Here is a 57,671-nt window from a genome sequence, read left to right as displayed (position 1 = left end):
ACGCATTTGCTGCTCAATATGGCCAGCCTGTGGCTGCTGGGCGTGCTGCTGGAAGTGCGCACCGGCGGCGCACGGCTGCTGGCCGCCTACCTGGCCAGCGGCGTGGCGGCCTCGGCGGCTACGCTCTGGTACCACAGCGGCGGCATTAATTCGACGGGAGCCAGCGGGGCGATTTTTGGGCTCTACGGCTTGCTGCTGGCGCTGCTGCTCAGCAAGAAGCTGGTGCTGGATAAGTGGGACCGACGCGGGCTTTTCGGCATCGTGTTATACCTCGTGCTTAGCAACTTGATTTCGGGCCTCACCGGCAATATTGATAATATCGCCCACCTCGGCGGCCTCCTATTGGGGCTGTTTGTGGCCGGGCCGCTGGTGGCTTATTCGCTTTCCTCCTTAAAAGAAAATGCTTGAGGCGCTTGCGAAGACCAAGCGGATTTTAGCCCGCAGAAGTCGCGGAGGATTTCGCAGAAGACGCAGAAGCTGATGACTGCTTACAGTTTGACTTTTCAACCTGCTTGCTGATTGGCGAGCTTCCCATTGACCACCCCCTTACTTACTAAGCCCATGCGCGCTCTTCAGCTCGATGCTACTCACCAGCCCGCCGCCGTGCGGGAAATCCCTACCCCCCAGCCCGCCGCCGGTGAGGTGCTGGTGCGGCTGCACGCCGCCGCCCTCAACCACCGCGACGTCTGGATTCAGCTGGGCCAATACGCCGGCATCAAGCTACCCTGCACGCTGGGCGCCGATGGCAGCGGCGAAATCGTGGCTCTGGGCGCGGGCGTAACCGACCTGGAAATAGGCGCGCCGGTCATCATTTACCCCGGCGTGGAGTGGGGCGATGAGCAGCGGGCGCAGGGCCGCAGCTTCCGGGTGCTGGGCATGCCCGACCCCGGCACCTTTGCCGAGTACAGCGTGGTGCCGGCCCACTACGTGCGGCCCCGCCCGGCGCACCTGAGCTGGGAGCAGGCCGCCGCGCTGCCGCTGGCGGGCTTAACAGCCTACCGGGCAGCCTTCAAGCGGGCGCAGGTGCAGCTCGGCGAGCGGGTGCTGGTGACGGGGGTAGGCGGCGGCGTGGCGCAGGTGGCCGCGCAGTTTTGCGCCGCGCGCGGGGCCGAAGTGTGGGTAACGTCGGGCGATGATGACAAGCTGGCCCGCGCCCTGGCGCTGCCGCTGGGCCTGCGCGGCGGCATCAACTACAAAACCGAAAACTGGGGCCGCACCCTCACCAAGCAGGCCGGCGGCAGCTTCGACGTGATTATCGACAGCGCGGCCGGCGCATCTTTCGATACCTTGCTCGACGTGGCCGCGCCTGGCGGGCGCATCGTGTTTTTCGGCGCCACGCTGGGCAATGTGCCGCAATTGCCTACCGCTAAGGTGTTCTGGAAGCAGCTCAGCATCCTGGGCTCGTCGATGGGCTCGGAGCAGGATTTTGACGACATGCTGGCCCTGGTGAATGAGCACCAGCTAGTGCCGGTGGTAGATAAAGTATTCCCGCTGGCCGAGGGCGAGGCTGCCCTGCGCTACCTCGAAGCCGGCCAGCAGCTCGGCAAGGTAGTGCTAACATGCTGAAAACAGTAGCGGCTGATTACCAACCACTAGCCATTGCCAGGGAGGGTAATCAGCCGCTGAGTTTAGTGGCATTTGCACTGCTTATTTTCCAGCGCTTAGCAAGTTTATAACCTGGTCGAGCTTCCCATCCAGCGAGCTGAATTTGCCATCCAATGAGCTGACTTTGCCATCCAGTGAACTGACTTTGTCATCTAATGAGCTGAATTTGCCATCCAGCGAGCTGACTTTGCCATCCAATGAGCTGACTTTGCCATCCAGTGAACTGACTTTGTCATCTAATGAGCTGAATTTGCCATCCAGCGGACTGACTTTGCCATCCAATGAGCTGAATTTGTTATCCAGTAAGCTGACTTTGTCATCCAGTGAGCTGACTTTGCCATCCAGCGAGCTTACCAGTGAACTGACTTTACTATCTAAGGCACTGAGTTTAGCGGAAACTTCTTCCTGCTTAGTGGCGAAACTAGCTTGCTTCTCTTTTATTTCTATCACCTCGCGCAACACGTAGCTCAGGCTATCGCTGTGTTGCAACGCCGCATTGACCAATTGCTTCAGCTGCGCCGTGTGGCGGTTGAGCAGCGCAGTATGTTGGTCCAGAATGGCCATACTCTCCGATAGGAGCGGTTCGAGTTGGTCAAGGCGTTGGTCAGCGTTCATAGAAACACGAGCAGAAAGGCGAGATGGCGGCTGTTGAACGAAGATACGTCGAAGCGCAGGTTATTTTTTGCGGTATGAGCTGTTCAAATACGTGAGTACGGGAGCCGTGATATCGAGGCCTTTTTCGCCGTAGGCGATGGTGCCGCTGGGCGCGGCAATGAGTATCATCTTGTAGCCGTGGGCTTTGCCGTAAGCTTCTACTTTCTTGTTAACGCTTTCGAGTACGGTTTGGGTCAGCTTGCCTTCGGCCTCCTGGGCTTGCTGCTGAATCTTCTGCTGCTCCACGGCGCCCTGCTGCTGCTGCTGCTGCAGCTTCTGCTCGGCGGCGGCGCGCTGGTCGGCGGTGAGGGTAGGGGCCGACTTCTGGTACGCCTCCACGGCGGTGCGGAAGCTGCCTACCAGCGCCTGGTTCTGGCTCTCCCAGCCTTTGGCTTTGACCTCAAACGCGCGGCGGGCATCCTTCATGCCCTGGTAGCCATCGAGCAGCTTGCTCGACTCGACATACACGATGGCGCCGGCGGCCGGGGCCGGACCAGCGGGCGTGGCGGCCACTACTGGCGCAGCTTCGGGCGCGGCGGCAGGGGTAGCAGCGACGGCGGCCGTATCGGCTGGCGCGGCCTCCTCGGTGGCGGCTATTGGGGCCAAGGCCGGCGCGGCGGCCGGGCGCTGGTTGAAGTGCAGAAAGTATAAAACGGCTACTGCGACGAGCAGCACGGCATTAAAAGCTAGTTGGGCAGGATTTTTCATGGTCGCAAAGGTAGAGCCGAGAGCAATTATCAGTTGGGCTCGTTAGTCATGATAGTTGATGGCTGCTAATTGATAATTGCCTATATCGGCACCGCCAGGTGCAGCAGGGCATCGCCCTGGTTCACGACGGGCATATGGTTGAGGCCGATAACGTAGCCGCTGAGCGTCGATTCGAGGCGCACGGCCTGCTCGCCGTAGGGGTCGGCGATGGAGCCGTAAATCTGGCCTTCCTCCACGTAATCGCCCAGCGATACGTGGGCCCGAAACAGGCCGGCGTAGCGCGCCCGCAGCCAGCGGTGGCGCTGGCACACCACGTTGGGCCGGGCGGGGGTAGGGCCCTCGGGGCCCATGCCCAGGTGGTGCAGTACCCGCAGCGTGCCCGCAATGGCCTCCTCAATGCCCCCTTCGTCGAGGCGCAGGCTTTCGCCGGTTTCGTACACAATAATGGGCTTGCCCTGCGCGTGGGCGGTGGCCCGCAACGAGCCCGTGCGTAGCCGCGAATGCAGCGTAAACGGCGCCGCAAAGGCCGCTGCCAGCGCATCAATTACCGGCTCCTGGCCCAGCAGGCAGCGCAGCTGCGAGTGGTTGGCCCGCGCCTTGCCACCGGTGTGAAAGTCGATGCCGTAGTCCACAAGCGGCATAATCTCGCGCATGAAGCGGTGCGCCACGCGGCTGGCCAGCGACCCGCGCGGGTGCCCCGGAAACGAGCGGTTCACGTCCTTGCCATCAGGCACTTCGCGGCTGAAATTGAGAAAGCCGTAGATATTGAGAATCGGAATGGCGATGACCGTACCGCAGGTGGGCTGCAACAAATCGCGCCGAATGAGCCGCCGGATGGTTTCGATGCCGTTCACCTCGTCGCCGTGCATGCCGGCCATCAGCAGCAGCACCGGGCCGGGCTTCAGCGAGCGAATGATATGCACTGGCACGTCGATGACCGTGCCCGAGGGTAGGCGCGAAATAACCAGCCGGGTAAGTACCCGCTCGCCGGGCTGAATATGCAGGCCGTTTATAGCCAGTGAATTATCATTTATCATGTAACTTCTAAGTGCTGGTAAAATCGTTCGTCCTTGCGAGCAAGGCGAAGCAATCGCACCAGAACGACACCCGCGCCGCTCGTTCTGAAATCGTGCTGGGGCGATTGCCGCGCTTCGCTCGCCATGACGAACGATTTCAACTAGGAACTCGCTTCCGAGTCGGGGGTAGCCTTTGCGCGCTTGGGCTTGGTTTTGCCGCCGCGCTTGCGCAGCGTGAGGGCGGCCGTGTAGTCGATGATGCGGCCCGCAATGTCGAGGCCGGTAGCCTTTTCGATGCCTTCGAGGCCAGGTGACGAATTCACTTCGAGCACCAGCGGGCCGCGCTTGCTCTGCAGCATATCCACGCCGGCCACGCCCAGGCCCAGCGCCTTGGTGGCCAGCAGGGCGGCGGCTTTTTCGGCGCGGCTCAGCTTCACGAGGGTACCGGTGCCACCGCGGTGCAGGTTCGAGCGAAACTCGCCCTCCTTGCCCTGTCGGCGCATGGCGCCCACCACCTCGCCATCGACCACGAAGGCGCGCACGTCGGCGCCCTTGGCCTCGCCGATAAACTCCTGCACCAAAATGCGGGCTTTGAGGTTGTGAAACGCCTCAATTACCGATTGTGCGGCCTTGGCGCTCTCGGCCAGCACCACGCCCAGGCCCTGCGTGCCTTCCAGGAGCTTGATGATGACGGGCGCGCCGCCCACGTGCTCGATGAGCGCGGGCAGCTCGTCGGTGTCGTTGGTGAAGGCCGTTTTGGGCATCCCTACCCCCGCCCGGCTCAGGATTTGCATCGAGCGCAGCTTGTCTCTGGAGCGCACAATGGCCTGGCTGTCCACGGCCGTGCGCACCTTCATCATCTCGAATTGCCGCACCACGGCCGTGCCGTAGAACGTGACCGAAGCCCCAATGCGCGGAATAATGGCGTCGGGCCGGTCCAGCGCCTGCCCCCGGTAGAGGATGCTGGGTTGGCCTTTTTCAAGTACCAGGTTGCAGCGTAGGTGGTCGAGCACCTGCGCCTCGTGGCCCCGCGCGATGGCCGCCTCCACCAAGCGCTTGGTGGAGTAGGAATTGGGTTCGCGCGAGAGAATGGCCAGTTTCATAAAATAAAGCTAATCAGCGCCCAGGATAGCGGAAGAATGGGCAGGTTCACGAAATCAAGCTCCGCCGTAGGCGGGCACTAACCCACATTTACGGCTGTTTTTTATCTGAATTTCGCTACCAAACTACGGCTAAACTGCCCCATCGGGCGCGGGTGCGGCGCGGCGCGCTTTCTCAGCAGCCCGGCGCTCAGCCTTATACGAGAGTTCGAGGCGCGCCACATCGACCACGAAGCGGCCCTGACGCAGCAGCGACCGCCCCAGCAGCACCGGGTGGCGCAGGTCGGAGCGGTCGGCTAGTGAAAACTCGGTGTCGAAGTTTTGCCCATACAGCCGCACCACGGTGCGAATGACGTAGCGCGCCTGCACCTCGCCGTTGGAGGAGCGGATGTCGCGCTGCGCAAACTCGCGGAAGACCAGGGGCTGGCCGTCGGTGGCGGGGTGCTCGGGGTCGAGCAGGCGCACGTGCAGCACGGGCTGGCCGGTGGCGGGGTCGGGCGCCAGGTGCAGGTCGGCGCAGTGAATGGCGCTGGTGTAGGCCCCGGTATCGACCTTGGCCACTACCCCCCGCAGGTTCAGCGCGGGTAGGTCAATGAGCTCGCGGCGGCCGAGCAGGCGTTTGGCGAGGCGCTTTTTCACTTTCATTACCCGTAAAGAAAGGCAGGAATTGTCCTTGCGAGCGCAGCGCGGCAATCGCCCCAGCACGATACCCAGATGGCTCGTGCTGGGGCGATTGCCGCGCTGCGCTCGCAAGGACAACCGGCTTCTAGCTGCGGTCCTCGGCCAGCAGGCGCTCGTACTCGCGCTGGGTGCGCTCGCCGCTGTTGAGGTGGCTGTAGGCGGCCAGGCCCTGCAGCACCAGGCCAAAGCCCCAGAATACGCTCGTCCAGATGGGCCAGGGCAGCTCGCTGTGACGGCCGTGGCTTTCGGGCAAGAAGGCCCACAGCAGCCACAGGCCGGCATTGATGACGAAGAACACGAGCGCGTGGCTCTGAAACTTGGTGCGGGCGCGGGCAACTTGCCACAGGCGCTGGTCGCGGAGGGAGGCGGGGGTAGGGCTGGTCGGCTGCATGACTGGGGGCGTTTAAGTGGCTGAGGATGATAGTCAAAAGTACCCTTTTGCCCTACCCCGCCGCAACTGGCCGTGGCCGAAGCGTAGCCCTACCCCTCCCAAACCGCCCAAACGCCGCCTGAAGCGTTGCGTACACCGGGCCCTACCTCCGCTTTTCAGCCCATGAGCCTCTCACCTACCCCCAGCCTGCGCGTCGAGCAGGGCGATATTACTAAAATGGCTACCACGGCCATCGTCAACGCGGCCAACTCGTCCTTGCTCGGCGGCGGGGGCGTCGATGGGGCTATTCACCGCGCGGGTGGGCCCGCTATTTTGGAGGAGTGCCAGAAAATTTGGGCGCGGCAGGGCGGCTGCAAAACCGGCGAGGCCGTCATTACCACTAATGGGCGGGGTGGTGCTGGTGGCGTTTGACCAGGAAAATAAGCGGCTGTACGAGCAGGAAACAGGGCAGTAGCACGAAGTTTCCACTTTGTGCGTGGGCGATAGCGAGCAGGCGGGGCCGGGCGGCGCAAACGAATATGCTCGCTGGCGCTCGCGCACGAAGTGGAAACTTCGCTCTACTGCTACACGGCTACCTCGATGCCCTCGACGCGGTCGGCTACCTGGCGCATGAGCCAAAGCGGGGTGCTGGTGGCGCCGCAGATGCCTACTGAAGTGGCTTCGGCAAACCATTCTTCCTGAATTTCGTGCTCGTTTTCGATGAAGTAGCTGCGCTGATTCACGGCATTTACTACCGAGAACAGGGCTTTGCCGTTCGAGCTTTTGCGGCCGCTTACGAACAAGATTACGTCGTGCTCCTGGGCAAAGCGGGCCAGCTGGGGCTCGCGGTTGCTCACCTGGCGGCAAATGCTGTCGTTGGCGTCGAAGCTTTCGAGCGCGCCGCCAGCGGCGGCGATGCGGGCTTCTATCAGGGCCTTCATCTTGTAGAAGCCGGCCGTACTTTTGGTAGTTTGGCTGAAGAGGGTGACGGGCCGGGCGAAGTCAATCTGGTCAAGGTCAGCCTCATTCATCACGATGAGCGCCTGGTTGCGCGTTTGGCCGGTGAGGCCAATGACTTCGGCGTGGCCGGGCTGGCCGTAAATCACGACCTGGCCGTTTTCGCGGGTGGTGGCGTCGAAGGCGTGCTTCACGCGGTTTTGTAGCTTGAGCACCACCGGGCAGCTGGCGTCAATCAGCTCCAGGTTGTTTTGCAGGGCCAATTGGTAGGTTTCGGGCGGCTCGCCGTGGGCCCGAATGAGCACCTTGCAGTCGTGCAGCGTGCCGAGCTGCTCGCGGTCGATAACGCGCAGGCCCTGTTTGTTGAGGCGCTCGACCTCCATGCGGTTGTGCACGATATCGCCGAGGCAGTAGAGCGTGCCGCCGCTGTGTTGCAATTCGTCTTCGGCCATCTGAATGGCGAACTCGACCCCAAAACAGTACCCGGAGTTTTTATCGATGGTTACCTGCATAGTAGCTATTAAACCCCCCGATATGCCCTTGGGTTCGCTGGTAGCAAAGGTACGCAAGTAACAGGTGCTTGCGAATGAGGCTGCTGAAGCCGCTAGCGCGGAGCTGGCCCTACCCACACCCCGGCGGCCAGGGCCGCCCCAGCGCCCACAACGCGGTTTCGCCCGAACTTTGCCGCCCTACCCCCGCCCATGCTGTTCAATTCGCTCCACTTCCTCGTCTTTTTTCCGGTTGTCGTCGGGCTGTATTTTGGCTTGCCGGCGCGCTGGCGGGGGCCGCTGCTGCTGGCGGCCAGCTACTACTTCTACCTCAGCTGGCGGCCCATCTACGGGCTGCTGCTGGCGGCCACTACCCTGCTCGACTACGTGAGCGGGGTGCGCATGAGCCGGCTGGCTACCAAGGTCGAGCGCCGGCCCTGGCTCTATTTGAGCCTGATTAGTAACCTGGGTACGCTGTTCATTTTCAAGTATTTTAATTTTTTTTTGGGTGCGACGAATGCGCTGGCCACGGCGCTACACGTGCCGTTTGCGGCGCCGGTGCTGGCGCTGGCGCTGCCGGTGGGCGTGTCGTTCTACACGTTTCAGTCGGTGGGCTACATCGTGGATGTGTACCAGGGCCGGCTGGCGGCCGAGCAAAATTTGGGGCGGTTTGCGCTGTTCGTAGCATTTTTTCCGCAGCTGGTGGCCGGGCCCATTGAGCGGGGCGGGCAAATGCTACCGCAGTTTCGGCAGGCGCACGGGTTCGACTACGGCCGGGTGGCCAGCGGGCTGCGCCTCATGGCCTGGGGCATGTTTAAGAAAGTCGTCATTGCTGACCGCCTGGCCCAGATGGTGACGCCCATCTTCGACCACCCGCGCCAGTACCAGGGCCTACCCCTGCTGCTGGCCGTGGTGGGCTTCACCATTCAGATTTACACCGACTTCTCGGGCTATACCGACCTGGCACGCGGCGCGGCGCGGGTGCTGGGCTACCAGATGGTGCTCAACTTTCGGCAACCTTATTTCGCGGCTTCGGTGGGTGATTTTTGGCGGCGCTGGCACATGTCGCTCTCGGGCTGGTTCAGAGACTACGTGTACATCCCATTGGGCGGCAACCGCCGCGGGCCGGCGCGCCGCTACACTAACCTGTTCGCCGTCTTTCTATTAAGTGGCCTGTGGCACGGCGCCAGCTGGACGTTTGTGGCCTGGGGCGCGCTGCATGGCCTGTATTTAGTACTAGAAGCCCTAACCCAGCCAGCCCGCACCGCGCTGGCGCGCGGGCTGGGCCTGGCCGCCCGGCCGCGCCTGCTGCACGCGCTGGGCATAGCCTCTACCCTCGGGCTGGTGGCCTACGCCTGGATATTTTTCCGGGCCAACTCGCTGGACGATGCCTGGTATATCAGCGCGCACCTTTTCCGGGGCTGGGGGCAGCTCACGCGCCACGAGTCGGTGCTCACCGTCGGCCATTTCCTGCTCAACTACCCGCCCGAAGTAGTAGTAACGCTGGCCGCCGGCGCGCTGCTACTGGCCGTAGACCTGCGCAACGAGTCACCGGCGCTGGCGGCGCGCTGGGCCCAGCCAGTGCCGGCCGTGCGCTGGGCCGGCTACGCGGCGCTAGTACTGGCCATACTCTTCTTCGGATTTTTCAATAGTACGCAGTTTATCTATTTTCAATTTTAAAGCACTATGTGGAAGCTATTTACGCAGCTAGTGCTGCTACTGGGGGGGGTAGGGCTGGTGGCCGGGCTAACGCTAGGGCCGGCGCTGCGGCGGCCCTACCTCGACGCGTTTTATACGCGCTTCACGGCGCCGCCGGCGGCTTCGCTGGTGTTGGGCACCTCGCGGGCGGCGCAGGCGGTACTGCCAGGCGTGCTGCGGGCGCGGCTGGGCGGGCGCTACGCCGGGCCGTGGCTCAACTACGCCTTCACGCTCTACCAGTCGCCCTACGGGCCGAGTTACCTGGCCAGCATTCAGCGCAAGCTGGCACCAGGCACTCGCAATGGGCTGTTTGTGGTGGCCGTGGACCCGTGGTCGCTGTCGGTGGCGCGGCCTACGGGGGCGTATAAGGCCGTGGTTTTTCCCGAGGACCAGCTCATGATTGGGCAACTGCGCAACGTCAATCAGAATCCCAATTTTGGCTACCTGGCGCATTACCTGAATTTTCCGCTCTACCGGGCCTTGCTGCACGATACCGCCACGGCCGTCGAGCGCCTGCACCCCGATGGCTGGCTTGAAATTGCGCTGCCTTCGCCGCTCACTACCCCCGCCCGCACCCATCAGCGCGAGACTGAGCGCCTGGCTACCTATCGCCAGCTAGCCACCACCAGCCAGCCCTCGGCGGCGCGGCTGGCCAGCCTGCGCCAGCTTATTATTTTTTTGAAGCCGCACGGCCGGGTAGTGCTGGTGCGCGTGCCCACGGGCCAGGCCATGACGGCGATTGAGGCTGCCTATCAGCCTGACTTTGACCGGCTCATGCGGCAAACCGGCGACTCGCTCGGCGTGCCCTACCTCAACTACACCGGCCAGCCCTACCTCACCACCGATGGCAACCACCTCTGGCGCGGCGCCGCCCGCGAATTCAGTCAGCACTTGGCGGCTGATATTGAGGTATTGGGCAGTAGATGACTGGTGCTTTGAGTAACAAAAGAACGTTATGCTGAGCTTGTCGAAGCATCTCTACCCCGTAAGTAATTTTCAATCGTTAGAAATTACTTACGGGGTAGAGATGCTTCGACAAGCTCAGCATGACGTTGCCTATAAATTAGTCACTCGTCACTAAATTCCTACCCATTGACTTTGTGGGCGTAGGCGGCGAAGAGGGCCGACGACACTTTGTCGAGCACAAAATCGACCTGCTCGGTGATGGTGATGTGGGTGGTATCGAGCAGCACGGCGTCGGCGGCGCGGCGCAGGGGGCTCTCGGCGCGGGTTGAGTCGATGTGGTCGCGCTTGCGCAGGTTTTCGATAATCTCGTCGAGGCCTACGTACTCGCCGGTGCTGGTTAGCTCATCCTGGCGGCGGCGGGCGCGGATGCCCACGTCGGCGGTCATAAAAATCTTAACTTCGGCATCGGGGAAAACGGTAGTGCCAATGTCGCGGCCATCCATCACTACCCCCCGCTTGCGCCCCATCTGCTGCTGCTGGGCCACCATGGCGTGGCGCACCTGCGCAATGACCGACACCTCACTCACGGAGTTGGAAATGCGCATCTGGCGAATATCATCCTCCCGAATTTTATCATTCAGGCACAACTCGTTGCGGCCGGTGCGGCGGTTGCGCTTAAAGCTGAGGTGGATATCGTGGCGCAGGGCCTGCTCCACCCGCGCCATGTCGTCGAAGGCGATGCCGTTTTCCAGTAAGAAAAGCGTAACGCCCCGGTACATGGCCCCGGTATCGAGGTAAGCGTAGTGCAGGGTAGAGGCAACTGCCTTAGCAGTAGTGCTTTTGCCACAGGAGGAATAGCCATCAATGGCGATGACGAGGTTTTTCATAAACGCGCGGATACGGCCATTGGCCCCGCAAGATTACGAAATCCAGCGCTTTCGCACCCCACTCGCGGCCACCAGCCGCTGCGGCACCGACCGAAAAAATGCCGCTACCGACGCTGCTTCGCCCTTAGTGAGCTGCTGATTAACTAAATAAAAAGGATTAAAAAAAAGCTTGTTCGCCAGCCCTATCCCCGTGCTGCCGTCGGGGCCGGCGGCCCACTCGGCGTGGTAGGCGTGCACCAGGCACTGCCCCAGAAAACAGCCTAACGCGGCCACCACGCCCTCGCGCTCAGGCGCCTGGGCAGCCAGCTCGGTGCGCTGCACTTCGATGAAATGGTCGAGCTCCAGCACGGCAGCGGCATCAAAGGCGGGTAGGCTGAGCTGCTGGCGCACCTGCTCGGCCGCGGCCTGCAACGAGTCTACTTCGGGAGAATTATCGGGCATAAGGATAGCGCTTAATGGGTTACTAAAATAAATTGACCAGTTGTTATTTAGAAGCTGTGGGGTGGTCGGCTTTCCAGGTACCGTAGGCGCTCAGCAGCTGCGGCAGCTGCTGCGGCAGGATATTGGGGTCTAGCTCAAGCTGGTGCGACAGGGCTGGGTAGTCTTGCAGCGCCTTGGAGAGCGCCAGCCGAAACCCAACGTTGCCGGGGGGTAGCACGGCCGCCAGCCTATCGGACTGGGTAAGAATAACATATACCAGCGGTGGCTCGGGCTGCATCTGCACGGCTACGTACTCACTCACCTGAAAGCCGCCGCGCCGATACAACTGCCGCACAAACGTGCTGCGAAAGTGCTGCGTAGGCCGCGGAATATCGACCTCGCGCACCACGGTAAACGTATCGCGGCCTAGCACGAAGGCCTGCACTTTTTCGGCTGGAAAATCGAGCGGGTCATCGGGCTTGTGGTCGGCATCGCTCACGCGCAGGCTCTGCGGGTCGTAGAGCAGCTTAGCCCGCTGCCAGTCACCGCCCTTTAACTGATACGAGCCACCGCGAAAACTTGTTGGGGGCAAGTGCGGAGCAGCCTGCTGAGCAGCTACGGGAATAGCTGCCAATAAGAATAATCCTAAAATGTATTGGTATTTCATTAGTTAGCAAGCTATTAAGACTAAGCAAAGGCTAACATAATGCAAAAATTACTAGAAGTCAACTAATGTCCACAAGGACAAGGCACTGACTTGCTACCACTATGGTGCTTGTACCAGCGCGTTTTTTGCTGCAGCGAGCCGTGGCCGGCGCAGCCGCTGGTGGCCAGGCAGCCAGCCACGGCAAGTAAACTAACTACTTGCACAACGAGACGTCGGGATGAAAAAGACGGCATGAGGTAACTACAAAGCGTAAAATGAAAGAAGCCCCAGGAACTGGTGCCAATAACGAAAGTTACGGAAAAATTGTCGCTGCTTTTTCAAAGCTCACCAAGGTAATGTCTTGCTTGAGCATAAAAGCATAAATGATGCGCTTAAAATCGCGAGGCCCTTCCAGACCCGCCCGAATGCGCTGGCACAGTGCCGGGTAGGCGACGAATAGTCCTGCCATATGCTGGGCAAACTCCTGCTCGCCTTGCGGCACGGCCAACAACTCGGCTGTGGGAGTAGGGCGCAGCACCCACGTGCGCAGGTGCTGGGGGCCACCACCGCCATACATGATGCCGCCGGCGCCCATGTGCGGGGCTTGGGTGCTGCCCACTAGCTGGTCGTGCTCCAGCACTTGCAGCTGGCCTTTTAGAATAAGGTGAAGGAGAGCAAATTCTCCGAGCGGGTGGGCGTTGGGAGCCCCCACTAGCCCCACCTGCCGCGCCACCAGAAAGGAATCGGCGCCGATAATGCAGCCACGCAGCTCCGCCAACTGCAGATTCAGAGGCTCAACCTTGCCCTGGTCTATTTGCACCACGCTACGGGTTAAATCCTGCCAAATGCGGAGTGAGCCCGCTTGCCGGGTCCCATCGGCCAGCGTATAAAACCCTGGCTTGTATTTACCGTGCACGGCTGTTTCGAAAAACTTTGGGTGGCGACCCTGGGCGTGCCCTACCCCCGCCAACAGCAGGAGCCCGACTAATAACATTAATTTATTCATTAAAATAAATTCAAAAATACAAGGTAGCGCATGAAGGAATTTTCCTCGTTTCGCCGCTACGTATCTTGTTACGATTGGTACCAACTACCTGGTCGGCGACCCAACTTGCGCTCGCGGTGGCTAGCAATTATGAGGCCGACGCTAAGGACCTTGCCAGGCACTTACTACACCGCTAGCCGCTGCGGACAGCCAAATTTCCCTGTTTATTACTTATGCATACTCCCCTTAGCATCCACGCCAATGTGGTTGATATTCCGGCCCGCACCATCTTGCCGGCTACGGTGCGCGTGGCGGCGGGCCACGTGGCCGCCATTGAGCCCACCGGCGCCCCTACCCCCGACCCGGCGCTGCCCTACGCCCTGCCCGGCTTCGTGGATGCGCACGTGCATGTCGAGAGTTCTTTGCTGGTACCCAGCGAGTTTGCGCGGCTGGCCCTGACCCACGGCACAGTAGCCACCGTGAGCGACCCCCACGAAATTGGTAACGTGCTGGGCGTGGCCGGCGTGCAGTACATGCTGGACAATGCGGCCCCGGTGTCGTTCAAGTTTTGCTTTGGCGCGCCGAGCTGCGTGCCGGCTACCCCCTTCGAAACGGCCGGCGCTGAAATCACGGCCCAGGACATCGAAACGCTGTTTCAAAACCCCAAAATCGGCTACCTGGCCGAGATGATGAACTGGCCCGGCGTGCTGCACCGCGACCCCGGCGTGCTCGAAAAAATTGAGCTGGCCCACCGCTACGGCCGCCCCGTGGATGGCCACGCGCCCGGCCTGCAGGGCGAAGATGCCGCGCGCTACGCCAGCGCCGGCATCAGCACTGACCACGAGTGCTTTACGGCCATCGAAGCGCGCGACAAGCTGGCAGCGGGCATGAAAATTCTCATTCGCGAAGGCTCGGCGGCCCGCAACTTCGATGCCCTCATCGAGCTGCTACCCCAGCATTACGAAAACCTCATGTTTTGCTCGGACGATAAGCACCCCGATACCTTGCTGCTGGGCCACATCAACCAGCTGGTGCAGCGGGCCGTGGCGCTGGGCTACTCGGTATTCGACGTGCTGCAGGTGGCCTGCCTCAACCCCGTGGCGCACTACCACCTGCCCGTGGGCCAGCTGCGCGTGGGCGACCCCGCCGACTTTATTCTGGTCAATAACCTAACTGAATTTCAGGTTCTTAAAACCTACCTCGACGGCGCGCTGGTGGCCGAAAATGGCCAGTGCCTCCTACCCCCCGCGCCGGTGGCGGTGGTCAATAATTTCCACGCCGAGCCCATCAAGGCCGCCGCACTGGCAGTTCAGTTATCAATTATCAATCAACAATTATCAGGCAATAATCAACAATCATCAGTTGCTTACCCCGTGATTGAGTGCTTTGATGGCCAGCTGATTACGGCGCGACGTGACTTGGAGCTGCCCATCACCGACGGTCTGCTCCAGCCCGACCCGGCCCAGGATGTACTCAAGCTGGTGGTGCTCAACCGCTACACGCCGGGCGCGCCGCCGGCGGTGGCGTTTATCAAGGGTTTTGGGCTGACGCAGGGCGCGCTGGCCAGCAGCGTGGGCCACGACTCACACAATATCACGGCCGTGGGCTACGACGACGAGAGCCTGGCCCGCGCCATCAACCTGGTGGTGGCCGCGCGGGGCGGCCTGGCCGCCGTGGGCGCTGGTGGCGCCGCGCACGTACTACCCCTGCCCGTGGCCGGCCTCATGTCGGACCAGCCCGGCCCCGAGGTGGCGGCGGCCTACTCGGCCCTCGACGACTTTGCTAAAACCCAGCTCGGCTCGGGCCTGCAAGCGCCCTTCATGACGCTGTCGTTCATGGCTTTGCTGGTTATTCCCAGCCTCAAGCTCAGCGACAAAGGTTTGTTTGACGGCGAGAAGTTTGCCTTCGTTTAAAAAAGAACGTCATGCTGACGTAAGGAAGCATCTCTACCACGTAAGTAATGCTAACGCTTAAGGTTAGTAATAACGCGGTAGAGATGCTTCCTTACGTCAGCATGACGTTCTTTCACACTTTACTGGCTCAGTGCGAAGCGCTTGGCTAGCAGGCGCTGCATTTTTTCCTCGGTCAGGGGCTTGGTGAGGTATTCCACGTTGGGATACTGCGCCACGCGGGCGGTATCGGCGGCGTGCATGGAGGTCGTGAGCACGGCCACCACGGTGCGCTCCTGGACCTCGGTGGGCAGCTGGCTGTAGTGCTCCAGAAAATCGAAGCCGCTCATGCCGGGCATTTTCAGGTCTACAAATATCAAATCGGGCGCGGCCTGCGCAGCAGCAGGACCGCTACCCCACAAAAATTGCGTAGCTTCATCGGCCTTTGAAAAGGAGCTGACCTGCCGCGCCACGCCTAGCCGGCTTAGCAAACGATTGTTCAGAAAGCTCGTCGTTTCATTGTCCTCTATCAGCACGATGTGGTTGAGTGCGTCCGTCATAAGCTGTCTGGGGTTAAGTCAACGAAGTTAGCAAATCGACCTCGATTTGGCAAGGGAAAAATGGCCTTAGAGCCAGCCCTGGGCCCGCATCCAGTCGTCGTTATAAATCTTGCCTAGGTAGCGCGTACCGTGGTCAGGCAAGACGATGACCATCGTATCTTCCTCTGTAAGGTGCTCACGCGCATATTCTAACGCGCCAAATACGGCCGAGCCACAGCTCCAGCCCACAAACAGGCCTTCCTCGCGGGCCAGCCGCCGCGTCATCAGCGCCGCGTCTTTATCAGCTACTTTAATAAACTGGTCGATGACGCTAAAATCTACGTTTTTTGGCAAAATATCCTCGCCGATACCCTCCGTTTTGTAGGGATAAATTTCGTTGGGGTCGAAGATGCCGGTTTCCTTGTATTTCTTGAAAACCGAGCCGTACGTGTCGATACCCAGCGTAAAAATGGCTGCGTTCTGCTCCTTCAAATACTTGCTGCTGCCGCAGATGGTGCCGCCTGTGCCTACCCCCGCCGCCAGGTGCGTAATGCGGCCCTCGGTGCCGGTCCAGATTTCGGGGCCGGTGGTTTCGTAGTGCGCCGCCGTGTTGGAGGTATTGTCGTACTGGTTGGGATAGAACGAGTTAGGCGTTTCGGCGTTAAGGCGGCGGGCAACCGAGTAGTAGCTGCGCGGGTCGTCGGGGGCCACGTCGACGGGGCACACGACCACCTCGGCGCCCACGGCCCGCAGGATGTCCTGCTTCTCCTTGCTCTGCTTGTCGCTCATCACGAAGACGGTTTTGTAGCCTTTGGCGATGGCCGCGAGGGCCAGGCCCATGCCGGTATTGCCGCTGGTGCCTTCGATAATAGTGCCGCCGGGCTTCAGCAGGCCAGCCTTTTCGGCGTCCTCCACCATCCGCAAAGCCATGCGGTCCTTCACCGAGTTGCCGGGGTTAAAATACTCAACCTTAGCTAGAATAGTGCCTTTGATGCCTTCGGTAACTTTGTTGAGCCGCACGAGCGGCGTGTTGCCGAGGGTGTCGATAATATGGTCGTAGTACATACTGCCAGGTGGGGAGGGGGTAGGGAGCTAATTGGCCTACAAAGGTAGGCCCGGCGGCCGGGCGGGGGCGGGTGTGCGGGTAATGCCCGCCCCGGCCCTACTTTTGCCCCAATTCATTCTTCCCAACAAGTTAGCCGCCCATGAGCGTTCTCGTCAACAAAGATTCCAAGGTCATCGTGCAGGGCTTCACCGGCTCCGAAGGCTCGTTCCACGCGCAGCAAATGATGGATTACGGCACCCAGGTAGTGGGCGGCGTAACGCCCGGCAAGGGCGGCACCGAGCACCTCGGCCGCCCCGTGTTCAACACCGTGGCCGACGCTGTAGCCGCTACCCAGGCCGATACTAGCATCATTTTCGTGCCCCCGGCGTTTGCCGCCGACGCGATTCTGGAAGCCGCTCAGGCGGGTATCAAAGTCATTGTTACCATCACGGAAGGCATCCCGACCAAGGACATGATTGCCGTGAAGCACTACCTCAAGGACCGCCCGGGCATCACGATGGTAGGCCCCAACTGCCCCGGCGTTATCACGGCCGGCGAGTGCAAGGTGGGCATCATGCCCGGCTTTATCTTCCAGAAAGGGCGGGTAGGGATTGTGTCGAAGTCGGGCACGCTGACCTACGAGGCGGTGGACCAGCTCACCAAGGCCGGCCTGGGCCAGACCACGGCCATTGGCATCGGCGGCGACCCCATCATCGGCACCACCACCAAGCAGGCGGTAGAATTGCTGATGAACGACCCCGAAACCGAAGGCATCGTGATGATTGGCGAAATCGGCGGCGGCATGGAAGCCGAAGCTGCTCGTTGGATTAAGGAAACCGGCAACAAGAAGCCCGTCGTAGGCTTCATCGCCGGCCAAACCGCGCCTCCCGGCCGCCGCATGGGCCACGCCGGCGCCATCGTAGGCGGTGCCGACGACACGGCCGCCGCCAAAATGGCCATCATGCGCGAGTGCGGCATCCACGTCGTGGATTCGCCCGCCGAGATTGGCGAAACCATGCTGCGCGTGCTGGGTAGCAAGTAATTTTTGCCAGCTTAGTCGTTAATTACCTACCCGAATACCCTGGCTTGCTAGCTGGGGTATTCGTTTTTATTTTGAGGTTTCCCGGCAAAATTCAGCAACTATTGGGGCAGCTTTTCTACTCTTTCCAGCATGAAACAACTTATTACTCGCTACTCGGCGCTGCTCTTAGGGCTGAGTACCCTCCTACTCTCCACCCCCGCCAAATCGGCGGCCCTCACCAGCCGCTCCAGCCCCAGCCTAGCTCTGCTGCGCCAGCCCACGGCCGCCAGCCTAACGGCAACACCTAGTAGCTTGGCCGCCTTTACCACGATGATAGGTACTGCCTCACCCCAGCAGGGCATATACGTGGGGGGCACCGAGCTAACGGGCCCCGTAACGGCTACCGCCCCGGCGGGCTTTGAGGTATCGTGGACGTCGGGCGCTAGTTTTGGCACTTCTCAAATCCTTACCCAGTCGGGCGGCACTTTCGCTAATGTGCCGCTCTACGTGCGGCTGACCGGTACCACGCTGGGCGTGTATAGTGGCAACGTGACGCTGACCAGTCCGGGGGCCGCCCCGCAGGTAGTGGCCGTGACGGGTACCGTCACGGCTATTACGAATTACAATCCGGTGGCCACGGTCACGAGCATTGCACCCAGTACGGGCAAAGCGGGCATCCCCACCGTGGTAGATATTTATGGCACTAGCTTCGTGCCGGGTGTCACGGTCAGCCTCGACCCTATCCTCAACAGTAGTGCGTATTTCGCGGTGGGGCCTACTACGTTCATCAGTAGCACGCACGTAACTGCGCTGGTGAGGCCAAAAGCTGTAACTATCACTATTAGCGGCTCCGTGACAGCTAGCAATCCTGGGCCTGGCGGGGGCGGCAGTACGCCGCCTACTACTGTCGTTTATACTGCGTTAGCATCACCGCCCGTCATCACTACCTTTTCGCCTACCAGTGGGCCGGTAGGTACCCGCGTGCATATTGAGGGCTACAACATCTTTGTAAGTGACAGGAGCACTACCTACAATAGCAGCGTTTCCTTCAACGGCACGGCGGCCGGTGTACTGGGCCCCGCCGACACTTACGTGGATGTGAACGTGCCTACTGGCGCTACTACGGGCTTTATCACGGTTACTAACCCCAACGGTGGAGCAGTCACTGCCATCCCGTTTGTGGTGACGACCCCGCGCACGGGCTTTTTCGAGGACTTTGAGTTGGGTACCAAAACGGCCTACGCCGCCGCTTCGGTGCAACTCCATAGCGGCGGCTGGACGTTTGGTGAGGCGCTGATTGGCACCACGACCGGGGCCGACAAATTTAACGATACCCGCTCGGCAAGGCTACGGGGCGGTGGCACGTTGGAAATGGATACAGACAAGCCCAATGGGGCGGGCGTGGTAACGGTAAGCGCCGCCACCTACGGCAGCGAAACGGGCGTATCGTTCGTTCCCGAAATCTCGACTGATGGGGGCATCACCTATAGCAGCTTGCTGGTAAACGGCGCGGCCCCACCCGTGCTCACGGGCACGCTCACACCTTATTCCTTTGTGGCCAACCGCGGCGGCAATGTGCGCTTGCGCTTCAGCAGCACTAACCCGGCCGCAACCACCAACCCGCGCTGCAACCTCGATGACATTGGCATCAGCGACTATGTGGCTCTCGCCACCGCCCGGCCGGGGGGCCTACCCGCCCTACAGTTTTTTCCTAACCCCGCCCATGACCACATAGTCATTACGGGTACCGGGGCGGCGGGGGCGCAGGTATCACTGCTCGATATGTTGGGGCGGCCAGTCTTGGGCCCCAATACCATACCCAGTGGCCAAGCCCTGCCACTGCCGGCTACCCTACCGGCGGGCGTTTACTTGCTACGGGTGCAAACAGCCACCGGCCAACGCATCGAGCGGGTAGTAAAAGAATAGTCGTTCGCCCGCCGAGATTGGCGAAACGATGCTCAAAGTGCTGGGTAGCAAATAGTCTGCCCTTCCTGAATACTACAGAGAAAGCTCCGGTACTTACCGGGGCTTTTTTTGGGTACTTTTATATTCAGCAACTCACTTACTTCCCTACCCCTATGCAAACGCTTACCAAGCTTCTTCTGTGTCTGGCTAGCCTGGCGCTGGCAACGGCTTGCAAGAAGGAAATCGAGACGATTACCGTGCCGGTGGATAAGGCATACAGCTGGGCGGAAGTAAAGTATTTGGTTAACTACCAGCGCAATGTCATGCGGATGGTGCCAGGGGTAAATACGCTCAACTTGCAGGAAACCGGAAGCTTCGAGGTGCTTTCGCCCATTCCCGGCTCGGCCGAGCAGGCGGCCAATGGCTACTATACTGGTTTTGGCCATAAGGTATCGCGCACCTGGTCATCTGACCCCTTGCCTTGGGATATCCGCAATACTGTGCCGATGAACGCGAATTTCTACGCCAACCCAAGCGGCTACCGCTCAGTTGAGTCTGACACGGTGCTAACCATTTATCCAACCAAATTCCTCGACATTGGCACCCGGCTGCACCTGCGCGGCCTTGACCCTACGGCTACGCAGTTCGAGAATTTTTTGATTGGCTCACGGTTTCCACTTGGGGCTATCAACCGCAACAACTACTTGCTGTGCGGCTACCACACTACGAACACCCAAGAACACGCTTTTCACCTAGTGTTAACCAAGCTCGTGAATACGGCCACCACTGGCATTACCGCCTATGGCATAAGCCTAACCGGCAGCACGCAGCTCAGCTCGCAGCTCATCCGCATCCCTACCCCCGACCAGAGCCAGTTCAGCTTCAAGAGCTACTGGGCCGTTGACGACTATTTTCTGGTGTGGTGCGACGGTTATGGCTTATTTAAAATCAACCAAGATGGTACCTACCAGCAGGTAAACGGCACATTTGCCCAAGCCACTGGCCCGGTAGGCCCCACGGCTGTATATAAATGGAAAGGCACCTTATACGTCTTGCAGTCGGGCGGCACTATTTGGACCTCAACCAACGACTGCGCCAGCTGGCAGCGCATCGATGGCTTCAATCCGGCGCTTAACTTTTCGACCTTTTACCCAGTGGGCGACAGCCTAGTAGGCATTACGCACGGCGTCATTACAAACAGCATTTATACGCTGCGGTGGCTAAACGCCAACAGCATTCGCCTGCGCGAGCTGAAGAACGACGGTCTGGGCTACGTTGACTTCTCCGACCTGGCGCAGCTCGGCGACACGGTATACATCGGCACGACTAATGGCTTGTTCAAGCGCCCGCTGAGCAAGTTTTTCGAGTCAAAGCAATAACCGGTTAATCTATTACCACCCGCCTTTTCCAAGTAAGTCGGGTCGGAAGATGACGCCGATGCTGACGAGCGTCGAAACCGGCGCGGTGCGCGGATTGAGCGGGTTGCTGCGGTCGCTGGCGGTGGGTAGCGATAGGCCCAGCGTGCCTTCGCCCTGCACCACGCCGTGGCCTACCCGCACAAACAGCGTGGGCTCCAGGAAGAAGCGATTGGTGGGTACCAAGGGCTGGCCCTCGTAAGTAAGCCGCGTATAATCGACCAGCTTGCCGCGCACCGAGGCCCCGGCCGTGACGAGCGGGCTCAGCGGCCGCGCCGCGTACAGCTGCCCGTAGTAGCGCAGGTACCGCGCCTCATAGAAGCCCGAAACGTAGGGCAACGGGATAGGTACGAAAGCGGAAGGAGCAGCAAAATCTATGCTGTGCAGCTCGACGCTGGCAAACCCTACCCCCCCCACCGCCGCCCAGTACCAGGCCGAGCGCGCGGTGGGCGCCTGGTAGTAGCCCAGGCCCAGGCCCACCTGCCGGTGCGAATCGTGGTAGGTAGTGGTGACGCTGTTGGTAGTCGTTTCGGTAGTGCTGCCCTGAAAGGCCGACTCGCCGGCCAGCAGCAGGTGGGCGGTGGGGGCCCAGGCGGCATCTACTTCGAGCGAGTTGATGCCGCGCAGGCCAGCGGTTATCTCTACCTGGTGTTGGGTGAGTAGCGGCGTGCTGGGCACGGTGGGCACATACACGGCGCAGCCGCCGAGCAGCAGGCCAAGCACGAGGGGGTAGGCGAAGCGAAGCGTTTTCACGAAAGAAAGAGAAAAGAGATGGTAGCGAATTAATGCGCTGCAAACAACGGGCCCCGGCCTGCTTCCTGGCAAGGCCAATGTGTGACTTATCAGACGCCAGCCCGGCGCTGCCTACCCCCCAATACTGCCTCAATTATCCAAAGAACTGGCTTTTCTTCGGCCAGCTACGGGACTTTAGCTCTACCTACTCGCGCTGCCAAAGCAGGTGCGGAAAAATGCTTACGCCCAGAGATATGTAGGTGCGGGCCAGCTTAAACTGCCGAGCCGGGTCGAGCCGGTCGGCGGTCGTTTGCTCGTCGTAGCCTAGGGTAGTAGAGCCGCCCAGCGCCAGCTGAAACTGGAACAGCCCCTTGTCGTAGCCGGGCCGCGCCCGCACGTAGAGCATGGGCTCGGCCCGCCAGATGGGGCCCGGCCGGAAGGGCACCCCGAAATCGGTAGCATCGGTGAGGCGCAGCTGCACCAGTCGGTACGATAGGCCCAGGCTGAACCACGGGTCGGGCTGCCAGGTGAGGTAGCCCTCGGCCGAATACTTGGCGTAGATGACGTCGAACTGGTGAGGTATCGACTGAATGGGGACAATTACTTCGAAATTGATGCCGCCGTCGTTGTCGTAGCGGGCTTGGGCATGCGCCTGGCCCAGGCCCGCCAGCCCGCCTACCAGCCACTGCGGGCCCAGCGGCCAGTAGGTGCCCACGGCTAGCTCATACTGGTTGTTTTGCACGAAGGTGCTGCTATCGGAGCCCGAGCGGCCGCCGCCCTTGAGGCTGGTGGCGGCGCGCAGCAGCACGTGCGGCGCCGGCGAGTAGGTGGCGGTAAAGTCAACCCGGTTGGTGAGCGACCAGCTGCCGGTTGCTTCCAGCTCGCCCTTGGCGCGAATTTTGGGCGCCGCGCCCAGCATGGACACGTATGCCGTGCAGCCGCTCAGCAGCGCCAGCGCACCCAATACCAGCCCCGCGCGCAAAAGAGAAGGAGAAATGTTGTGCATAGAATACCTGGAAAGCGCTGGGCCCTACCCCCCTTCTGGAGCCAGGCTGGCGCTTAAGCGTTGCAGCCAACCGGTCGCCCGGGGCCTAAACTACGTATAGACTTAACCGCTACGGTTGGCGGCTTGACTATTTGTATATGCCCGATTATTCCTGCGATGCCCTCATTATTGGTTCCGGCCAGGCCGGCAACCCCCTGGCCAAAGCTTTGGCCGAAGCTGGCCAGAAAGTTATGCTGGTCGAAGAGGCCCAACTAGGGGGCTCGTGCCTCAACTATGGCTGCGTGCCGACTAAAACCCTGCTAGCCTCGGCCACTCGGGCGCACGAGGTGCGCACGGCCGCTGAGCTGGGCATTCGGGCGGGTGGCGAGGTCACCGTTGATATGCCCGCCGTGATAGCGCGCAAAGACGCTTTGCTCAAAAAGTCGCGCCACAACCTGCGCGAGTCGCTGGCTCCGAAGCACGAAAATATTACCGTGCTGCACGGCCACGCCACCTTTACCGGGCCGCGCCAGGTGCAGGTGCAGGAAACCCAGGAGCGCGCCAGCACCATTAAGGCCAAGCAGGTATTTATCAATACCGGCACGCGCGCCGCCGTGCCCGAGGTGCCGGGCCTGGCCGAGTCAGGTTTCCTCAATACCAGTGAATTACTTGATATTCAAGAGGTTCCTACCCACCTTCTTATTCTGGGCGGCGGTTATATCGGGCTGGAGTTTGGGCAAATGTTTCGGCGCTTTGGCAGCCAGGTAAGCATCATCGAAACCGGCGGGCAGGTGCTGGAGCGCGAAGACGACGACGTGTGCGAGGCGCTGCAGAAAGCCCTCGAAGATGAAGGCGTGGAGTTTCTAATGAATGCCGAAACGCGCGGTGTGGCCCGCGACGCGGCCGGCCAGTACACGCTCACCATTTCCACTCACCAAGGCGCGCGCCACCTGCACGGCAGCCACCTGCTGGTAGCCACCGGCCGCCAGCCCGTTACCGACCATCTGGGCCTGGAAACAACCGGCATCAAAACCGATGAGAAAGGCTATATCAAAGTCAATAGCCGGCTCGAAACCACTATAAAGGGCGTTTTTGCGCTGGGCGACGTGCACGGCGGGCCGCAGTTTACCCACCTCAGCTACGACGACTTTCGGGTGGTGCGCGACAACCTGCTGCACCAGGCCCCCCGCCGCTCGGCCAAGCAGCGGCCCCTACCCTACTGCGTCTTCACCGACCCCGCCCTGGGCCGCATTGGCCTGAGCGAAACCCAGGCTAAGGACCAGAAAATAGACTACCGCGTGAGCAAGATGCCGGTGCGCATTGTGAGCCGCGCCCAGCAAACGGACCAAAAGACCGGCTTCTGGAAAGTGCTGGTGGGCTCTGATGACCGCATCCTGGGCGCCGCCATCCTGGGTCCCGAGGCCGGCGAAATCATGACGATGCTGCAAATCGCGATGGCTGGCCGCTTGCGCTATCAGCAGCTCCGGGATATGGTCATTGCCCACCCTGTGTGGGCCGAGGGCCTGAACGTGGTGTGGCGCGAGCTGGAGGGAAAGTAGGAATAGCAGCTAGCCGAAAAAAAGTACGTCATACTGAGCCTGTCGAAGCATCTTGGTCGCCTCCATTGGATGAAGCGGCCAAGATGCTTCGACAGGCTCAGCATGACGGTCTTTTTCACTTCCCTGCCTTCGCCACATGCACGCCCACCGACATGATGCCGGGCAGCTGGTTCTGGCGCATGTACTGCTCCAGCGTCAGCTTGTATGTGCCGGGCTGGGCAAAACGCTGATTCGGCAGGGCCAGAAACTGGTGGTCGAAAATATCGCCCGCGCCGGCTCCCAGGGGTTCGCCGGTTTTGGGGTTCATCAGCGTTAGTTGATGCAGCAGCGCCGGCCCGTCGGGCCGGCCGCTGGGGCCGGTAAGCGTGTGCTTGAGGTAGAGGTTATAAAACCCATAGCCGGAAGCATTGCGCACGTTGAAGTACACATTGTAGCGAGCCGTAGTGTCGGCGATGGTAAACGTGAAGGTGGGGCGCTGCTGCACATCCCACACGTAGGGGTCGCCGGAAGGCGATTTCAGGTCCACGTTTTCCTCATACACGTTGTTCGGGTCGCAAGCGCTGAGGCCCACGGCCAGCGGCAGCAAGGCCAGCCAGCCCCGACGGGCCAGCTGCCAGTTACAAAAAAGCAAGCGTTGCATAGGTTAGGTTGCGCTGGGGGGGGTAGGAGCGGCGGCGTTGTCGCCGCCTTCGCCACCGCGGCGGCCGCTGCCGCCCCGGCGGCCCCGGTTGCGGCCGGCGCCGCCTTCGGGGCGAGGCTGGTCGCCGCCTTCGCGGGGCGGGCGGGGGGTAGGGCTGCCTGCGGCGGGCTCGTTGCGGCGCGGCCGGGGCTCCTGGCTCGGGTCGCGCGGGGTACCACTGGCGTCGCCGCCTTCGCGGTTGCGGCCACCCCGGCGGTTGAGAGGGCGGGCGGCCGCCCCGCGGCGGCCGCGAGATTCGGCCTGGCCCTCGGGGGCCGGCGCGGCGGGCGCTTCGCCGGCGGCAGCGGGGGTAGGCTCGTTCTCGGGACGGAGCGGGCGGGCACTGCCCTCGGGGCGGGGGCGGCCCCCTTCGGAACGCTCGCGGCGGCGGGGCTCGCGGCTATCGCGGGGCTCCCGGCTTTCGCGAGGTTCGCGCATTTCACGGGGCTCCCGGCTTTCGCGGGGTTCGCGCACTTCAGCGGAAGGAACGGCGCTGGCCTCGGCGCCGGCGGGGCGGTCAGGGCGCTCCTTGCGCTTGCGTTTGCCGCGCTTGCTACCGGCTTTTATCTGGTCGTCGAGGCGGTCGAGCTCACCCTCCATTAGGGTCGACACGGCGGGGGCCACTTCGGCCTCCTGGCGGGGGGGTAGCAGGGTGTCGGGCTTCTCGCCTTTCTTATTTAGTTCGAGCACTTCGCGCACGCGCTCGGCACTCACCATCACCCAGTTATTATCGCCCCGAAAGGCAAACCACATGCGCTTGCGGAAGATGTCGGTTTTCTGCAAAAACGCCTCGCCATTGGCCAGCTGCAGTGGGCGCTGCACCTGCGGAATATCCTTGAGGGCATCGAGGTAGGCGTCGAGCTCGTAGTTGAGGCAGCACTTGAGGCGGCCGCACTGGCCGGCCAGCTTCTGGGGGTTGAGGCTAAGGTTTTGGTAGCGGGCGGCGGTGGTACTCACGGCTTTAAAGTCAGTGAGCCAGGTGGAGCAGCACAGCTCGCGGCCGCACACGCCAATGCCGCCGATGCGGCCAGCCTCCTGACGCAGCGATATCTGGCGCATTTCCACGCGCACCCGAAACTCGTCGGCCAGCCGCCGAATCAGCTCCCGAAAATCGACTCGGTCCTCGGCCGAGTAGTAGAAGAGCGCCCGCGTGCGGTCGGCCTGGTACTCCACATCGGAGAGCTTCATTTTGAGGCGCAGCTCATCGACCACGGCGCGGGCCCGAAACATGGTGCCGTTTTCGAGGTCGCGCACGGCCTGCCAGCGCTCCTCATCGTCGGGGGTAGCTACGCGCAGAATGGGGCGAATGTCGCGCGAGTCGGTGGGCACCTTCTTCTTGCGCATTTGCAGGCGCACCAGCTCGCCCTTGAGGCTCACGTGGCCCAGGTGCCAGCCCGAGCCGGCGGCCTCGACCACCACGGCATCGCCCGTGACGAGGGGCAGGTGTTTGTCGTTGCGAAAGAACTCTTTACGGCCGCCTTTGAAGCGAATTTCGACGCAGTCGAAACCCCGGAAATCGCTGGGCATGTCGACGTCGGCAAGCCAGTCGAATACATTAAGCCGGGTGCAGCCGCCCGAAGAGCAGCCGCCTTTGGAGCCGCAGCCGCCTACCTTGCTGGTAGAGCAGCCGCCGCCGGATGAACAGGAGGCACAAGCCATAAGGCTAAAAATCTATAGGATGAGGCGGCCACCCAAAGGGCCGCACGAAAGTGGGAATCTAGCAAAGATAACCATTTCGTGAAGCGGAAAGGACAGGGGTAGCCAGACTACTAAAAGCTACTCATACGGCCAGGTTATGCCCATTACTTCCGCTACAAAATCAGCCAAAGCGCGGTAAGATGGGTGGCGGGCAGTTGCTATTCCAGCTTTATTACATTGCCGGCCCGTGCGAGCTGAGCTATACTGGCCCAATGCCCGGCAGCCCAAGTAGCTAGCCAACGCATTTTTTCGAGGTATTCCCGACGTAGGCGACCTAGCAGGCCCTACCCCACCCCAACCGATAAGGGGAGCAAACGCCCCAAAAAAACCCGGCTACTACGTGAGCAACCGGGCTTTTTTGGGGCTAATTAACTACCTGGCTACTCGCCCGGCCGCAGCACCACTTTCAGGCAGTTGTCCTTTTTGTGGCGGAAGATGTCGTAGCCGTGCGCCGCCTGCGAGAGGGGTAGGCGGTGCGAAATAATGTCGTCCAGCACCACTTCACCCTTGATGATGTGCTGCAATAGCTTGTCGATGTGGCGGTGAGCCGGCGCCTGACCACCCACCAGCTTAATGCCTTTATCGAAAAACTGCCCCACTGGGAAGTTATCATTCGTCGTAGCATACACGCCCAGCACCGACACCACGCCGCCGCGCCGCACGGCGCTCATGCAGGCCTCAATAACCTTAGGCGAGCCTTTTTCAAGGTTAACCACGGCCTTGGCGCGGTCAAGCAGGTTGCGGTCGGGTTCAAAGCCTACGCAATCGACGCACACGTCGGCGCCGCGACCCTGGCTCATGTCCCGGATTTGCTTGATTACGTCGTCGCCATCTTCCCACAGAATAATTTCGCAGCGGGTCGTTTCCTTGGCTTTTTCGAGGCGATATTTTTGAGTATCAATGATTACCACGCGGGCGGCGCCACGCAGCCAAGCACTCTTGGCAGCCATAATGCCCACCGGGCCAGCCCCGAAAATGGCAATAAACTCGCCGCCTTTCACCTCAGCCCAGTCGATACCTGAGTAGCCGGTCGGGAAAATATCAGTCAGGAACAGTACCTGCTCATCGGTCAGGAAATCAGGCACTTTACGCGGGCCGTAGTCGGCGTAGGGCACGCGCACAAACTCGGCCTGGCCGCCGTCGTAGCCGCCGTAGAGGTCGGTGTAGCCGAAGAGCGCGCCACCCTTCTGGGTCAGCAGGCCGCCCTCGGGGCCATAGTGGTCGGGGTTGGAATTTTCGCAGTGGCCGGGCAGCTCGTGGTTACAGAAGAAGCAGTGGCCGCAGGCAATCGGGAAAGGCACCACCACGCGGTCGCCGCGCTTGAGATTACCCACGCCCTTGCCCACTTCCTCCACAATGCCCATAAACTCGTGGCCGAGCACCATCGGCGCGGTCGGTAGCGAGCCGTTGTAAATGTGCAGGTCGGAGCCGCAAATGGCCGTGCTCGTCACGCGGATAATGGCATCGCGCGAGTCCTTCAGAATGGGGTCATCTACGGTGTCGACGCTCACATTGCGCGGGCCGTGAAACATTAATGCTTTCATGGGAACGGAAGGGGAAATGGTGGAAAAGGTCTCCTATCCTAACGGCCACCCAATGGGCTGGTTACATCCTGGAGAATATTTCCTTCATTTTGCAACTTCGTTACGGCTAGGTATTTAACCTCCACTGTTTCGCACGCAAGCTGCGCCTTATAGCCGCAGTAGCCTTTCACCACCAAGTATTCGGCTCTTCTTCTACAGCTGATAAATGCGCAGCCCCTGGGTGGTGACAAAGTACGCAGACTGGTCGCCGAGTAGCACCTGGCGCACGGTCGTTGCATCAAGGTCGGGGGGTAGGGCCTGGGTGCGCTCGGTCAGGTTATAAAGATGAAAGAAGTGGAGCTGCCCCTGCGCCAGATACACCAGCTCATCGCCCCGAAACGTGATGAAATCCAGGCCCGTAAAGGGCAGCTTCTTGCGGTAGTTACCGAGGTTATCAAACACGAAAATGCCGCTGGTGTGGTCCACCAGGTACACGTTGTTCTGGTATTGGCGCAGGAAGCGGAAGTCGGGCCGGCTGCGGCCGATGATGAGGTCGAGCGGCGTGCTTTGCACCACGCGCAGAGCCTGCGGGTCAAATTCGCGTAGCGTGAGGGCGCTCTCATCAAGCAGCCAGAGCAGGCCATCGGGGGCCAGCGTGGCCGTGCGCACGGTGCCGTCAATGTAGTCAGCCAAGCGGATTTCGCTCAGCGGCGCCAGGAAGCGGTCGAGCAGCAGCACTTGCTGCCGGTCGTCGTAAAAAACCAGCAGGCTATTCTGGTTCCAGGCCTCGATAACGGCGATGTGGCCGGGCTGGGCCGGCGAGTAGGTGTTCAGCGGCTGGCCGTCGCGGGCCAGCTGGCGCAGGTTGTTGTCTTGGTCGGCCAGGTACAGCGTGCCGCGCCGGTCGAGCGAGGCCACGCCGGGGTTGGGCAAGGCCAGTACTTTGGTGAGTTGCCAGGTGCCGGCGGCCGGCGTAGGCGCAGCGGGGCTTAGTGCCTGGCCGGGGGGGGTAGGAGCCGTTTCGACCGGGGCCACGCGGGCAGCGGGCGCCACCGAAGCCGCGCTGGGCACGGTTTGCGCCTGCGTGAATGAGGAATTAAGAAGGAGAAATGAGGTATTAAGTAATGCTAACCGTAGCCAGCGCTTCTTCTGAGCAATTCCTACTTCCTCATTCCCCCTTCTTAGTTCAGCCCTTAAACTCCCGCAGTACCAGCTCGTTGCCATCATACACACCGTAGGAACAATAATTGACCCATTCACCGAGGTTGATGTAGCGGCTGCCAGGGCCTACCGCCACGTCGAGGGGTAGGTGGCGGTGGCCAAATACGTAGTAATCGTGGTGTTGGCGCTGTTCGACCTCGCGGCAGTATACGAGCAGCCACTCGTCTTCGCCGAAATACGTAGCGTCGGCCGCGCCATTTTGCAGGCGCGAGTGGCGGCTCCAATGGCTGGCCATGCCAATGCCCAAGTTGGGATGAAGGCGCGAGAAGAGCCACTGCGTGAAGCGCGAGCTGAAAAGGGGCTTCATCAGGCGCTTATAGGCAAAATCACCGGGGCCCAGCCCGTCGCCGTGGCCAATGTAAAATAGCTTATTGCCCATGCGCTGCGACACCGGCTCGCGCAAAATCGGGATGCCCATTTCCTGGGTAAAGTAGCCAAACATCCACATGTCGTGGTTGCCCGTGAAGAGCGTGATGGGCAGGCCGCCATCGGTTAGCTCGGCCAGCTTGCCCTGCAAGCGGCTGAACCCACGCGGGATGGCGTGCTTATACTCAAACCAAAAGTCGAATACATCGCCCAGCAGGTAAATGGCCGCCGCGTCCTTAGCGGCCTCGTCGAGCCAGCGCACAATGCGGCGCTCGCGCTCGCGTGAGGTGGTAGCATCGGGCGCGCCCAAGTGAAAGTCGGAAGCAAAGTATACGCGCTGGCCGGGGGCCAGCGCCAGCGGCGGCAACTCAGGCAGCAGTTTCGGCGTCATCTTCAAGTAAGAACAGGCTGAGGCGGCGCGGACCATGCGCCCCCAGCACCAGGGTTTTTTCGATGTCGGCGGTACGGCTGGGGCCAGTCGTGAGCGACAGCATCGAGGGTAATGTGGCACCGTAGCGTGCCTGCACCACGCGCAGAGCGTCGCCGATTTCGGCTACTACCTGGGTGGGTCGGGTCAGCACCAGGTGCTGGTCGGGATAAATGCTGAGCCGCCGGCCGCTGGCCGTGGCCGGCGCCACTACAATGCTACCCGTGCGGGCCACCAGAGCCTCGCACGAAGTAAGCCCTGCGGCTGCTTGGGCCCGAAAATCGACCTCCGCAGCCTGAAAAGGCACTTCGGCCTGCCTCAACAAATCTTGTAGTGCGGGCTCCCACACGTAGAACTGCTGGCCGGGGGGTAGGCGCTCGGCCAGCCAGCTACGTAGGGTGGCACCGAGCTGAACCAAGCTTTCGCAATAAAAAAACTCGCCCCCAATGCGCTGGAAGTTCTCCGCAAATACCACGGCCAGGTCGGCCACGGGCAGCAGCGGATGCACCGGCGCGGTCCAATCGGGCGCGGGGGGTAGGGGCGCCGGGCCGGCCGCCAGGGCCGTGCGAATGCGGGCCAGCATCGTATCACGCGAAGAAGACATGGGCACAAAGGTAGGCCACACAAAAAAAGGCCAGCCTTGCGGCTGGCCTTTCAGTAGTATTCGGGGAAGCTAAACTGTTTCGGCTTCCGGCATTCCGGGCAGGTGCAGGGCCGGCAGGTCGCTGGTAGGCTCTTCGGGGTGCTCGGCGTGGCGCTCGCTGGCGGTTTCCGAGCGGTCGGTACCGGCCATGTGCGCCTGATAGTTGGTCTGGCCGCCGTAGGGGCGCTTGCCCACGAGGCGTTCCAGGTCATCTTGCAGCAGCACTTCCTTTTCCAAAAGCTCCTTAGCGATAACCTCCAGCTCGTGGCGGCGCTCGGTCAGCAACTCTTTGGTGCGGATATAGGCCTGCTCAATGATGTTACGCACCTCTTCGTCAATCATTTGCGAAGTTGCTTCCGAATAAGGCTTCGAGAAGCCGTACTCGTTCTGGCCCTTCGAGTCGTAGAACGATACGTTGCCGAGCTTAGAGTTCATGCCGTACATCGTCACGATGGAGTAGGCCATCTTGGTAATACGCTCCAGGTCGCTTAGCGCGCCGGTCGAGATTTTACCAAACACCAACTCTTCGGCGGCGCGGCCACCCAGGGCCATGCACATCTCATCAATCAGCTGCTCCGTATTATATAGGAACTGCTCCTTGGGCAAATACTGTGCGTAGCCCAAGGCGGCTACCCCCCGCGGCACAATTGATACTTTCACCAGCGGGTCGGTGTGCTCCAGAAACCAGCCAACAATGGCGTGACCAGCTTCGTGGTAGGCCACGATGCGCTTTTCGCCGGGGCTGATAATCTTGTTCCGCTTCTCCAGGCCACCGATTACACGGTCGATGGCGTCGGTAAAGTCTTGGTTGGTAATGAATTTCTTGTCGCGGCGGGCCGCGATGAGAGCGGCCTCGTTGCAGACGTTGGCGATTTCAGCGCCTGCGAAGCCCGGCGTTTGGGCCGACAGCTTTCTGGCATCCACGTCGGGGCCAAGAGTCAGCGGCTTGAGGTGCACCTGGAAAATCTGGGTGCGGCCGTTGATGTCGGGCTTGTCAATGCTAATCTGGCGGTCGAAGCGGCCGGGGCGCAGGAGCGCCGAGTCCAGCGTATCGGGGCGGTTGGTAGCCGCCAGGATGATAACGCCCGAATCGGTGCCAAAGCCGTCCATCTCTACGAGCAACGAGTTTAGCGTGTTTTCGCGCTCGTCGTTGCCGCCGGGCATGGCGCCCTTGCTACGCGAACGGCCCACAGCGTCAATCTCGTCAATAAAGATGATGCAGGGCGCCTTCGCCTTGGCTTGCTTAAACAAGTCACGCACCCGGGCGGCGCCTACCCCCACAAACATCTCCACAAAGTCGGAGCCTGAAAGCGAGAAGAACGGCACGTCGGCTTCACCTGCTACGGCCTTAGCCAGCAGCGTTTTACCGGTTCCGGGAGGACCTACCAGCAGTGCGCCTTTGGGGATTTTACCACCCAGGATGGTGAACTTGCTGGGGTTCTTGAGAAACTCCACAATCTCCTGCACTTCCTCTTTGGCTTCTTCCAGACCGGCTACGTCCTTGAACGTAATCTTCACTTTATCACCACCTTCAAAGAGGGCAGCGCGGCTTTTACCGATGTTGAAAATCTGGCCGCCGGGGCCGCCCGCGCTACTCATGCGGCGCATGAGGAACACGAACAGAATGATGCTGGCAATGATGAGCCCGTAGCCACTGATAAAGTCCACGATGCTTTGGCGCTCCGAGATATCGAGCGGCACGCGGTCGGCTACCGGCTTGTTGGCCTGAAGCTTATCGAGCTGCTCCTGAAATACTTTGGCGTCAAATACCGGGAAGAAATACTCGGCGCTGCGCTCGGCGGCAAAGGGACCGCGGTGGGCGGCCATGTCGCGCTGATACTCAGGCTTCTGCAGGGCAACTTTAGTCAGCCCAATCTCTACCAGCTGCTTGTTGACTACCGTGATGTCGTGCACATCGCCGGCGGCCAGCATCTGCTCAAATTTCTGTTGGTTGATTTTAACGGCTGAATTATAGCTCGTAAAATAGAACATGCCGGTGAATAGCACCAGCAGCCCCGCCATCACCCAAAGCTGCACTCCCGGCCGGGGCGAGGGGGTAGGCAGCGTCGGCTTGCGGCGTTTAGGCGTCGTATCAGACATAATAAAATTTACTTGAGTTGTACTAAGTCAATAGCAACCGCGCCGGACGGGCAAGGTTGCAGTAATACTACCAGTAGACGCAGCCGACGGCCCAATGCTTTAGCGCTGTACTACGTCGGCAGTATCTTCGATGCGCGTAATTTCGGCGTCGCCCCACAGCTCCTCCAGCGCGTAAAACTGCCGGCGGTCGCGTAGGAACACGTGCACTACCACATCTACATAATCCAACAGAATCCACTCGCGATTAGTGCGGCCTTCGCTTTGCCAGGGCGCCTGGCCCGTCACTTTTTCTACTTCCTCTTCTACCGAGCGAGCTAGGGCGTCGAGCTGCGTATCGGACGAAGCTGAGCAAATGATGAAATAATCGGCCACCGCATTCTTCAATTCTTTTAAATTGAGAACGACAATGTCCATTCCTTTACGGTCTTGCAGGCCGCGTACGGCTACGTCTGCCAATGTGTCCGAATCCTGCCGAACCTGAATGCTCTTCATAGAGTAAGTTTGCGTTGTTTACCTAGCTAATATACGACTGCTAACCTGCGTGGTCATCAGCCCTAATACCTTATTCACGGGCCAGCAGCTCATCTGGCTGCCCGCCTGCCCTTCTACTAACTTGGAAGCGCAACAACTGTTGCGCGAAAACCGGGCCAGCGAAGGCTGTACCGTCATAACGGACGACCAGTTTGCCGGCCGCGGCCAGCGTGGCAACCAATGGCAGGCCGCGCCAGGCGAAAACCTGACACTATCTGTCGTGTGGCTACCCACCTTTCTCGACGCGGGCCAGCAGTTTTTGCTGAGCCAGGCCGTGGCGCTGGGCGTGTTTGACTGGGCCACCGCCTTGCTACAACCCGCCGATAAGCTACGCCTGAAATGGCCTAACGACCTATATTTTGGCACCCAAAAATTCGGCGGTATTCTCATTGAGAACAGCCTGAGCGGGGCAAAGATTCAGTCCAGCATCGTCGGCATTGGGCTGAACGTGAACCAGCGGCACTTTGCCCTTCCCACCGCCACGTCGCTGGGTGCGCTCACGGGCCGCTACTTCCAGCGCGAAGCGCTGGCCGCCCGCCTGCTGGAGTGCTTGGAGAAGCGTTACCTCCAACTGCGCGCCGGCCAGGTAGGCGAGCTGCGCCGGGCCTACCTGGCCGCCCTCTACCGCTACCAGGAGTGGCACGAGTACGAGGTGGCCGGCCGCCGGGTGCGCGGCCAGATTGTGGGCGTGGAGCCCGACGGCCGCCTGGCCGTGGAGATTGGCGGCGCGGTGCAGCGCTTTGGCTTGCAAGAGATTAAGTACGTGCAGTAGCGCAAATCAGTAGCGCGAGCTTTCCAGTTCGTGCGCGCGCGCAGCGCGCATCGTCGTTTGCGCCGCGCGGTGCCGCCTGCTCGCTGCGCTCACCAGGGCAAAAGCACCAAAAGGTAAGTTAGCGAGCTTTGGGGATGGAAGAAGAAGTAGCGGATTTCTTTTGGCAGGTAACGGACTATCGGGTGGAGGGGCGCTGTCTACACGAGCTAAGCGATATTATTTGGCTGGTACTGTGCGGCTTACTGGCTGATTGCGAAGATTTTGAGCAGATTTATGATTACGCCTGTGACAAACACACCGTGCGCGCCCGGTTTCTGCGCTTGCCCGCCGGCATCCCCCTCGTCTTACACGTTGCAGCGGGTATTTAGCCGCCTGAATCCGGTCGAACTCGAAGCCAGTCTTACCCACTGGGGGCAGGACATCCTGCGGGTCCTGGCTGGGCAGCAGTTGGCCATTGATGGCAAACAGGTGCGCGGCACCTACCTGCCCGGCCAGCGCCAGGCCAGCGTGCAGCTGGTCAGCGTCTGGGCGACCAAACAGCGCCTGTGCCTGGCCCAAACCCAAGTGGTCAGCAAAGCCAACGAACTCGTCGCCATTCCGCAAGTGCTGGACCTGGTGGAGGTCGCCGGCAGCGTGGTGAGCATCGATGCCATCGGCTGCCAGCGCGCCATTGCTGCGACGCTGGTCGAGCGCCGCGCCGATTATGTGCTGGCCCTCAAGCAGAACCAACGGGCGCTCTTCGAGCAGGTACAAGCCCATCTGGCCCCGCTGCTGCGGCAGGAGCCGGCCTTTGTGAGCCGCGAGAAAGACCATGGCCGCGGCGAAGAGCGCCGGGTGTGGGTGAGCCGGGACCTGACCCTGGTGGAGGAAGCCGCCGACTGGGCGGGCCTGGCGGCGGTGGTCTGCGTACAGACCCGGCGCTGGCAGCAGGGGCGCGAGCAGCACAGTACGCGCTACTACCTGAGCTCGCTGGCGCAAGCGAGTGCGGGCGAGTTGGCGGGCTACGTGCGCGGACACTGGGGCATCGAAAACGACCTGCATTGGCACCTAGATGTCACCTTTGCCGAGGATGCCTGCCGGGTGCGCCAGGGCCACGCCCCACGCAACCTCTCGACCCTGCGTAAGCTCGCGCTCACCCTCTTACGACGCGAGCCAACGAAGATGAGTCTGCCACGCAAACGCAAGAAAGCGGCGCGTGATGATGACTATCTCCGACAACTGCTCTGCCAATTAGCTCCTCAGTCCCCAGACGCTAACTAACCTTTTGGTGCTTTTGCCCTGCTGCGCTCACGCACGAACTGGAAAGTTCGCGCTACATTCGCTCCATGCGCCACCGCCCGCTTTTTCGCATCGCCCTTGGGCTGGCCGCGCTGCTGGTGCTCGCTTTTTTGGCCGACCGCTGCTGGCCCCTACCCCCCCCGCCGCAGTACTCGCCGCTGGTGCTGGCCCAGGATGGCACCGTGCTGCACGCTTACCTCAACCCCACCCAAAAGTGGCGAATGAAAACCGAGCTGCCCGAGATTACGCCGGCGCTGCAAGCGGCCATTATTGCGAAGGAAGACCGGTATTTCCGCTACCATTTGGGGGTGAACCCGGTGGCTATTGTGCAGGCAGCGGGGCGCAACCTGCTGGGCCACGGCCGCACCACGGGTGCCAGCACCATTACCATGCAGGTGGCGCGGCTGCTGGAGCCCAAAGAGCGAACCTTCCGCAATAAACTGCTCGAAATACTGCGCGCCGGGCAGCTGGAGGCCCATTTTAGCAAGGCGGAAATTTTGCAATTATACCTCAACCTGGTGCCCTACGGCTCCAATATTGAGGGCGTAAAGTCGGCGGCGCTGCTGTATTTCCAGCAGCCACCCGACTACCTCTCGCTGGCCCAAACCGTGACGCTGGCTATTATTCCGAACCGGCCGGCCGGGCTGGTGCTGGGCCGGGATAACGCGCAGATTGTGCGCGAGCGCAACCGCTGGCTACGGTATTTTGGGCGCCAAAAGCTCTTTCCGGCCCAGGATATTGCCGATGCGCTGCTGGAACCACTCGACGCCCGGCGCCACCCGGCCCCTACCCTGGCCCCGCACCTGGCCCGGCGGCTGGTGCAAAGCCAGCCGGGCGCGGCCCTCGTGCGCAGCACGCTGCGGCCCGCCACCCAGGCCAAGGCCGAAAACCTGGCCCGCAACTATGTGCGCCGGCTGGCTACGCTGGGCATTTCGCAGGCCGCCGTGTTGGTCGTGAACAACCAAACCCACGCCGTGGAAGCCTACGTGGGCTCGGTCGATTTTCAAGATAATAGCACCCTGGGGCAGGTTGATGGCGTGCGGGCGGTGCGCTCGCCGGGCTCTACGCTCAAGCCGCTGCTCTACGGCCTGGCCTTCGACCGCGGCCTGCTGACGCCCAAAACCGTGCTACCCGACGTGCCTACCAACTTCCAGGGTTTCCGGCCCGAAAACTTCGACAAGCACTGCCAGGGCGAGGTGACGATGGAGCGGGCCCTCACCTACTCGCTCAACATTCCGGCGGTGCGGGTGCTGGCCGAGGTGGGCGTGGAGAAGCTCACTGGCACGCTGCGAAAAGCGGGCTTCCGGCAGGTGGCGCGCGACGCGCCCCGGCTGGGCCTGAGCACCATACTCGGCGGCTGCGGCGCCACGCTCGAGGAGTTAACGGGCCTGTATTCGGCGCTGGCGAATGGGGGTAGGTGGCAGAAATTAAAAATTATAAATGAGGAATTAAAAATTGACCCGACTGCGGCGAAGAAAGGGACAGCAGCGAAACCCACCCGGCAATCTTTAATTATTAATTCCAAATTCTTACTTAGCGAAGCGTCCGCCTACCTGCTCACCGACATCCTGGCCCAACGCACCCGGCCCGACCTGCCAATTGATGCCGCCGCCGGCCGCCACCTGCCGCGCATTGCCTGGAAAACCGGCACCAGCTACGGCCGCCGCGACGCCTGGAGCCTGGGCTACAACCGCCAGTACACCATTGGGGTATGGGTGGGGAATTTCAGTGGGCAGGGCAGCCCGGCGCTGACGGGGGCCGACGTGGCCTCGCCGCTGCTGTTTGATTTATTTAACGCCCTGGCCTACAACGGCGCGGGCGATTGGTTTGCCCCGTCGGCCAGCCTCGATTTTCGGCTGGTTTGCGCCGAAACCGGCCTGGTACCCGGCGATAATTGCCCCACCCAGCTGCTCGATTATTACCTGCCCGGCGTGTCGGGTGGCCAGCGCTGCCAGCACCAGCAGGAGGTGCTGACCTCGGCCGATGGCCGCTACAGCTACTGCCGGGCCTGCGCGCCGGCCAGCGGCTACCGCCGCACGCTGTTCCCGAATGTGCGGCCCGAGGTGCTAGCTTTCCGCGAAAGCCAGGGGCTGCCCACGCGCCGCCTACCCCCCCACAATCCAGCGTGCCGCCTGGTGCGCGGCGCCGAGGCGGCCGGCACCACCGGGCCGGAAGCCGCGCCGCTACTGGCCATCACCTCGCCCGCCGCCCACGCCGAATATGTGCTCAACGCCGCCGAAAAGCCACAATTGCTGCTCAGCTGCGCGGCGGCCGGCGAAGTGCACCAGGTGTACTGGTACGTGAACGACCGGTTTCTGCAAGCCGCCCCGGCCACGGCGCGGGTGTTTTTTCGGCCCCAGCCGGGCGAGGTCAAAATATCCTGCGCCGACGACCACGGCCGCACCGTGAACGTGCGCGTGCTGGTGCGCGAGCTGTAGCGGCATCGCCTTACCCCCCTCGCCAAGCAGGAAACTACAGGACGCGGCCCGCCCCTACCCCCCTGAACTTGGCGGTAGTTCGCTGCCTTTCCCCTTGCCATTCCCGCCCATGCGTGCCTTTGCCCTCGCCGTTTTTTGCCTGTTGAGTTTGCTGCTGCCTTGGCTGGCCCCCGCCCAGCCCGCTCCCCAAAAGCAGGTGCAGTACCTCTCGGGCCGCGACAATACGCACACCGTGGCCTGGGATTTTTACTGCACCGGGGGCCGCAAGAGCGGCTATTGGACGACTATTCAGGTGCCTTCGTGCTGGGAGCAGCAGGGATTTGGTTCCTACAACTACGGGCGCGACTACAAGACCTACGGTAAGAATTTTCGCTTTGCCGACGAGCAGGGCAAGTACAAATACAGCTTTTCGGTGCCGGCCGGCTGGCGTGATAAAACGGTGCAAATCGTGTTTGAAGGCGCCATGACCGACGCCGAGGTGCGCGTGAACGGCCAATTGGCAGGCCCTACCCACCAGGGTGCATTCTACCGGTTTAAGTATGATATCAGCCCGCTACTGAAGTTCGACGCGCCCAATCAATTGGAGGTGACGGTGAGCAAGATGTCGGCCGATGCCTCGGTGAACAACGCCGAGCGGCTGGCCGACTATTGGATATTCGGCGGCCTGTTCCGGCCGGTGTACCTGGAAGCTACGCCCAAGTCGTTCATCCCCTACACCGCCATTGATGCCAAAGCCAGCGGCGCTTTCACTGCGAATATTGGCCTGCGCGGCCTCACGCAAGCCACTGACGTTAAGGTCGAAATATTCGACGCGGCGGGCAAAGTGGTGGGCACCGCCACCGGCCGCGCCGCCACCACCGATACCGTGGTGCAGCTGCGCACCCAGGTCCCTACCCCCCTAACCTGGACGGCCGAGACGCCGCGCCTCTACCGCGCCCGCTTCACGCTGCGGGCCGCCGGCCAGCCGCTGTACCAGACCACCGAAACCTTCGGCTTCCGCACCATTGAGGTGCGGCGCGGCAAGGGCATTTTTGTGAACGGCACGCAGATAAAAATGAAGGGCACCAACCGCCACAGCTTCTGGCCCGAAACAGGGCGCACGCTCAACGATTCTATTCAGCTGCTGGACGTAGAGCTCATCAAAGAGATGAATATGAATGCGGTGCGGATGTCGCACTACCCGCCCGACGCACAGTTTCTGCACCTCTGCGACTCGCTGGGGCTGTACGTGCTCGACGAGCTGGCGGGCTGGCAGAAGGCCTATAGCACCGCCGCCGGCCGGCCGCTGGTGCGCGAAATGGTGCGCAAGGACGCGAACCACCCGAGCATTATTTTCTGGGACAATGGCAACGAGGGCGGCACCAACCCGGCGCTCGACGCCGAGTTTGCGCGCTACGACTTGTCGAACCGGCCCGTCATTCACCCCCACCACCGGCCGGGCAACGCGCACAGCGGCATCGACTGCAACCACTACGAGAACTACTACAGTACCAAGCAGATACTCGCCGACTCGCTCATCTACATGCCCACCGAGTTCCTGCACTCGCAGGACGATGGCGGCGGCGGCGCGGCCCTGGCCGACCTTTGGGACCTGCACTGGCACGCCCCACGCTCGGGCGGCGGCTTCCTGTGGGCGCTGATGGATGAGGGCATCGTGCGCACCGACCAGCGCAATATCATCGACGTGAACGGCGTGAATGCGCCCGACGGCGTGCTGGGCCCGCACCGCGAAAAGGAGGGCAGCTTCTTCGCCATTCGGGAAATTTTTTCGCCCATTCATATTGACTTAAAGGAGCTGCCGGCCAAGTTCAAGGGCCGCGTACCGGTCGAGAACCGCTACCATTTCACTAACCTTAGCCAGTGCTTTTTTCAGTGGGAGCTGGTGAATTTCCGCCGGCCGGGCGAAGTTTTCGCGGGCTATACTACGCTGAAAAAGAGCCGCATCACCAGCCCCAGCGTGGCCCCGCTCGCCACCGGCCAGCTCGACCTTAAGCTACCCACTGACTGGCAGCGCTACGATGCCATCGTGCTCTCGGCCTACGACCCACAGAAGAACCTGGTGCTGCAATGGACCTGGCCAACCGGCGCCAACCTCGCCCTGCTGCGCGACGTGCTACCCGCCCCTACCCCCCTCGCCAGCCAGCAAGCAGCCAAACAGCTGGCCACGCCCGCCCTCCCCCCCGTGGCCGTGACGGAAACCGACAGCCTGCTGACGCTGCAAGCCAGCAACATTACGGTCACGTTCAGTAAGCTGACCGGTCGCATTGGGCAAATAAAAGGTAACAACGGCGACAAGCTCAGCTTTGGCGGCGGGCCGGTGCTGGTGGGCGCGGCGGCGCCGTTTCAGGGCTTGGCGCACCATGCCGAGGGGGGTAGCGAAGTGGTGGAGGTGCGCTACCAGGGCGCCCTCAGCAGCGTGCGCTGGGCGATGAGCCCCGACGGCTGGCTGCGTCTCGACTACGCCTACGACCTGCCCAAGGGCGACTACCCCGCCGCCGGCCTCACATTTACCTACCCCGAAAACTACGTCCTCAGCGCCAAGTGGCTGGGCAAGGGTCCCTACCGCGTGTGGAAAAACCGCCTCGCCGGTCCCACCCTCAACGTGTGGGAAAATCCCTACAACAACACCCAAACCGGCGCCGCCCCCTGGCTCTACCCCGAGTTCAAAGGCTACTTCGCCGACGTGGCATGGCTGGAAATGAACACCGTGGAGGGCAAATTCCTGGTCGCCAGCCCCGATAAGGAACTGTTCGTAAGGTTGTTTGATTTCTACGGCTTGTCGGGGCCAATGTCCGCGCCAGCCCTGCCACCGGGCAATTTGTCGTTTCTCGACACCATTCCGCCCATCGGCACCAAGCTGGCCCTCAACCTCGATAACAACACCAAAAACCTGGGCCCACTGAGCGAGGCCAACCACCTCGGCGGCCCGGTGCGGCGCACGCTCTACTTCTACTTCGGCATCGCCAAAACCACCGGCAAGCCTCAACCCTATGTGGTGCCGGCCAAGAACGACCTGTTCTAGTAGTCTCCTATTGCTATCATCCGTCATGCTCATCTGGCGTCCGCTTGTTGAAGCATCTCTACCGCGTAAGTAATCAAGACGAATGCAACGCAGCGGTAGAGATGCTTCGACAAGCGGACGCCAGATGAGCATGACAATAGTAGAAAAAACCTGCCTTTACGGCATTTTTTGCAGGCCTTCCCAGCGCACATGCCAGCTTTTGGGTATGCCGGGGTTTTCTTCCTGGCAGCCGTCGTAACCGGCGCACATGAGTGCCACGGCCGCGAGCAGGCCGCCGTTGCCGGGCAGGTAGAGGGGTAGGCGGCCTTCCTGGTAGTTGTGGCCGTTGGGCAGGTAGGTGTTGGTGCGCACCGGCATGAGCAGCGCGTCCACGGCCTTTTCGGGCAGGCCGAGGCGGGTGGCGGTCATGGCGGTGAGGGGGAAATCCCAGCCCCAGGTTTTGTCCCAGCTCCAGTCTTGCCAGATGAGGTCGAAGGTGCGGCGCATAGTGGCCAGGTCCTGCTGGCCGGTGGCGGGCAGGAAGCCCAGGGCCCCCAGCACGGCGGGGTGGTCGGTCAGGTATTCGGGGTTGGAGTAGGAATCGGGCGCGCTTTCGGCGGCCAGGTACACGCCGTTGGCTTCGGGGAGTTTGGCGAGTTTGGCCAGCACATTGTCCCACTGGGCATTGCGGGGCTGGCCCTGACGCTCGTGCCACTTTTGGGCGGTTTCGAGAGCCCAATGCCAGTACACCAGCTCGAAGGTGGGGTTAAATGTATCCTCCGCCTTGAAGCGCTCCTGCGCCGGAATCACGCCCTTACCCAGGATATAGCGACCTTTTTCTTTCTCAAAGAAGGGGTAAGAAGCGATGAATTCGGCCGTCTGGCTCACCCGTTCCTGATACAGCTTGAGCGTAGCCGCATTGGGGTGGGCGCGGTAGGCTTCTTCGGCAAAATAGATAGTGTGCGGCTGCTGCCAGATGAGAAACGCGCCCACCGACGACGGGCCCTCGGCACCCCAGGGGTCGGTCATTTTCTGCCAGCGCCAGCCGGCGTAGCCCTGCCGCTGGGCAATGGCGCGGGCCTCGGCCTGCACGTCGGGGCGGGCGTACCAAGTCAGGCTTTTTTCCAGAATTTCGGGCCGGCCCCAGAGCGCGAAGTGCGCCGCGTGCCACCAGTGCATTTCGAGGTGCGGCCGGCCGTACCAGCTATTGAGCAGCAGGCCAGTCTCTTGCGGCGGCTGCGAGCCGGCATTGTGCATGCGCGTCAGATATTGCGACAGCACCACGCGGCGCTCCAGCTCGGCGGCGCGCGGGTCGGTATTACCGCCAAAATCGACTGCACCGCCGCTACGCCAGAAGGCCAGCCACTGCTGCCGGCTATTGGCGCGGGTGGCGGCGAAGGTGGGCGCGGCGGCGATTATTTTGTGGGGCGCAAACTGAGCACTCACCTCCAGCACAGCGCTGACGCGGCCGGGCGTGAGCACGAATTCGTGGGGCCGGCCGGGGGCCAGCTTTGCCGGGGCCGACCACGCCAGGGCCACAAAATAGCGCGTGGTGTCGAGCTGGTGTGTGAGCAAGGCGCGGCCGGCCTGCTGCGCGGCAAGGACCGATTTATGCGCCTCGTTGTGCGAATAATCGGTGCCCATATCGGCCCAGGCGGCGGTCGGAAACGGAAAGCGCAGCGCCACGCGCAGCCGGCCCGTTTTCAGCAGCGCCGACTCCACGCGCACGGCCACGGCATCCTGCGTTTGGTGGCCCACGGTGAGCACGTCCACCCCTACCCCCTCCATAGCGAAGTGGCTCCGGATTTCGCCCGTCCACGGGTTCAGCTCCTGATGAATATCTTTAATATCCTGAATGATAGCCGGCTGGCCGTTTTTCTTCACAATCACGAAGCCCAGGTTGCCCAGCTGCAAGCGATGCGGGTTGGCGCGGAAGTAGTCCACGGCCTCTTTGTTACCGGGCGTTTTCACCTGCACCGAGTAGCTGACCGGTCGGCCGTTGAGGGTGTAGGTGCGCAGGCTTTGGTCAAATTTGTAGCCCTCCTTATTGGAAAAACGGTGCCAGCCCCACTCCGACTCGGTGCCGAGGGGTAGGCCCTTTTCGTAGTGCAGCGGGAAGGTTTGCAGGCCCGTCACATCGGCGGTGAAGGCGAACCGGCCGTTACCCACGGTGAGCGAGTTGAGTGAGTCGGTATTCGTGACGTGCACTTTGTGGCGCTCCACTACCGCCTGCCGGTCAATGGGCGTGGGCTGCGCGGCGAGGGGTAGGGCAGTAAGTAGTAAGAAGCCCAGCCGGGTCGCCTCACCCCCCAGTCCCCTCTCCAAAAAAGAGGGGGAGCCGGACGTCATTTTTATGGTTGAAGAATAATTTTTCATAAAATCAAGCGATTACTTCTATAATCGGCTGGCTCCCCCTCTTTTTTGGAGAGGGGGCTGGGGGGTGAGGTTCTCCCGCTTGGGTTCACCGCCCTAGCGTCACGCTCATTAGACCAATAACTACATCATTAGCCAGGGCCTTTACGGTGAGGCTTTTGAGTTGCTTGCCGGGGTCGAGCGGCAGCTCCAGCACCGTGGCCGCGCCGCCATCAATGGCGCGGGTACTGTAGCCTTTAATACTGGTGTACTGGCTGAAATCCTTGGTGATGAGGCCGGTTTTGAGGTGGACGCGGTAGGGCTTGGGGGCTCCAATTTGAAAGGCAAAGCCGTCCTCCGCGTAGTCCTGCTCGATGGGCCACCAGGTGTCGGGGTTGCGCAGGAGCAGCGTGGCGGTAGTGCCATCGGCGTAGGCGATTACTACTTCCCCGTTAACAAATTGGCTTTGCATGGCGCTGGTGCTACCGGCCAGCAGCAGCACGGCGCGGGCGGCGCGGCCGCGCAGCGGCACGGTGGCCTGGCGCGGATAATTATCCCACTGCGACACGAACAGGATATTCTTCGCCCCTACCCACCCCGGCGTGCGCAAAGGAACCCCATTCGGCAGCCGGATTTCGTTCTGTCCGCCCGCCAGTTGGCGCAGGCCGCTGTCGTCAATGTTGGCCTGAATGAGGGGGTAGCACCAGTTGCCGATGCCCTGGGTGGGCAGCTCCAGCGTAGCCGTTTCGGCGCGGGGCGCGAGGTAGTTATGCTGGAAAATCTGCGTCACCCGGTCATTATAAGCAGCGCTGAGGTCAATGGTTTCCCAAGTGGTAGGCGTGGCTGAAGCAGCTTGAGCGGCGGGCATTAGGGGTTTTTGAACCGTGGTTTTCAGCGGTTCCCACCACGTCAATTCCCCTTGTTTCAGCTGCGCGAAAGCCGTGCGCCCGCCGGCCACTCCGGCCACCTGCGCCGTGAGGGTGGAGCCGCTGACTTGCGGCTGGCGAAGCACCTGCTGCGGGTTCGCAATAGCGCCGATGCGGGCGTGAGTAAACGCGGCCGTGAAGGCTGCGCCCATCGCCAGCATTTGCCCGGCCGGCGCGGCGTCGGGCGCGGCGCCCTGCCACGCCACTTCGACCACGTAGCGGGGGGTAGGCGCGCTGCTGACTTCGATAAGCGGCCGCCCCACGGCGGCGGCCACCGTGCGCCAGCGGGCGGGCCGGCCGTTCACCGTCACCGAAACAACGTGGTCGGCCAGGGCGGGTACTTGCAGCTGGAGCGCCAGCAGTTTCGGGAGCCGCTGGGCCACGGTGTACGTTTCGCGCGGGCCCTGGCGGCGGTAGCGAAACGTAATATCGGGCACTTTCAGGGAGGCTGAGTCCCAGGCGGTGGGTAGGCCGGGGCGCACGCGCAGGGTGTCGTGCAGGGCGTCGGGGCGCAGGCCAAACAGGCCCTCGACCAGCGAGCGGGCGGCCACGCCGATGGGGTCGGCAAAGTCGCGGTATAGCTCGCCGCGGTTGGCGTCGTAGAACGAAATCTGCTGGAAATTGCCGGGGCTGCTGCCCAGGTACATGCTTTCGAGCAAGGCGCTTTTCCAGAGTAAAAAGGCATCGTCGCGGCGGCCGGCTTGCCAGTAGCCCAGCGTCATGTGCAGGTTTTCAGCCAGCACCACGTTGTTCAGCGACCAGTCGTAGGGTTGCCAGTTGGTGGTCGAAAGCAGGTAGTAGCCCGCATCGGGCAGCCCGGCGGCCCGCACCGGAATGTGCGGAATCTCGGTATCGACGTAGCGCGTGGCCTGGTAGGCCTGGAAGGCATCGGGCACCGCCGAATCGAGGGCGTGGTAGATGGTCCAGAGGCCGGCGCTGGGGTGCAAGGCCTTCCGCCCCAATCTATCCTGATACTCGGCGTACCAGCCCAGCGCGGGCAGCCAAAGCCGGCTTTGCAGGGCCCGGTGAATGCGGGCGGCCTCTTGGCGATAGGGCGCGGGGTCGGCCCCGAGCAGCGCGGCCAGCTCAGCGGCTTGTTGGTTGGCGAAGTAATTATAGGCCGACGTGTGGGTCACGGCGCCGCCGCTGTATTGCAGCGCGTCGCTGGCCCAAATGGCGGCGTAGGCATCGTAAAGGCCGTCGCCGTCGGGGTCAAAATTGCGCTTCTCCCAGGCCAGGTGGCGCTGTATAACCGGCCACATCTCGCGCCCGAAAGCCAGGTCGCCGGTCCAGCGCAGGTGGCGCAGCAGCGCGTCGATGAACACCAGGTTCATATCGTAGTGGTGAGGCCGAAAATCGCCGCCAGGATTGCGGCTGATGTAGCCGCTGCTGAACACCGCCGTGCCCAGCTGCTCCAGCTGCCGGGCCAGGTGCCGGGCCGTATCGGGCACTACCGGGCCGCTGGCGGGGGCGGTGAGCTGCGACTGCGCGTAGCTGCGAAAATGCAGCGCGGCGCGGTCGCTCCAGCCCAGCGGGTCGGCGGCGTAGGGGCCGCGCCAGCCGTTGAGGCGGATGCGCCAGGCCACCGCGCCGTGCAGGTATGAGGGCGCCTCCCAAATGGCATCGGCGGCCACCGCCAGGGCCCCGCCCAGCGTGTTCAGGTAGGGGTCGGGCGTGCTGATTACCACCCGGGCCGCCAGCGCCGCGCGGGCCACCTCGGCACGGGTAAATGCGGCCGGCAATTCCTTATAGATTAAAATTTTAGCTCCCTCCGGCTTCTGCACCGCGAAGTACAGCGCCTCGCCAGCGCGCACCGGCCCTACCCCCACCACCACCGGCGCGGCCGAGGTGGCCGCCGACGCCAGCAGCTGCGCCGGCGACGCCTGCTGCGCAGCATCGGCCAAGCGGAGTTTAGCCGCGGGCGGCCCTACCCCAGCCAAAACCTTGGGCGCGAGCGGAGTGGGCGGCGCCACTTTGGGCGGCTTATCCCCTACCCCGTACAACAAACTGAACGTGCTGCCGGCCAGCGTAAAAACATTGCCCTGGCAATATTCCGGCTTCAGGTAAAAGCTCGATTCGGGGTCAGCGCCGAGGTCGCCGTCGCGGCTGAATTTCTTGCCCGACGCGCCGCCGAAGGCCCACAGCAACTGCACGTTTTTGGCCGGTACGTTTTCAACCTGCACCTTAATTACTACCCCTTCGGCATCGGCTAGGGCCTGCACTTCGAGGTGCAGCCGGCCGGGGCCTAGCAGCGGGTCGGTGATATCGTACAGCATCAGGCCCGGCCGGTAGCGGGCCGTGATATTCTCGGCCTGTATCAACCACTTGCTCTGGCCGTTGGCCAGCAGGCCGAATTTCAGGTTGCCGCCCATACCGGGCAGATAGAGAGCAAACTCGGGCAGGTCGCCGGCCTCGACGCGGAAGGCGGTGTGGGTGCCGTACAGGGCACGGTTGAAGCGGTGCGTACCGTTGGCGATGACAAAATCAGTGCCCTCGGGACGGTAGCGCAGCGTGCGTGGTTGGTTGTGCCACAACGGGGGGGTAGGCGCGGGCTTCGCCTGCCCTACTTCCCTCAGCAGCAGCCAAGCCAGCAGCACGCCGAAATATTTCATCATCAAGTGCATAGGCTACGGGGTGGGTGCGGCGGCCGGCTTTTCATATACCTCCACTTCGACCAAACCAAGCGTACCGGGCGGGCCGGGCTGGTCGGTGGCGGCGGTGGGCACCTTCGGGGTTTCCAGCTCCATGATATTGAAGGCGTCCTTGGCCTGGGTCTTGCCGGCCAGCTCGATGCGCAGCCGCTGGCCGGTGCGCGCCGGAAAAACGGCCGTGAAATACCCCAGGCTGCGCTCGCTGGTACCCCGGAACACCTCCTGGCCATCCACCAAAATGCGTAGCGGGTAGGTGCTGGTGCGCCAGCCGGTCAGCTTCAAGGCCACCTGACTGATGGCAGCGGGCCGGGCCAGCGCGTACTCAATCCAGGGCTGGGCGTCCCGGCGACCCGAAATCCACTCCGATAACTCGTTGTCGTCGAAGCTAAAAGCCGCGTTGGCCGCGTTGGAGCTAGCCGTGACGGCGACAATCGGCACCGCCACCCGCGACACCACGTACGACGGCCCCGCCGGGGTAGGGCCGCGGTCCAGCCGCGCCGGCAGGTCGGCGCCCGGCAGCTGGGTAGCCAGGCCGTGCTGCACCAGCACCGGCTGCGATTTTAATTTAATTGCCGCCGGCTTCAACCCGTCGGCAGTGGCCGTGAGGCCAATGGTCCCGGCCTGCGTGGTGGTGCGGATGAGCACCCGATTCGCGCCCCCTTCTACAGGCAAAGCCTTGGATAAGACGTAGTTGCCGGGGCCTTGGGCGAGGCCGCCGCGCCACTCGGCTGGACCACTCAGACTAAAGCTGACCAGGTTGAGCGCCGTGGGGCAGCGGTGACCCTGGGCGTCCACGGCTTCCACTTGCACCAGGGCGAGGTCGGCGCCGTCGGCGTGCAGGCCGGCGGGGCCGGTCATCGGGGTGAGGCGCAGGGACACGGCGGGACCGGCGGTCTGGTGCTCGGCTTCGCTCACGGATTTGCCAGCCGCATCATAGCTCACGGCGCGCAGCGTGCCAGGCTGCCAGGCCACATCCTTGAAAGTGAACAGGAACCGGTGGCTCTGCTGCCCGAAACCCAGCGACTTGCCGTTGAGAAACAGCTTGACTTTTTCGCCGTTCGACACCACGTCCACGTTCTTCACTACCCCCGCCGCGTAGTTCCAATGGCCGATAATGTGCGTGCGCGAGTGCTCCGGCTCGACCCAGCCGTCCCACATTACTTGGTGAGCAAAAAAGCCGTCTTTGGCGATGCGCAGGGCATCGACTTCGCCGCTGCGGCGGTAGTTTTCTTCGCCCCGGTAGTGCGTGTTGGTGTCCGAAAACACGATGTTGACGCCGCCCGCGCTGCTGCGGGTGCCGGTGCCAGGCCGCTCGTGCCAGTAGTCGTACCAGCGCATGACGTCCTCGCGGGCCTGCGAGTCCTGGTTGCGGTTGTACTCGGCCGCGCTGGCACCTTTGTAGGGCGGGCCGGCGCCATCTTTATGGTAGGGCGGCGTCAGTTCGTCCCAGTATTTGCGCAGGGCCTCGTCGCGCGAGTACTCCATGGCCCACAGCGGCTTACCGGCGCTTTTGTTGATGTAGAGCATCTCGCCGCCGTACTCCGCCTGCGCAATATCCAGCATCTCGCGCGAGCCGATGGCCCTACCCCCGTGCGGGTCGTACTGGTCCCGAATGTCCTTCAATTCCTGCATGTGGGCGGCGCTGATGCTCTCGTTGCCGCACTCGTAAAACAGGATGCTGGGGTTATTGCGGTTGTAAATGATAGCGTCGCGCATGAGTTCCAAGCGCTGGCCCCAGCGGCGGTCGGCCACGTCTTTTTCGGCGTCGCCGGCGGGCATAGCCTGCGGCAGCCCTACCCTATCGCACGACTCGATGTCCTGCTTCCAGGGCGTGACGTGCATCCAGCGCACCAGGTTGGCGTTGCCGCTCACCATCAGGCCGTTGCTGTAGTCGCTCAGCCAGGCGGGCACACCCAGGCCTACGGCGGGCCACTCGTTGCTGGTGCGCTGGGCGTAGCCGTGCACCTGCATCACCCGGTCGTTCAGCCGGATGAGGCCGCCGGCAAACTCCGTTTTACGAAAGCCAGTGCGGGTTTTAACTTCATCAACTACCTTATTGTCAATTACTAATCGAGTAGAAACCGTGTATAAATAGCCGTAGCCCCAGCTCCAGAAGTGCAGGCCCGCCAGCGGGGCGCGGGCGCGCACGGTGGCAGTTTGGCCGGGGGGTAGGGAGGTTTCGCCGCCGCGCAGCGTGCCGATAATTTTACCTTCGTTGTCGGCCACCGTGGCTTCGAAGCGAAAGGTGCGGGGCCCTACCCCCTCGTTTTTCACCTGCGCTTCGGCCACCACCGTGGCCCGGCCGGCCGCCACGTCGAAGCCCTGGGCGTAGACGTACACGCCCGTGGTACCCAGCGCCGAAAACAGCGGCAGCGTCTGGTGCAGGGAGTCCATTAGGTGCAGGCGCACGTTTTTGGGAATGCCGCCGTAGTTGGCGTTGAAGTTGCGGTTGCTCCACTGGTAGGCCTGGCCGGTGGCTTTCTCCTTGTAATCCCAGTCGTTGTCGGTGCACACGGCCAGCACGTTGTCCTGACCTGCGGGCTGCAAAAAGGGCGTGAGGTCGTAGCCCACGGCCATCACGCCGTTTTCGTGGCGGCCCAAGGCATGGCCGTTCAGGTAAAACTCGCCCGCTAGCCGCACGCCCTCAAACTCGATAACCACCCGCTGCCCCGCCGCCCCGGCCGGCAGCCGGAAGTGCTTGCGGTACCAGGCCACGCCGGTGCTCAGGTCCTTGATGTCTTTGCTAAACGCCTCGTCCTCGTTCCAGGCGTAGGGCAGCGTCACGGCTTTCCAGCCTTTGTCGTCAAAGGTGGAGGTAGCGGCCTCGGCGGGGTCACCCACCAGCACGCGCCAGCCGGGGTTAAAGTTGTAGGTGGTGCGGCCGGCGGCCAGCGCGGGGGTAGCCAGGCTGCCCAGCCACAGCAGGCACAGCCACCACACCGAACAGCGCCACTGGCAAGAACTTGGGCTCAGCATAGGGGGTAGGGTGGGAAAAGGATAGACGAAGAAAACGCGCTCGCCCGCGCTTACTCTCCTGTACTGTGGCGCCCGGCGGCCACGCACAAGCCCGGCCTTCGCAGAAGTATCTTCTACAAAGGCCGGGCTTGTAGCAGGGCGCCGGGAAATACCAGGTTAGTAGCCGGGGTTCTGGTCGTAGAGGCCGGGGGCCGAGCTGAGCTCGACCTGCGGCACGGGATAGAGCAGCAGGTTGCTGGTGATGGGGCGGGTGATTTTGTTGTTCACGTCGTCCTTGGGCACCCAGGCGTTCATCACGGTCAGGGCCAGGCCCGAGCGCATGAGGTCGTTCCAGCGCAGGTTTTCGCCGGCAAACTCGCGGCGGCGCTCCTCCATCAGGCTTTCCAGGGTGAGGGTGGTGAGGGCCGGCTGGCCGGCGCGGGTGCGGATGGGCGTGAGCAGCGTGGCGGCATCGGTGGCGGTGCCGCCTACCCCCCGCACCAGGCATTCGGCCTTCATCATGAGGATATCGGCGTAGCGCAGCGCGATGTAGTTGATGCCCCAGTCGGTGCGGCTCACGCCCTTGGCGGCCACGTTCACATACTTTTTGCAGAAGGGCCGCACGTCCGTAATATTCTGGTAAGTGTAGCCGGTCTGGATGTTGAAGGTCTTGCGCAGGTCGGTGGCGGCGTAGGACGTATTCACCAAGTCATTGGAGCAGGGCTTGATTTCGACCGAGCCGGCCGTGAAGGTGAGGCCCAGCAGGCCGTAGTAGCCATCGGGTACCACCACGTTGGGAAATGAGCCGCCCACCGAGCCGTTGGCAATGTATTGAATATCAAACAGCACCTCCGAATTATTCTCGGCGGTGGGCGAAAAGATGCCGGCGTAGGTGGGTTGCAGGGCGTAGCGGGCCGTGCCGCGGGCGGCAATAATATCGTCGAGCAGCACCGCTGCCTTGTCGTACTCGTTGCTGGCCAGGCCGGGGCCGTTGATGCCGTAGGTGGGGCCCGAGCGGGTGAGGTACACCTGCGCCAAAATGCCCTTGGCGGCGCCCGCCGTGGCCCGGCCAATGTTATTGCCCGTGTACGACACCGGCAGGTTGGCAATGGCCGTTTGCAGGTCGGAAATGATGAGCGCATACACGGCCGGCACGTCGCTGCGCGGAATCGTGCTCACGTCCTGCGGCAGGAGCGACTTGTCAATGACGGGCACCTTGCCAAACTTGCGCACCAAATCGAAGTACATAAAGGCCCGGATAAACTTGGCCTCGCCCTCGTAGCGGGCCCGCAGCGAGCCGGCCACCGCGCCGTTGGCGGCCAACTGGTCGAGCAAGGTATTGGCCCGAAAAATGGCCGAGTAGTCCGAGGCCCAGGCGTCGGACACGTAGGGGTTGATGGGCAGCAGCGAGGCCGAGAAGTTGTTGATGGGGTCCCAGTCGCGCGAGCCGATGGCGCTGATACCGTAGATGTTATCCGAGCGCAGCTCCGAGAGGATAACCTCGCGGTCGGGGTAGCCGCGCAGCTGGCTGTACACGGCCGTCATGGCCTGGTCAAAGTCGGCGGCCGTCTTGTAGAAATCTGGCACCGAGCCGTTCGAAATCGGCGTTTGGTCCAGGTCCTTTTCGCAGCCGCCCAGGGCCAGCCCGCCGGCCAGGGTTAAGAGGAAGAAGAGACGTTTCATGGGAATTCGGGAGGGGGGTAGGGAGCGAAATTGCCCGCGCCTAGAAAGTGAGGTTGAGGCCCAGCACGAGCGTTTTGGCCAGCGGCAGCCCGCCGTAGTCCGAGCCCGACACGAAGGTGCCGGTGTTGCTGGTGTTGACAGCGTCGGGGTTGAGGCCGCCGTAGTAGCTGTCGTGGCCGAACCAGTTTTCGGCCGTCACATACACGCGGGCGCCCTGGGCAATGCTCTTCTTGATAACCAAACCCAGGTCGTAGCCCACCGTGATGGTGCGCACCCGGTAGTAGTCCGACGAGTACAGCCAGTCGGTGTTGCGGATGAAGCCGAAGCTGCCCGTGGCCTTACCCTTCACGCCCGCGCCGGGGTTGTCGGCTGAGAACCAGCGGTCGCGCACGCGGCCCAGGGCATTCTCTTTGTAGCCCACGCTGGTGCGGTCGATGGCCCTACCCAGGGTCGAGTAGATGGAGCCCCCGCTTTGGCCCTGAATGAGGAAGCTCAGGTCGAAGCCCTTGTAGCGAAGCGTGTTGGTCATGCCGTAGGTATAGGTGGGGTTGGGGTTGCCCACCACCTGGCGGTCGTTGCTGTCAATTTTGCCGTCGCCATTGAAGTCCTCGTACTTGGCGTCGCCGGCCGTTTCGGCGCCAAACAAGGCCGCCTTGCCATCGATATCAGCCTGGCTAAGAATACCCGTTTGCTTCACCACGAAGATGCTATAGATGGGTAGGCCCACCTTCAGGATGTTGCTGGGCGTGTCGAGGCCGTTGGGCACCTCAATGGTGGCATCGCCGGGGCCCAGGTGCACTATCACGTTCTCGTTGTGGCTCAGGTTGAAGGAGGTGCTCCAGGAGAGCGCGCCCTCCAGGTTGCGGGTGGTCAGTTCCAACTCCCAGCCCTTGTTGCGCACTTCGCCGATGTTCACCAGGTTGGTGCCGAAGCCGGCGGCCGTGGGCACGGGCACGTTCAGCAGCAGGTCCTGGCTGGTTTTGGTGTAGTAGTCGGCCGAGGCGATGATACGGTTCCGCAAGAAAGCCACGTCCACCCCGAAGTCCACGGTGCGGTTGCGCTCCCACTTCAGCAGCGAGTTGCCCACCTTATTGGGCGCCTGGCCGGTTACCTGCACGCCCGAGGTGCCCCCGAAGGCGTAGTTGGCAAAGCCCAGCGTCGAAATGCTGCTGTAGTCGCCGATGGTGTTGTTGCCGGAGTAGCCCAGGCTGGCGCGCAGCTTCAAGTCGCTCAGAAAAGTAACGGGCTGCAAGAACGACTCTTGCGAGATGCGCCAGCCCACCGAGGCGGCCGGGAAAATACCCGCCCGGTCTTCGAAGCCGAAGCGCGAAGAGGCATCGCGCCGCACGCTGGCCGAGAGCAAATATTTGCCATCGTAGGCGTACTGCAAGCGGCCAAAGTACGAGAGTAGCACGCTCTGGGTCTCGGTGGTGAAGTTGCTACCCGTGCCCGAAATGTTGGTGGCCGCATTCAGCGTCGTCACCGTATTGTTGATGAAGCCACCCGACGAGGCCAGGGCCACGTTGTCGAGCTTGGCAAAGTTGTAGGAGTAGCCCACCAGCGCCGAAAAGTCGCTCTTGCCAAACACCCGGCTGTAGGTGGCCGTGTTCTCGTTCACGAAGGTTTGGCGGCGGTAGGCGCTATACGAGCCCGAGGCCAGCGAAGTGGCCAGGGCGCGGGTTGGCGGCTGGTACGACTTCGACGTCACGTCGTAGTTGTCGAAGTTGAGGGTCGAGCGCAGGCGCAGGCCGACGATTGGCTGCAGCTCGGCAAACACGGTGCCCAGGGTCCGGAACGTGCGCGTGTCGCCGATGAAGTTGTTGATGACGGCAATGGGGCTGGCCGTGCTCACGCCCCAGCGGTAGGGGTCGTTTTTGCCGTAGCCCGTGTTCACGCCGGCCGTATCCTCCGCAACCGGGGTTTCGGCCAGCAGCTGGTGAAAGCGGTTGTCCTTGCCCTCGATGCCGGGGTCTGTCGAGATGGAGTAGGTCGGGGTCAGCGTCAGGCCAAAGCGCAGCTTGTCGCTGGCCTTCACTTCCACGTTGGCGCGGGCGGTGTAGCGCTTGTAGTCAAGGCCCTTGGCAAAGCCCTGCTGGTCGTTGTAGTTGCCCGACACATAGTAGTTTACGTTGTCGGTAGCCCCGGCGGCACTCACCTGGTAGTTCTGGCTGAGGCCGGTGCGGTAGAGCTGGTCCTGCCAGTCGATGTACTGCAAGCCGGGGTGGCCGGGCAGGGCCCAGCGGTCGTCGAGCATCAGGTCGGGGTTCACGTTGTTGCCCGTGAGGCCCAGCAGGGCGCGGCGCTGGGCGGTGGTTTGGTCGGCAGTGCGGCCCGCCGCCGATTTCACCCAGTTGTTGTTGATAATCTCGGTGGCTTTAGCGGCCCACTCGTCGCCGTTGAGCAGGTCGAGCTTTTTGGCCGCCCGCGAGCCACCGGCGTACATGTTCACGCTAATCTGGGGCTTGCCGAGGCGCCCGCGCTTGGTGGTGATAATCACTACCCCGTTGGCCGCCCGCGAGCCGTAGATGGCGGCGGCGGCGGCGTCCTTCAGCACCTCAATCTTGTCAATGTCGTTGGGGTTGATGTTGTCGAGCGGGTTGCCGGCCCCGAAGCGGCCGTTGCCGCTGGCGGCCACGCTTTCCAGCGGGAAGCCGTCAATGACGTACAGCGGCTCGTTGCCGGCCGAGATGGAGCCCGCCCCGCGCACCTGAATGCTGAAGGGCCGGCCCGGCACACCCGACGTTTGCTTGACCTGCACGCCCGCCAGCTGGCCCACCAGCGCCTGGTCGACGCGGGTAATGGGCCGCTCTTCGAGCTTGCGGGCGTCGAAGGTGGCGATGGCGCCCGTCACGTCGGCGCGCTTTTGGGTGCCATAGCCCACCACCACCACGTCGTCGAGGCTCTTGGTATCATCCACCAGCTTGATGCTGATTTTCTCGGGGCCGCTGAACTTCCGTTCCTGCGTTTGGTAGCCGATAAAGCTAAAAACCAACGTACCCGCCGTTTGGGGCACGGCCAGCGAAAAGCCACCGTCGGGCCCCGACGTGGTGCCCTGCGTGGTGCCTTTGAGCACCACCGTAACACCGGGCAGGCCCTCGCCGGTGGGCGAGGTAATGCGGCCTGTGAGCGGCCATTCGGCCACGGCGCGCGGGTGGGCGGCGTGGGCCAGCACGGCCGCAGGGGCCGCCCCCGCCAGCAGGGCGGGCAGGCAGCAAAGCAGCACGCGGCGGGTAGGCCAGGCGTAGCGTTTTTTCATGGGGGTAGGGTGGGAATAAAAAGCGAAAGCAGGCGTAGAATAGCAGTGAGTGGGTCCTGAATCACTCAGATTTTACTCAATAGTAGGCGGTTAATTTCCCGACACTCTCCTGTAGACTACTGGCTAAGCTTTCTTTACGGCCCAGCCTCAGCCCACCCGCAGCACGAACGCGGAGGCCGTGCCGGCCGCCCCACCCTGCGACGCACAAAACAGGTACTCAGGCCGGCCATCGCGCAGCAAAAGCTGGGGCCGCTCCAGCCGGCCGTAGCGCTTGAGGCCGGCGGGGGCGGGCGGCTGCACCACGCCGTAGTCGCGCAGGGGTAGGAAGGCAATTTTGGGAAATGTCCACGCCTTGCCGTCCGCCGATTCGAGGTACAGGCCCACGTCCTGGCTGTACACGCCCATGTCGCGCGCCAGCAGCTTGAACCGGCCGTGCTGCCGCCACACGAAGGCATCCTCAAACTGCCGGTTCTGGCCCTGGCCCGAGAAGTCGATGACCGGGTTGCCGGCGTACTTCACGTAGGGCCCCTGCAGGTGGTCGGCCACAGCCAGCCCATACTTGCGGTTGCCCCGAATGGGCTGGCCCTGGGCAGCCTCGTACTCGGCCGTGTTCCACGACTTGTAGTAGAGCCAGTATTGGCCGCTGGGGTGGCGCACGAAGGCGGGGTTGGTGGTGCAGTGGTCGTCCCAGGCGCCGGCGGGGCCGGGCAACAGCAGGGGCTGGTTGGGGCGCGTCCAGGGGCCGTCGAGGGTAGGCGCGGTGGCCAGACCGATGCGCTTGGTGTCGGTTTTGCCGTTGGCGTTGCCCATGAAAAACAGGCAGTACAGCCCGTCTACCAGCTGAATGCTGGGGTTGTGGCAGGTAGTAGCATCCCAGTGGCCGGGGCCACGCGGGGCCAGCACGGTTTCGCGCACCGCGTAGGGGCCCTCGGGCCGGGCGGCCACGGCGTGCACGATTTCGGAGCCGTTGAGCCAGCCGCCCATGCCCTTCTTAGCGTCCCAGCGCGAGAAGAACACGTGCACCCGGCCATCGGGCCCATAAATGGGCGAGTTGCACCACACGTAGTAGCCCGGCAGCTCCAGCACCCGCCCCACCGGCCGCAGGTGCCGGCTGATGCGGGCAAAGTCGCGCCGCGGATAGGTGGCAATGAGGCGCTGGCCCGCGCCGCTGGCCGCCCACGCCTGGGCCAGCGGGGCCAAGAGCAAGCCGGTGAGAAAGGTGCGGCGGGTGGGCATGGGGTAGGGCGCTGAGTCAGCCGCAAAAGTGGGCCGCCCCTACCCCCCTCACTCTCCTGCACTGTGCGGGTGGGCGGCCGTCGTTCTAACGTTCGCCTCACCCCCCGGCCCCCTCTCCTTCAGAGAGGGGGAGCCACGGCAGCGCGACTTTTCAATGCTTATTAGTAATCGTCCGGCTCCCCCTCTCTGAAGGAGAGGGGGCCGGGGGGTAAGGCGCCCGCTTGCACGACCTGCGTCGCGCTATTACTTCTTCAAATACTTCTTCAAATTCAACCCCTTCGCCTCCCGAATGCCCTCGGCCACGGCTTCGGCATTAAGCTTGGCGCCGGCCTCGATGGTGTGAGTGTGGTCGACGGTGTTGAAGTAGGTGCTCTTGACCTGCGTTTCGCCGGCTCGGTCGTATTTATCGGCGACGCGCTGGTTAAGGTCGATAAAAGTGACGTGGGCCTGGCGGGCGGCTTCGGCGGCCCACTTGCCGTAGTCGGCGGTGCTGCGGTTGACCTTGCCCCCGGCCCACGAGTTGCGCGGGATGGGCGAGCACACCACTACCGTGGCGCCCTGCTTCTGCGCGTCGGCAATGAGCTGGCGCAAGTACCAGCCGTAGCTGTGCACCACTTCCTTCTCCTTGGTGAGGTAGTTGAAGACCTCCTGGCTCTCGTCGCCGTTGCTGCGGATGGTGCCGCGGGCGCGGGTCGAGTCGGTGAGCGGGCTGCTGTCGTTGTGCCCAAACTGCATGATGACGTAGTCGCCGGGCTTCAGGCGGGGGCGCACTTTTTCCCACCAGCCCTGGGTGCGGAAGGTGCGGCTGCTGGTGCCGCCGCGGGCGTCGTTCTCCACGCGCAGGCGAGTGGTGTCGAAGGCGGCGGGCAGGTAGTTGCCCCAGCCCCAGAGGCCGCCGTCGCCGCGGCCCTGGCCGTTCTTCACCGTCGAGTCGCCGATGAGGTAGAGCGTGGGCCGAGGGGTAGGGGCGGCGATGCTAAGCAGGAACGCGGCGAACAGGACGAGCGCCGTCAGGGGCAGCAAGCGGGTGGGTTTGGTGAGCATGAAGGTGATTAGGTTATCGTTGATTTTTCAAACAAAAAGAACGTCATGCTGAGCTTGTCGAAGCATGACGTTCTATCATATCAGTGTCCAGCTAATTCGCCACCCAATCACTTGCCCGCCAGTGTGAGCGCGCCCGGCGCCAGCCCCGGCGCGGTGGCCTGCACCGCAATGCTGCCCGGCGCGGAGGCCCGCACAATGGCCAGGCACTGGCCCAGGTACGTGGCGCGCACGCCGGCCTGGTAGGCCTCGTGGCTGCGCACGTCGCCGTTGTCGACGGCCACCACGCGGCCGGGGCCGCTGGTAGCAAACGTGATTTGCTGGGTGCCGTTGGGGCAGGGCACGCCATTGGCGTCGACCACGCGGGCCACCACGTAGGCCACGTCGTCCCAGCCGGTGCCGAGGGTAGGGCGCTCGGTACTGAGCACGACCTTGGCGGGGGCGCCGGCGGTGCGCAGCTCGTCGGTGGCTACTTCCTTGCCTTTGTTGCGGGCCACGGCGCGCAGGGTGCCTTTGGCGAAGGTGACGTCCCAGGCGCGGGGGCTGTCATCGGCGGGCTTGGGCTTGGTGCCGAGCGACTTGCCATTGAGAAACAGCTCCACCTCATCGCAGTTGCTGTAGACCTGCACTTTGGCGTCGTCGTAGGTATCGAAGTCGGTGGGCGTCCAGTTGGCGACCCAGGG

General features: G+C 62.3%; 45 protein-coding genes and 1 pseudogene (2 of these 46 running past the window's edge). 15 read left to right on the top strand and 31 right to left on the bottom strand.

The features are described 5' to 3' along the window. Both E4631_RS05005 and E4631_RS05000 read left to right on the top strand, forming a co-directional pair. Positions 1-408, top strand: partial view of a rhomboid family intramembrane serine protease gene (locus E4631_RS05005; protein WP_133658589.1) — the 3' end only. The gene continues 456 nt to the left of window position 1, outside the view; the window shows 408 of its 864 coding nt (coding positions 457-864); the start codon falls outside the window, past its left edge; its stop codon occupies positions 406-408. Positions 409-561: 153 nt separating this feature from the next. Continuing rightward, positions 562-1,566: a zinc-binding dehydrogenase gene (locus E4631_RS05000; RefSeq protein ID WP_133658590.1), complete on the top strand. Its 1,005-nt coding sequence runs from the start codon at positions 562-564 to the stop codon at positions 1,564-1,566. Between the two features lie 81 nt (positions 1,567-1,647). Here the strand turns inward: E4631_RS05000 and E4631_RS04995 are convergent, their stop codons facing one another. From E4631_RS04995 to E4631_RS04970, 6 genes are all read right to left on the bottom strand, one after another. After that, positions 1,648-2,220 carry a hypothetical protein gene (locus tag E4631_RS04995; protein ID WP_133658591.1) on the bottom strand — a complete coding sequence of 191 codons (573 nt, stop codon included), beginning with the start codon at positions 2,218-2,220 and terminating at the stop codon, positions 1,648-1,650. Positions 2,221-2,280: 60 nt separating this feature from the next. Then, positions 2,281-2,967, bottom strand: coding sequence for an OmpH family outer membrane protein (locus tag E4631_RS04990; RefSeq protein ID WP_133658592.1), 687 nt, complete (start codon positions 2,965-2,967; stop codon positions 2,281-2,283). An 80-nt stretch (positions 2,968-3,047) separates the two neighbouring features. Further along, positions 3,048-4,004 (bottom strand): succinylglutamate desuccinylase/aspartoacylase family protein, encoded by a 957-nt coding sequence (locus E4631_RS04985; RefSeq protein WP_133658593.1) that lies wholly within the window; start codon positions 4,002-4,004, stop codon positions 3,048-3,050. A gap of 140 nt (positions 4,005-4,144) precedes the next feature. Next, positions 4,145-5,086: a 30S ribosomal protein S6--L-glutamate ligase gene (gene rimK, locus E4631_RS04980; protein ID WP_133658594.1), complete on the bottom strand. Its 942-nt coding sequence runs from the start codon at positions 5,084-5,086 to the stop codon at positions 4,145-4,147. Between the two features lie 129 nt (positions 5,087-5,215). Next, positions 5,216-5,728: a RimK/LysX family protein gene (locus E4631_RS04975; protein WP_133658595.1), complete on the bottom strand. Its 513-nt coding sequence runs from the start codon at positions 5,726-5,728 to the stop codon at positions 5,216-5,218. A gap of 121 nt (positions 5,729-5,849) precedes the next feature. Continuing rightward, on the bottom strand, positions 5,850-6,155 hold the full coding sequence (locus E4631_RS04970) for a 2TM domain-containing protein (RefSeq protein WP_133658596.1): 306 nt from the start codon (positions 6,153-6,155) through the stop codon (positions 5,850-5,852). Positions 6,156-6,317: 162 nt separating this feature from the next. Between E4631_RS04970 and E4631_RS04965 the strand changes: the two genes are divergently transcribed. Next, entirely contained in the window at positions 6,318-6,566 is a 249-nt protein-coding gene (locus E4631_RS04965) for a macro domain-containing protein (RefSeq protein ID WP_368028008.1), read from the top strand. Between the two features lie 152 nt (positions 6,567-6,718). On the opposite strand, the gene E4631_RS04960 is transcribed toward E4631_RS04965, so the two are convergent. Then, complete coding sequence (locus E4631_RS04960) at positions 6,719-7,603, bottom strand: 4-hydroxy-3-methylbut-2-enyl diphosphate reductase (protein WP_133658597.1); 885 nt, start codon at positions 7,601-7,603, stop codon at positions 6,719-6,721. Positions 7,604-7,792: 189 nt separating this feature from the next. Here E4631_RS04960 and E4631_RS04955 point away from each other — a divergent pair, with 189 nt between their 5' ends. Then, the gene (locus tag E4631_RS04955; RefSeq protein WP_133658598.1) at positions 7,793-9,259 is read left to right on the top strand and encodes an MBOAT family protein; all 1,467 of its coding nucleotides are present in this window, start codon (positions 7,793-7,795) and stop codon (positions 9,257-9,259) included. Positions 9,260-9,265: 6 nt separating this feature from the next. Continuing rightward, complete coding sequence (locus E4631_RS04950; protein WP_133658599.1) at positions 9,266-10,204, top strand: hypothetical protein; 939 nt, start codon at positions 9,266-9,268, stop codon at positions 10,202-10,204. Positions 10,205-10,362: 158 nt separating this feature from the next. Here the strand turns inward: E4631_RS04950 and cmk are convergent, their stop codons facing one another. From cmk to E4631_RS04930, 4 genes are all read right to left on the bottom strand, one after another. Continuing rightward, positions 10,363-11,070, bottom strand: a complete 708-nt coding sequence (gene cmk, locus E4631_RS04945; RefSeq protein ID WP_133658600.1) for a (d)CMP kinase — start codon at positions 11,068-11,070, stop codon at positions 10,363-10,365. 33 nt (positions 11,071-11,103) lie between these two features. Next, the gene (locus tag E4631_RS04940) at positions 11,104-11,511 is read right to left on the bottom strand and encodes a hypothetical protein (RefSeq protein ID WP_133658601.1); all 408 of its coding nucleotides are present in this window, start codon (positions 11,509-11,511) and stop codon (positions 11,104-11,106) included. 43 nt (positions 11,512-11,554) lie between these two features. Next, positions 11,555-12,157, bottom strand: a complete 603-nt coding sequence (locus E4631_RS04935; RefSeq protein ID WP_133658602.1) for a hypothetical protein — start codon at positions 12,155-12,157, stop codon at positions 11,555-11,557. Positions 12,158-12,449: 292 nt separating this feature from the next. Continuing rightward, positions 12,450-13,142 (bottom strand): hypothetical protein, encoded by a 693-nt coding sequence (locus tag E4631_RS04930; RefSeq protein ID WP_133658603.1) that lies wholly within the window; start codon positions 13,140-13,142, stop codon positions 12,450-12,452. A gap of 212 nt (positions 13,143-13,354) precedes the next feature. Between E4631_RS04930 and ade the strand changes: the two genes are divergently transcribed. Next, a complete protein-coding gene (gene ade / locus E4631_RS04925; protein ID WP_133658604.1) occupies positions 13,355-15,034 on the top strand; it encodes an adenine deaminase in 1,680 nt (559 codons plus the stop codon). 119 nt (positions 15,035-15,153) lie between these two features. On the opposite strand, the gene E4631_RS04920 is transcribed toward ade, so the two are convergent. Both E4631_RS04920 and E4631_RS04915 read right to left on the bottom strand, forming a co-directional pair. Next, entirely contained in the window at positions 15,154-15,570 is a 417-nt protein-coding gene (locus E4631_RS04920; RefSeq protein WP_133658605.1) for a response regulator, read from the bottom strand. 69 nt (positions 15,571-15,639) lie between these two features. Further along, positions 15,640-16,614 (bottom strand): annotated as a pseudogene (locus E4631_RS04915) (PLP-dependent cysteine synthase family protein); the annotation flags it as partial. A 140-nt stretch (positions 16,615-16,754) separates the two neighbouring features. Between E4631_RS04915 and sucD the strand changes: the two are divergent. The 3 genes from sucD to E4631_RS04900 all read left to right on the top strand — a co-directional run bounded on the left by sucD (position 16,755) and on the right by E4631_RS04900 (position 20,899). Then, entirely contained in the window at positions 16,755-17,636 is an 882-nt protein-coding gene (gene sucD / locus E4631_RS04910; protein WP_133658607.1) for a succinate--CoA ligase subunit alpha, read from the top strand. A 129-nt stretch (positions 17,637-17,765) separates the two neighbouring features. After that, positions 17,766-19,541 (top strand): T9SS type A sorting domain-containing protein, encoded by a 1,776-nt coding sequence (locus E4631_RS04905; protein ID WP_133658608.1) that lies wholly within the window; start codon positions 17,766-17,768, stop codon positions 19,539-19,541. A gap of 152 nt (positions 19,542-19,693) precedes the next feature. After that, complete coding sequence (locus tag E4631_RS04900) at positions 19,694-20,899, top strand: hypothetical protein (RefSeq protein WP_133658609.1); 1,206 nt, start codon at positions 19,694-19,696, stop codon at positions 20,897-20,899. Between the two features lie 12 nt (positions 20,900-20,911). Here the strand turns inward: E4631_RS04900 and E4631_RS04895 are convergent, their stop codons facing one another. Further along, positions 20,912-21,688 (bottom strand): hypothetical protein, encoded by a 777-nt coding sequence (locus E4631_RS04895; RefSeq protein WP_133658610.1) that lies wholly within the window; start codon positions 21,686-21,688, stop codon positions 20,912-20,914. 184 nt (positions 21,689-21,872) lie between these two features. Beyond that, positions 21,873-22,673, bottom strand: coding sequence for a hypothetical protein (locus E4631_RS04890; RefSeq protein WP_133658611.1), 801 nt, complete (start codon positions 22,671-22,673; stop codon positions 21,873-21,875). Between the two features lie 137 nt (positions 22,674-22,810). On the opposite strand from E4631_RS04890, the gene E4631_RS04885 reads away from it, so the two are divergent. Continuing rightward, positions 22,811-24,211, top strand: coding sequence for a mercuric reductase (locus E4631_RS04885; protein ID WP_133658612.1), 1,401 nt, complete (start codon positions 22,811-22,813; stop codon positions 24,209-24,211). 115 nt (positions 24,212-24,326) lie between these two features. Here E4631_RS04885 and E4631_RS04880 read toward each other — a convergent pair whose 3' ends face one another. From E4631_RS04880 to rsfS, 8 genes are all read right to left on the bottom strand, one after another. Continuing rightward, positions 24,327-24,851, bottom strand: a complete 525-nt coding sequence (locus E4631_RS04880; protein WP_133658613.1) for a gliding motility lipoprotein GldH — start codon at positions 24,849-24,851, stop codon at positions 24,327-24,329. 3 nt (positions 24,852-24,854) lie between these two features. After that, the gene (ricT, locus tag E4631_RS04875; RefSeq protein ID WP_133658614.1) at positions 24,855-26,549 is read right to left on the bottom strand and encodes a regulatory iron-sulfur-containing complex subunit RicT; all 1,695 of its coding nucleotides are present in this window, start codon (positions 26,547-26,549) and stop codon (positions 24,855-24,857) included. A 419-nt stretch (positions 26,550-26,968) separates the two neighbouring features. Beyond that, positions 26,969-28,132: a zinc-dependent alcohol dehydrogenase gene (locus E4631_RS04870; protein WP_133658615.1), complete on the bottom strand. Its 1,164-nt coding sequence runs from the start codon at positions 28,130-28,132 to the stop codon at positions 26,969-26,971. A 192-nt stretch (positions 28,133-28,324) separates the two neighbouring features. Continuing rightward, positions 28,325-29,182, bottom strand: a complete 858-nt coding sequence (locus tag E4631_RS04865) for a hypothetical protein (RefSeq protein ID WP_133658616.1) — start codon at positions 29,180-29,182, stop codon at positions 28,325-28,327. 115 nt (positions 29,183-29,297) lie between these two features. Beyond that, positions 29,298-30,089: a UDP-2,3-diacylglucosamine diphosphatase gene (locus tag E4631_RS04860; RefSeq protein WP_133658617.1), complete on the bottom strand. Its 792-nt coding sequence runs from the start codon at positions 30,087-30,089 to the stop codon at positions 29,298-29,300. Beyond that, positions 30,067-30,729: a lactate utilization protein gene (locus E4631_RS04855; RefSeq protein WP_133658618.1), complete on the bottom strand. Its 663-nt coding sequence runs from the start codon at positions 30,727-30,729 to the stop codon at positions 30,067-30,069. Before E4631_RS04855 ends, E4631_RS04860 begins: the two co-directional genes overlap by 23 nt. 69 nt (positions 30,730-30,798) lie before the next feature. After that, positions 30,799-32,868 carry an ATP-dependent zinc metalloprotease FtsH gene (gene ftsH / locus E4631_RS04850; protein WP_133658619.1) on the bottom strand — a complete coding sequence of 690 codons (2,070 nt, stop codon included), beginning with the start codon at positions 32,866-32,868 and terminating at the stop codon, positions 30,799-30,801. 99 nt (positions 32,869-32,967) lie between these two features. Beyond that, positions 32,968-33,360: a ribosome silencing factor gene (gene rsfS / locus E4631_RS04845; RefSeq protein WP_174805469.1), complete on the bottom strand. Its 393-nt coding sequence runs from the start codon at positions 33,358-33,360 to the stop codon at positions 32,968-32,970. 49 nt (positions 33,361-33,409) lie between these two features. On the opposite strand from rsfS, the gene E4631_RS04840 reads away from it, so the two are divergent. The 5 genes from E4631_RS04840 (at position 33,410) to E4631_RS04820 (ending at position 40,909) form a co-directional block, all read left to right on the top strand. Then, the gene (locus E4631_RS04840) at positions 33,410-34,171 is read left to right on the top strand and encodes a biotin--[acetyl-CoA-carboxylase] ligase (protein WP_317129122.1); all 762 of its coding nucleotides are present in this window, start codon (positions 33,410-33,412) and stop codon (positions 34,169-34,171) included. A gap of 134 nt (positions 34,172-34,305) precedes the next feature. Further along, positions 34,306-34,539 (top strand): transposase family protein, encoded by a 234-nt coding sequence (locus tag E4631_RS04835; RefSeq protein ID WP_133659057.1) that lies wholly within the window; start codon positions 34,306-34,308, stop codon positions 34,537-34,539. Further along, positions 34,523-35,431, top strand: coding sequence for an ISAs1 family transposase (locus E4631_RS04830; protein ID WP_167797025.1), 909 nt, complete (start codon positions 34,523-34,525; stop codon positions 35,429-35,431). The genes E4631_RS04835 and E4631_RS04830 overlap by 17 nt, the downstream gene beginning before the upstream one ends. Positions 35,432-35,496: 65 nt before the next feature. Beyond that, positions 35,497-37,887 (top strand): penicillin-binding protein 1C, encoded by a 2,391-nt coding sequence (pbpC, locus tag E4631_RS04825; protein WP_133659772.1) that lies wholly within the window; start codon positions 35,497-35,499, stop codon positions 37,885-37,887. A gap of 109 nt (positions 37,888-37,996) precedes the next feature. Next, positions 37,997-40,909 carry a glycoside hydrolase family 2 TIM barrel-domain containing protein gene (locus E4631_RS04820; protein WP_133659773.1) on the top strand — a complete coding sequence of 971 codons (2,913 nt, stop codon included), beginning with the start codon at positions 37,997-37,999 and terminating at the stop codon, positions 40,907-40,909. A gap of 156 nt (positions 40,910-41,065) precedes the next feature. On the opposite strand, the gene E4631_RS04815 is transcribed toward E4631_RS04820, so the two are convergent. The 8 genes from E4631_RS04815 to E4631_RS04780 form a co-directional block, all read right to left on the bottom strand. Next, complete coding sequence (locus E4631_RS04815) at positions 41,066-43,213, bottom strand: hypothetical protein (protein WP_240734665.1); 2,148 nt, start codon at positions 43,211-43,213, stop codon at positions 41,066-41,068. A gap of 136 nt (positions 43,214-43,349) precedes the next feature. After that, the gene (locus tag E4631_RS04810; RefSeq protein WP_205704201.1) at positions 43,350-46,781 is read right to left on the bottom strand and encodes a DUF4450 domain-containing protein; all 3,432 of its coding nucleotides are present in this window, start codon (positions 46,779-46,781) and stop codon (positions 43,350-43,352) included. A gap of 12 nt (positions 46,782-46,793) precedes the next feature. Next, positions 46,794-49,793 carry a sugar-binding domain-containing protein gene (locus E4631_RS04805; protein ID WP_133659776.1) on the bottom strand — a complete coding sequence of 1,000 codons (3,000 nt, stop codon included), beginning with the start codon at positions 49,791-49,793 and terminating at the stop codon, positions 46,794-46,796. 156 nt (positions 49,794-49,949) lie between these two features. Next, a complete protein-coding gene (locus tag E4631_RS04800; RefSeq protein ID WP_133659777.1) occupies positions 49,950-51,455 on the bottom strand; it encodes a RagB/SusD family nutrient uptake outer membrane protein in 1,506 nt (501 codons plus the stop codon). Positions 51,456-51,495: 40 nt separating this feature from the next. Next, entirely contained in the window at positions 51,496-54,711 is a 3,216-nt protein-coding gene (locus E4631_RS04795) for a TonB-dependent receptor (RefSeq protein WP_133659778.1), read from the bottom strand. 147 nt (positions 54,712-54,858) lie between these two features. After that, positions 54,859-55,947, bottom strand: coding sequence for a glycoside hydrolase family protein (locus E4631_RS04790; protein ID WP_133659779.1), 1,089 nt, complete (start codon positions 55,945-55,947; stop codon positions 54,859-54,861). Between the two features lie 243 nt (positions 55,948-56,190). Beyond that, entirely contained in the window at positions 56,191-56,991 is an 801-nt protein-coding gene (locus tag E4631_RS04785) for a rhamnogalacturonan acetylesterase (protein ID WP_133659780.1), read from the bottom strand. 107 nt (positions 56,992-57,098) lie between these two features. After that, positions 57,099-57,671, bottom strand: the final stretch of a protein-coding gene (locus tag E4631_RS04780) for a glycoside hydrolase family 2 TIM barrel-domain containing protein (protein ID WP_240734663.1). It continues 1,773 nt past the right edge of the window; only the last 573 of its 2,346 coding nucleotides appear in the window; the start codon falls outside the window, past its right edge — the gene reads right to left on this strand; the stop codon is at positions 57,099-57,101.

Origin of the sequence: Hymenobacter sp. UV11 (assembly GCF_004684095.1) — a bacterium.
GTDB lineage: Bacteria > Bacteroidota > Bacteroidia > Cytophagales > Hymenobacteraceae > Hymenobacter.
This window is presented reverse-complemented; position numbering and strand designations above follow the sequence as displayed.

Bases quoted from the DNA above. Each gene is read 5' to 3' on its own strand.
- rsfS (WP_174805469.1), bottom strand. From the start codon at position 33,360: ATGAAGAGCATTCAGGTTCGGCAGGATTCGGACACATTGGCAGACGTA.
- cmk (WP_133658600.1), bottom strand. From the start codon at position 11,070: ATGAAAAACCTCGTCATCGCCATTGATGGCTATTCCTCCTGTGGCAAA.
- E4631_RS04790 (WP_133659779.1), bottom strand. From the start codon at position 55,947: ATGCCCACCCGCCGCACCTTTCTCACCGGCTTGCTCTTGGCCCCGCTG.
- E4631_RS04905 (WP_133658608.1), top strand. From the start codon at position 17,766: ATGAAACAACTTATTACTCGCTACTCGGCGCTGCTCTTAGGGCTGAGT.
- E4631_RS04795 (WP_133659778.1), bottom strand. From the start codon at position 54,711: ATGAAAAAACGCTACGCCTGGCCTACCCGCCGCGTGCTGCTTTGCTGC.
- E4631_RS04870 (WP_133658615.1), bottom strand. From the start codon at position 28,132: ATGAAAGCATTAATGTTTCACGGCCCGCGCAATGTGAGCGTCGACACC.
- E4631_RS04860 (WP_133658617.1), bottom strand. From the start codon at position 30,089: ATGACGCCGAAACTGCTGCCTGAGTTGCCGCCGCTGGCGCTGGCCCCC.
- E4631_RS04810 (WP_205704201.1), bottom strand. From the start codon at position 46,781: ATGATGAAATATTTCGGCGTGCTGCTGGCTTGGCTGCTGCTGAGGGAA.
- ade (WP_133658604.1), top strand. From the start codon at position 13,355: ATGCATACTCCCCTTAGCATCCACGCCAATGTGGTTGATATTCCGGCC.
- pbpC (WP_133659772.1), top strand. From the start codon at position 35,497: ATGCGCCACCGCCCGCTTTTTCGCATCGCCCTTGGGCTGGCCGCGCTG.
- E4631_RS04950 (WP_133658599.1), top strand. From the start codon at position 9,266: ATGTGGAAGCTATTTACGCAGCTAGTGCTGCTACTGGGGGGGGTAGGG.
- E4631_RS04995 (WP_133658591.1), bottom strand. From the start codon at position 2,220: ATGAACGCTGACCAACGCCTTGACCAACTCGAACCGCTCCTATCGGAG.
- E4631_RS04930 (WP_133658603.1), bottom strand. From the start codon at position 13,142: ATGAATAAATTAATGTTATTAGTCGGGCTCCTGCTGTTGGCGGGGGTA.
- E4631_RS04960 (WP_133658597.1), bottom strand. From the start codon at position 7,603: ATGCAGGTAACCATCGATAAAAACTCCGGGTACTGTTTTGGGGTCGAG.
- E4631_RS04855 (WP_133658618.1), bottom strand. From the start codon at position 30,729: ATGTCTTCTTCGCGTGATACGATGCTGGCCCGCATTCGCACGGCCCTG.
- E4631_RS04820 (WP_133659773.1), top strand. From the start codon at position 37,997: ATGCGTGCCTTTGCCCTCGCCGTTTTTTGCCTGTTGAGTTTGCTGCTG.
- E4631_RS04885 (WP_133658612.1), top strand. From the start codon at position 22,811: ATGCCCGATTATTCCTGCGATGCCCTCATTATTGGTTCCGGCCAGGCC.
- ftsH (WP_133658619.1), bottom strand. From the start codon at position 32,868: ATGTCTGATACGACGCCTAAACGCCGCAAGCCGACGCTGCCTACCCCC.
- E4631_RS04935 (WP_133658602.1), bottom strand. From the start codon at position 12,157: ATGAAATACCAATACATTTTAGGATTATTCTTATTGGCAGCTATTCCC.
- E4631_RS04990 (WP_133658592.1), bottom strand. From the start codon at position 2,967: ATGAAAAATCCTGCCCAACTAGCTTTTAATGCCGTGCTGCTCGTCGCA.
- E4631_RS04890 (WP_133658611.1), bottom strand. From the start codon at position 22,673: ATGCACAACATTTCTCCTTCTCTTTTGCGCGCGGGGCTGGTATTGGGT.
- E4631_RS04985 (WP_133658593.1), bottom strand. From the start codon at position 4,004: ATGATAAATGATAATTCACTGGCTATAAACGGCCTGCATATTCAGCCC.
- E4631_RS04835 (WP_133659057.1), top strand. From the start codon at position 34,306: ATGGAAGAAGAAGTAGCGGATTTCTTTTGGCAGGTAACGGACTATCGG.
- E4631_RS04920 (WP_133658605.1), bottom strand. From the start codon at position 15,570: ATGACGGACGCACTCAACCACATCGTGCTGATAGAGGACAATGAAACG.
- E4631_RS04940 (WP_133658601.1), bottom strand. From the start codon at position 11,511: ATGCCCGATAATTCTCCCGAAGTAGACTCGTTGCAGGCCGCGGCCGAG.
- E4631_RS04900 (WP_133658609.1), top strand. From the start codon at position 19,694: ATGCAAACGCTTACCAAGCTTCTTCTGTGTCTGGCTAGCCTGGCGCTG.
- E4631_RS04800 (WP_133659777.1), bottom strand. From the start codon at position 51,455: ATGAAACGTCTCTTCTTCCTCTTAACCCTGGCCGGCGGGCTGGCCCTG.
- E4631_RS04975 (WP_133658595.1), bottom strand. From the start codon at position 5,728: ATGAAAGTGAAAAAGCGCCTCGCCAAACGCCTGCTCGGCCGCCGCGAG.
- ricT (WP_133658614.1), bottom strand. From the start codon at position 26,549: ATGGCTTGTGCCTCCTGTTCATCCGGCGGCGGCTGCTCTACCAGCAAG.
- E4631_RS04805 (WP_133659776.1), bottom strand. From the start codon at position 49,793: ATGCTGAGCCCAAGTTCTTGCCAGTGGCGCTGTTCGGTGTGGTGGCTG.
- E4631_RS04965 (WP_368028008.1), top strand. From the start codon at position 6,318: ATGAGCCTCTCACCTACCCCCAGCCTGCGCGTCGAGCAGGGCGATATT.
- E4631_RS05000 (WP_133658590.1), top strand. From the start codon at position 562: ATGCGCGCTCTTCAGCTCGATGCTACTCACCAGCCCGCCGCCGTGCGG.
- E4631_RS04955 (WP_133658598.1), top strand. From the start codon at position 7,793: ATGCTGTTCAATTCGCTCCACTTCCTCGTCTTTTTTCCGGTTGTCGTC.
- E4631_RS04785 (WP_133659780.1), bottom strand. From the start codon at position 56,991: ATGCTCACCAAACCCACCCGCTTGCTGCCCCTGACGGCGCTCGTCCTG.
- sucD (WP_133658607.1), top strand. From the start codon at position 16,755: ATGAGCGTTCTCGTCAACAAAGATTCCAAGGTCATCGTGCAGGGCTTC.
- E4631_RS04970 (WP_133658596.1), bottom strand. From the start codon at position 6,155: ATGCAGCCGACCAGCCCTACCCCCGCCTCCCTCCGCGACCAGCGCCTG.
- rimK (WP_133658594.1), bottom strand. From the start codon at position 5,086: ATGAAACTGGCCATTCTCTCGCGCGAACCCAATTCCTACTCCACCAAG.
- E4631_RS04880 (WP_133658613.1), bottom strand. From the start codon at position 24,851: ATGCAACGCTTGCTTTTTTGTAACTGGCAGCTGGCCCGTCGGGGCTGG.